Below are 54,852 nucleotides of genomic sequence, written 5' to 3'. Positions count from 1 at the left end.
TACCGGCGTTCATGCTGCTCGGCATGAGCCCGGCCCTCAGCCAGGCGGCGTTCCGCATCGGCGACTCGGCCACCGGCATCATCACGCCGATGAACCCGTACGTCTTCCTGCTCCTCGCGATGCTCCGCCGCTACGAACCCGATGCCCGCCTCGGCACCCTCATCTCCCGGCTGGCGATCTTCACCGTGCCGTTCCTGGTGGTCTGGCTGGCCATCCTGGGCGTCTTCTACGGCTTCGACCTGCCGCTGGGTCCGGGTGCGCACATCGGCCTGAAGTGACCGGGTTACCCGGCCGCCGTCCATTCCAGCACGACCTTCGCGAACTCCCCGGGCAACTGCTCGGGGAGTGGCACGTGCCCGCCGGACAGCACCCGGGTCTCGCAGCCGAGGGCGGCCGCGAACTTCTCCAGGGCGGGCAGGGAGTAGTGGTCGCCGGGCGCGCAGACGGCGAGGACGCGGGCGGTGATGTGCGGCAGCCGGCGGTCCATCTCGTAGGCGCGGACGGCCACATGGCCCTCCTCGACGCGGTCGAGGACGCTCAGCGCGTCCACCATGAACCGGGTGAGCGCGGCCTCCTGGCCCTCCTCGTAGAAGCCGCGCCGCCGGTTCCACAAATCGAGGAGATGTGAGCCGTCGGGCACGGGGTCCACGTGGTCGACGGGCTTGCGTGCGGCGGCCGTCCGGCGCTTCTCGTCGTCGACGAACGGGGTGGCGGACAGCAGGAGGCTGGCCACCCGGTCCTGGAGGCGGGCGGCGAGTTCCACCGCGATCACCCCGCCGGTGTGATGGCCGACCAGGTGGAAGCGGTCCAGGCCGAGCGCGTCCGCCAACTCCTCGGCCGCGTCGGCGAACAGCTCGATGGAGAACGGTCCCTCGGGCCTGGCGGAGGCGCCGAAGCCGAGGGTGTCCATGGCGACGGCCCGCCGCTCGGCGCCGACCAGGGGCAGCACGTCGAGGTACTCGGTCCACGAGCGCGGCGTCTGATGGAGCATCAGGACGGGTTCACCGGCCGCGTCACCGCACTCGACGTAGTGCAACTGGCCGAAACTGCTGGGCACATAGCCTTTTCGCACGGTCTTCTCCCTCAGTTGAGTTGGGGCAGCACGGCGCCGCCCACCGCCTCGATCAGGTCGGCGGGCGGGTCGTAGGAGCCGACGTGCTGGAGGAACACGCCGGTGACGCCGCTCGCGGGCAGGGCGCGGAGCCGGGCGGCGATCTCGTCGGCGGTGCCGAACAGGCAGAACTCCTCGGCGAACCGGAGTGCGTTCTCGTCGCTGATCCAGGCCGAGCAGATGTCGACGGCGGCCTTCCAGTCCTCCGCGTGGACCAGGTCGGGGTAGATGCCCTCGACCTTTTCCGGCACGTGGACGTCGATGCCGGCGAGGGCGAGGAAGGGCGCTCCGCCGTTCTGCGCGATCGAGGCGCAGATCGGCTTGAGCCGGCGCGCCTCGGCCTCGACGTCGTCGGTGACGGCGCAGAACGCGGAGACGGTGAGCGGGAGCCGTCCCTCGCGTCCGGCGGCTCCCTCCCGGACCCGGGCGGTGGCCTGGGCGAGAGTCCGCGGGGAGACCCCGCTGAGCAGGATGACGCCGTCGGCGATCTCCCCGGCCAGACGCAGGTTCCTCGGCCCGCTCGCGGCCAGGTGCAGGGGGATCCCGGGGTCCGGGTCGCGCAGGCGTGAGCGGACCCCGCCCGGGAACTCCCACTCCTCGCCCGCGAGCAGGGCGCGCAGCATGCCGATGCCCTCGCGGATCGCCGCCGAGGTGCTCTGCCGCAGTCCGACCGGGCCGACCGAGCTGTTGCCGACGCCGAGGCCGAGCGTGAAGCGGCCCGGGGCGAGTTCGGCGACGCTGCGGGCGGCGGAGGCCACCACGGCCGGGTGGCGGGTCGCGAGGTTGGTGACCGCGGTGCCCAGGCCGATGCGGTCGGTGCCGAGGGCGGCCGCGGTGAGCGTGGTGAACACGTCCCGCCACAGCAGCTGGGAGTCCGGGAACCAGACGTCGTCGAAGCCGAGCCGCTCCGCCCGCCGTACGGTCTCCAGCACGCGGTCGGCCCGGTCGCAGGGCGGGACGCGGATGCCGACCCTCATCGACGGGCCTCCACCAGCGGGGTGTCGACGCCCACCGGGCCGAGCCCGTTCGCACCGCCCGGCGACCCCAGCGGCGCCGCCCGCCCCGGCAGGGTCTGCTCGAAGAACCGCTTGTTGTCGGCGCGGAACTCGGGGTCGGCGAGCCGGTCCACGGTGATCGCCTGCTCCGGGCAGGCCGTCTCGCAGGCACCGCAGTCGATGCACTCGGCGGGGTTGATGTAGAGCTTTCGTTCGCCCTCGTAGATGCAGTCGACGGGGCACTCCTCCACGCAGGAGCGGTCCATGATGTCGACGCAGGTCGGTCCGATGACGTAGGCCATGTCAGTCCTCCTCAGGTGTCCGTCGAGTGGCCGGGGAACAGCGCGGCCTCGGGGTCGAGGACGGTGGCCGCGTTGTTCACGGCGGTGGCGACCTCGCCGAAGCCCACGGCGATCAGGCGCACCTTGCCGGGGTAGTCGGTGATGTCCCCGGCGGCGAAGACCCGGGGCAGGTTGGTGGCCATGCGCGTGTCCACCGCGATGCGGCGGGCGTTCAGGGCCAGTCCCCAGTGCTGGAGCGGGCCCAGGTCGGCGACGAAGCCGAGGGCCGCGACCACCGTCCGCGCCGGGACCTCCCGGACGGCCTTGGTGGTGCGGTGCCGCAGCTCCACCCGCTCCACGTGCGCGGTGCCGTGCAGGGCGCTCACCTCGGTGTCGGTGATGATCTCGATGCCGAGGTCACGGACCTTCGCCACGCTCGCCTGGTGGGCGCGGAAGCGGGCGGTGCGGTGCACGAGCCGCACGGACCGGGCGACCGGGGCGAGGACCGCGGCCCAGTCGAAGGCGCTGTCACCGCCGCCGACGACCACCACGTCCTGGCCGGTGTGCTCGGCCGGGTCCGGTACGAAGTACACCTGGCCGCGCCCGAGGAAGTCCTCGCCGGCCGGCAGCGCCCGGGGCGTGAAGGTGCCCACCCCGCCCGTGACGACCACCGCCCCGGCCCGGACCACGGCCCCGCGGTCGCTGCGCACGACCGGGTACAGATCGGGCCCGTGGGCCAGCTCCACGGCCCGGTGACCGAGCAGATAGCGCGGACCGTACGGCTCGGCCTGCGCGACCAGGTTGGCCACCAGGTCCCGGCCGCGCACCGCCGGGAACCCCGCGATGTCGTGGATGGGCTTCTCGGGGTACATGGCGCTGATCTGGCCGCCCGGCTGCGGCAGGACGTCCATGACGGCGACGCGCAGTCCGCGGAAGCCAGCGTAGTAGGCGCCGTAGAGGCCGGCCGGCCCGGCGCCGACGATCAGGATGTCCGTCTCGATCGTGCCGGGTTCGTGCGTGCTCGTCGGCACGTCGGTGAGAACGCTCATGGCCCGGGAGCGTAGGAGCGGGGCCGGATACCGTCCTACGGTTCCGTTCCGGTGAGCAGGACGCTCCGCCCGCGCCCCTTCGCCCGCCCCGCTCCGTTCCGGTGAGCAGGACGCTGCGCCCGCGCCCCTTCGCCCGCCCCGCTCCGTTCCGGCCAGCAGGACGCTTCGCTCACGCGTCCCGGCCCGGCACTGGGACCGTCCTCCCACCCATGCAGCACGACGCCGGGAGGGCGACATGCACAAGGACGCGATCGGCAGGAGAGGTGTCGTCGGGGCGGCACTCGCCCTGTTCCTGACCACGGCCTGTACGGCAGGGTCGACGGACTCGACGGGGGTGTCGGCGGCGGGACTGCCGACGGTGCGGGTGGCCCTCGGCATCGACGCCTCGTACGCCCCCTTCTATCTCGCGGAGGAACGCGGGCTGTTCAAGAAGGCGGGCGTCAATGTGGAACTGGTGAAGACGGAGGGCGGACCCGCCGCCTCCCAGGCCGTGACCGCGGGCACCGCGCAGATCGCGGCCAACGCCGACTCGACCGCTCTGCCCCTCATGGTCACCGACCCCGGACTGCGCGCCCTCGGCGTCTTCCAGTCCTCCGACCGCTACCTCAAGGTCGTCCTCCGCGACGGGATCACCTCGCCCAGGAAGATCAGGACCATGGCGTCGATCGGCGGACTCGGCCTGTACGCCACCCACCAGTACCTGCTGCACAACGGCATCGACCCGAAGTCCGTGAAGATCCTGCAGAGTTCGGCCCCGGAGATGCCCGGCATGCTGGAGCGCGGCTCGATCGACGGCTACGTGCTGTACGAGCCCTGGGCGGCCAAGGGCGCCGCGTCCGGCGGCCACATCACCGCCCGCATCGGCGACTTCGGGGTGCGCTACGTGCAGTGGCTGCTGGCCGACCAGTCCTGGCTCAAGGACAACGAGGACACCGCGGGCAAGGTCTTCAAGGCCGTCGCCCAGGCGGACCGGCTGGTCACCTCCGACCCCGAGGCGGCCGCCGAGGCCACCAGCAAGCAGGTGAAACTCCCCGTCGCGGACACGGAGAAGGTGCTCCCGGAAATCACCTTCTCCGCCCGCGGCATCGACAGCGCCGACGTCACCTCGGCACAGAAGATCGTCGGCTTCCTCCTCGATCAGAAGCTGGTCAAGAAGTCCCCCGACCTCGACACCGCCCTGCTCAAGGGCTGGTACGGCCGGCACGCCAGCTGAGTTCCACGAGCCCTGTGACACAGGGGACGCCGTCGCCCTTGACCACGGCGACGTCGAGCGTCACCCGCGTTCCCCCGTCACAGGGCTCGGCCGCACGGACCGTCCCCGTCCAGGTGAGCGGCTCGCCGGCCACGGCGGTGGCCCGGTTGCGCCAGCTCACCGACTCCAGCGCCGCCCCCGGCCCGGCCCAGTCCAGGGCACGGCGGCTCAGGGTCTCGCCGTGCAGGGTGGACTGTACGACGACCCCGGGGAACCCCTCGGAGGCGGCGTACCCGGCGTCGTAGTGGATGCGGTGGGAGTTCCACGACACGGCGCTGAACCGGAACAGCTGTACGGGGCTGTGCGTGTAGGAACGCGACGGGCAGACCTGCCCGGCCGCGGGCGCGCCGCTCACGGACCCTCCAGTACGACGATCGTCTCGTCCATCGCCATCAGTTCGGCGCCGTCCTGCGCGGTGAAGCGAGTCGTGACGCCGAGCAGCACGAAGTCGCCGGTCCGGCCCTGCCGCAGGTCCGCCGAGGTCACCGCCCGGGCGGCGGTCACCCGGGTACCGGCGACCGGGGCCTGCCGCAGCCTGACCGTCTGGCCCCCGTGCACCTGGCGGACCGGCAGTCCCTCGGTGCACGGCGACTCCCGGACGGCCAGCCCGTCCGGGCGCAGCTCGTGCTCGACGGGGCCGTCCTGCCAGCTCATCGTCCCGGCGAGGAACAGCGCGGGGGCCGCGACCTCGTCCCCGGCGGCCTCCTGGGCCCGGGCCCGGCGGAGATAGCCGACGTCGTTCAGGGCCGCCGCGTACCGGCAGAAGTCCTTCACGGCGAGCACCCCGCAGTCCTCGCTCTCCCACTCCCCGACGAGCCCGCGGGCCCGCGCCAGGACCTCGTCCAGTACGGCGCTCACCGCAGCGACCTGGCGATGCCCAGGGCGGCCGTGCGCAGCGCCACGGCGTGGCCGGGGCCGTCCATCCGGTAGGTGGGCGCGGTGATGGACAGCGCCCCCACCAGCGTGGACTGGGGGCTGAAGACGGGCACCGCCATGCTCGCGTAGCCCAGCCGGATCTCCTCCGCCTCGGTCGCCACGCCGTCGGCCCGGATCCGCTCCAGCTGGGCCCGCAGCCGCCCCGGCGAGGTCACCGTGTGCCGCGTCAGCGGCTTCATCCCGCTCCGGACCACCTCCGCGAACAGGGAGGCGGGGGAGAACGCCAGGATCGCCTTGCCGGTGGCGGTGCAGTACAGCGGCAGCCGGCCCGCCACCCGGGACTCCTCGCTCAGACCGCGGTGCGGGAAGATCTTCTCCAGGTACACGACGTCCAGGCTGTCGTGGATGGCGAAGTGGATGGTCTCCTGGGTGGCCAGCAGGAGATCCTCCATGTACGGCTGGGCCACCTCGCGCAGGATCCGCTGCCGGTGCACCCGCTGCCCGATCTCGAAGAGCCTGAGCCCCAGCCGGTAGTCGCAGCCCGAGCGCTCCAGGAGCCCCCAGACGACCAGCTCCTGCGCGAGCCGGTGCACGGTCGCCTTGGCCACCCCGGTCCGGCGCACCAGCTCGGCCAGGGAGAGCGCGTCGTCCTCGGCGGTGAACGCCTCCAGGATCGGCCTGACCTTGCCCAGGACCGAGTTCATGGTGTCCTGGCCGGGAGCCTCGGCCCGTGGGATGACGGAACCGCGCGGGACGGCGAGTGCGGGTTCGGCTGGAGTGGTGTCGGCGCGGCCGACCGTGGTGACGGTCATGGGCGGAACCTCCCGGTCAATCCGTTGCCATGCGGAACTCGGTCTTCTGTCGTGCGGGAAACGGAACCATGTGTCCTGTCATCAGGCCATAGGTCCCGTGTAAATTCGCCGTACCGTCAGTGGGCCTCGCCGAGAAACCCCAGGCTGAGCGGGTTGTACAGCTCCGCCTTCTCGTGCTGCGGCCAGTGCCCGCACTCGGTGAAGACCTCCAGCCGGGCCCCGGGGATCGCGGCGGCGATGGCCTCGCCCTCCGGGACGTCCCCGAACGGGTTCTTGTTGGCCCAGACCACGAGGGTGGGCGCCTTGATCCGGGCCATGCGGTCGGGCCGGAGCAGGTTGCGCTCGCGCCGGTCGACCTCCTGGAGGGCCAGCAGGTTGTGCAGGTTCCGCTGGAACTCGGGCTGGTGGTAGATCTCGTACCGGACCCGGGTCAGCTCCTCGCCGAGGTCCTCGTCCCACTCCGCCCACAGCAGCCGCAGCCGCTCCCGGGTGAGGGAGATGTCGTCCTCCAGGGCCGCCGCCCGCGTCGAGGTCTTCAGCCGCTCCATCACCTGCGGGTTGACCTTCGTGCCGCCCATGCACAGCAGCTGGAGCGAGGCGACCCGGTCCGGGTGCTCGCTCGCCGCCCAGGACGCCACCCAGCCGCCCAGCGACTCACCGACCAGGTGCGCTCGCTCGGCACCGACGGCGTCCATATAAGCGAGCAGGTGATCGACGTAGGCGGGGATCTCGCCGGGCCGGTCGGGCTTGTCCGTGTAGCCGTGCCCGAGCATGTCGACGGCGTGGACGCGGTAGCCGGCCGCGGCGTGCACCGGGATGTTCTTGACGAAGGCCTCCAGGTGGCCGGTGGTGCCGTGCAGGAAGACGACGTGCTCGCCGTCCTCCGGTCCGGCCTGGAGGGCGCGGGTACGGATGCCGCCGGCGTCGACGTACGCGAGACGGTGGTCGGTGCCGGTCAGTTCGGTCCAGATGCTCATGACTGCCCTTCAGGAGACGCGGGGGACGCGCGGTGCGCGGGATCGAGGACGGTGACGGCCATGCCGGTGAGCCACTCGGGCATCTGCTCGTAGGCCAGCCGCTGTCCGGGGACATGGCCGAGGGCTGCCGCCATGAGCAGCCAGGTGCGGATCTCCTGGGCGCCGTTCCCGGCCCGCTTCTCCAGCTCCCCGGCGCTGAGGCCGGTGAGCCGGCGGGTCTCGCCGCGCTCCACGAGGCTGAGGAACTCCTCGTCGAACTCAGGGGTGAGCGCGGCCTCGGCGGCCCGGATGATCTCGCGGCGGCGGACGTCGTAGTCCTGCCAGTTCTCCCGGCCGTTGAGCCAGGCGTCGACCATGAACTCCTCGTCGTCGCCGTGCGGTGCACGCCAGTCCGGCCAGGGCAGCCGGTGCGAGAGCCCGCCGGAGCCGATCACGGCGACCCGCCGGTCCGCCGGGAAGGACAGGACCGTCTCCCTGATGGCACGGCCGAGCCGCTCGCAGCGCTCCAGGGTCGGCAGCGGCGGCGCGAAGACGTTGACGACGAGCGGGACGAGCTCCACGTCGAGTCCGTCGAGGAGGTACTGGATCGCGTGCGACTGGCCGTGGTCGATCTGCAGCCGGGCGGAGAAGGCGATGTCGAAACCGTGGTCCTCGACGAGGGAACCGGCGAGGTGCCGGGCCAGCGGGACGTCGACCCGCTGCGGGCCCTTCGGGGTGCCGGACTCGCCGCTCGCCACGCACTCGCCCACGCCGAGGGTGAAGCTCGGGATGAGGTCCAGCCAGAAGCCGCGGAAGTGGTTGGAGCCGACCAGCACCACCGTGTCCGGGCGGGCGGCGGCCAGCCGGTCACGGGCCTCGGCGAGGGCGTCGCGGAAGCGCTCGGCGCGGTCCTTGTGGAAGGTCTGGTCCCAGTGGGTGTTCATCAGCGTGCTGTGCGACGCGCCGACACCCAGGACGATCTCGGTCATGCCGGGTCTCCGGGGATCTCTGTGCGGGGGCGGGTGACGGTGTCGAGGGCCGTACGGATCAGGTGGCGGGTCAGCTTCTCCATCGCCCGCACGGAGACGGTGTTCATCCCGCGCGCGAAGTCGATCTCGAAGGGCGCCTCGGCCTGCGGGACCTTCGGCATGCCGACGCGCACCGTCGGGATGCCGCGACCGCGCAGGATGTTGGCGTCGGTGGCACCGCTGTTGCCGCGGATCACCTCGTGCTCGCGGCCCTCGAAGGCCTCCCACGCGGCGGTCGCGGACCGGCGGATCCAGCTGTCCGGGTCGGTCCGGGTGCCGGGAACGGCGAGCACCATCTCCGCGGTCACACCCTCGAACTCGCCGAGGGCGGCGAGGAACTCCCGCTTCGCCTGCATCGGTGAGGTCTCCGGGGCGATCCGCAGGTCCACCATGAGGGTGCAGGAGGCCGGGGTGACCGCGGCCATCCGCGGCCAGCCGCCGCGCACGGAGGAGACGATGCCCTGCGGGGCGACCGTGCCGCCGGTGTGCCGCTCGGCGTACTCGGCGAACCACTCCTCCAGGTGCCGGACGACCTCCCCGGCGCGGGCGACGGCGTTGTCGTACGGGAGCCGGTGGCGCGAGCCGACGTAGGTGTGGGTGCCGTGGACGGTGACCTCGAACCAGACCAGGCCGACCTCGTCCCAGGAGACCGTCCAGCCGGGCTTGGCGATGACCGCGTAGTCGGTCCACAGGCCCTGTTCCAGGAGGAACGAACAGCCGACTCCCTGACCGGTGTTGAGCCTGGTGCTGCCGGGCCGGGCGTTGGTGGGCATGCCGCCCGCACCGAACGCCGCGACCAGGTCGCCGGCGAGCGGGATGCCGGCGCCCGCGATCGCCTCGGCGGCCATCATCACGCAGGCCGCGTGCCCCTTGGGGTTGGAGGCGCCGAGACCGACGACCAGGTCGTCGTACACCCTCGCCCGCGGGCGCATGTCCTCGCGCAGCTCCGGACCGATCCAGGGGAGGTCCTCGCGCTCGTCGCCCACGGTGAGGGTGTCGATGGGGGCGTAGAGCATGAGGTCGGGGCCGGTGCCGTCGCCCTTGAGACGGGACCAGGCGTTGGCCTGGCGGTCGTCGAGGGGCTGAACTGCCGTATGGGGCAGGCTCGCTGAGAGTGTGTCCGCGATGTGCCGGGCCAGCGGGCCCTCGTCGCCCGTCGGGCTGGGGATGTCGACCAGGCCGGTGATCAGTTCGCGCAGGCGTGTGCCGGTGACGTGTCGCCAGGCCTCCGTGACCCAGGCGGAGCGCCGCTCGTCGAGGCCGGCCAGGGCGTTCACTGGTTGACCCTGTGTACCTGGGTCATGGTGGTGCGCTCGAAGCGTCGTCTGGCCAGCGGCAGCCCGATCGCGAGGGCGGCTCCGGCCAGCAGGGCGAACAGGATGCGGCGCATGCTCACGCCTCCTTCTCTGCAGATGAGTCGGCCCCGGTCCCGGCCAGCTTCTTGGCGTACTCCTCCTCGCTGAGGTTCCGCCAGGAGGTCAGTGAGACGTCGGGGCGGTAGAGCTTCTCCGGAGGCGCGTCGGTGACGTCGACCATCCAGGCGTCCTGGCCGGAGAACTGGCCGTGGAACAGCCAGCGGATGGCGCCCAGGTACTTGGCGTAGAAGCGCAGGGTCGACCAGCCCTCGGTGAAGTTGACCATCACACCGACGTAGTTGTGGCGGTCGGCGTCCACCGGGACGTAGAACTCGTAGTGGATGAAGTTGGGGTAGACGATCCGCAGCACACCCGGCATGGACAGGGACGCGAAGCCGGGGAAGTCCTGGGCCTCGATCGTCGGGTTGATGCTGTCCGCCTTGCCGGTGTTGCCGATGTTGAAGGTCTCCTTCGGCGGCTGCATCTTCCACCAGCGCTTGTTGGACCAGTGGCCCACGCCGGGGAAGTCGGCCTCCCAGTGGACCTCGTCCTGGACCCGGTAGATCCAGCGGCCGCGGGGCACGATCCTGGTGACGTTCCAGGTCGGCATCGGCTTGAAGAGCCGCCACAGGGCCGTGCGGTGCAGGTACTTGGCGTGGCCCTCGTCGAAGCCGTTCTCGCAGGCGAACCGCCAGTTGCCGCCGCGCGGCTCGATCCGGCCGCCCATCACGAAGGGGTTGGAGACGAGCTCCTCGGGAAGCTGCTCGTCGATGGGGTGGGGTTCCTCGTCGGCCAGCGGGATGTACACCCACACCATGCCGAGGCGCTCCTCGACCGCGTACGTCCGTACGCTCACCTTGCCGGTGAGACGGCAGCCGGGTCCGTCGGTGATGACGGCGCTGAGCCTGCCGGTGGGCAGGTCGAACGTCCAGCCGTGGTAGGGGCAGCTGACCGTGCCGGGGAACTGCTGGTCGCCCTCGGACAGCGGCACCCCGCGGTGCGGGCACCGGTTGTGCAGGGCGTACGCCGTGCCGCCGTCCCGGATGAGGGTGATCTTCTCGCCGCAGATCGTGAACGGCTGCGGCTTGCCGGTCAGGTGGCTGGACCAGGTGACCGGGTACCAGTAGCCGCGGAAGCCCTGGGCGGCGCCGTCGTAGTGCGGCCATGAGGACCAGTCCTGCCGCCCCGGCGCGGACCGGCTCCTGTTCTTCGGGCCTTCACCCGTCGTCATCGTGCGTGACCTCCTGGTGCCGTCGGTGCGTGGTGACGAGCTTCGGGTCACGGCCGGTGGCGGCCTACGAAACCGTTCCGCTGAGCAGACCGCCGACGCGCCGGCGGCCCTTGGCGGCGGGCGTCCCGCTCAGCGGACCACCGGCCATGCGCGCACGTCCCGGCGCGGTCTACGGTGCGCGAGATCCCCGCACCCCCGGTACCGCCCCAGGCCGCGTCCCCGCCAACCCTCCGAGGTGCTCATGGAGCCACAGGCCGGCAGCAGAAGCCTCCTCCCACTCGACACGAAGGGATCATGAGCGATGACGAAGGCCATCCAGACGGGGCCCGCGCCCGCCCGGACCGAGGGCACGGACAACCGGGAGGGCGGGCACGGCGCCGCCGTCCGCGTCGACGGCGTCGGGATCCGGTTCGGCTCCTTCCACGCCGTGGACGGCATCACGCTGGACATCGCCGCCGGTGAGTTCCTGTGTCTGCTCGGGCCGAGCGGCTGCGGCAAGTCCACCCTGCTGTCGGCCCTGGCGGGTTTCGTCCGGCCCTTTGAAGGCGCTCTGACCGTCGACGGGCAGCCGGTCACCGGACCCGACCCGGACCTCGGGATGGTGTTCCAGAGCAGCGAGGCGCTCTTCGACTGGCTGACCGTCCGGCAGAACGTGGCCTTCGGCCCCCGGATGCGCGGCCGCTCCCGCGCCGAGCAGAGCGAACTGGCCGACGAGTACCTGGGGCTGGTCGGACTGCGGCACTGCGCCGACCGGTTCCCCGGGCAGCTCTCGGGCGGGATGCGACAGCGGGTGCAGATCGCGCGGGTGCTGGCCAACCAGCCCCGGGTCGTGCTGATGGACGAGCCGTTCGGCGCGCTCGACGCGCAGACCCGGCAGGTCATGCAGGAGGAGATGGCCCGCATCTGGCAGGCCTCGGGCTGCACGGTCGTCTTCGTCACCCACGACATAGAGGAGGCGATCCTGCTGGCGGACCGGGTCGCCGTCATGACGGCGGGCCCGGCGGCCTCCGTCAAGTCCGTCTACCCCGTCGACCTGCCCCGGCCCCGGGACGAGGACGACCCGGCCGCCCTCGACCTGCGCCGCAGCCTGCGCCAGGACATCGGCGAAGAGGTCCGCAAGGCCCTGCGCGACCAGGGACTCGACGAAGGACCTGATCAGGGACTCGACCAGGGACTCGACCCCGAGGAGACGTCATGACCACCGTGACCGTGGCCGCCCCGCCGAAACCGCGCGCCGAGCGCAGGGCGGTCCGCGGACTGCGGGCCGCCGGCCTGTACACCGTCTCCGTTCTCGTCGGCCTCGGCGTCTGGCAGCTCCTGGCCCTGCACTACGGCCCCTCGCTCGTGGCGTCCCCGCACGAGACCCTCACCGCCGCCGGCGACCTCGCCGCGGACGGCACCCTCACCAACTCGATCATCGCCTCCAGCCGCCGCATCCTGATCGGCTGGGGCCTCGGACTGCTCGTCGGCGTCCCGGCCGGACTGCTCGTCGGCCAGATCAAGGTCGTACGCCAGCTCCTGGAGCCGTACATCGAGTTCTTCCGGTTCATCCCGCCGGTCGCCTTCGTCACGCTGGCCGTGGTCTGGCTGGGCATCGGCGAGTCCTCGAAGGTCGTGCTGATCTTCTACACGTCCGTCTTCATCGTCATCCTCAACACCAGCGCCGGGGTGATGTCGGTCGGCGAGTCCAAGCTGCGCGCCGCCGCCTCCCTGGGCGCGAGCCGGGGGCAGATCCTGCGCGGGATCGTGCTGCCCTCGACCGTGCCCCACATCGTCACCGGTGCCCGGCTGGCCATGGGCAACAGCTTCCTGACCATCGTCTCCGCCGAGATCGTCGCCGCCCAGGTCGGTCTCGGCTCCCTGATCTGGACCTCCCGCAACTACGGTCGCATCGACTGGGTGTTCGTCGGGATCATCACCCTGGGCATCCTCGGGTTCGTCTTCGACCGCGTGCTGCGGATCGCGGCCTCCCGGGTCCTGCGTCGATACGGAGTGAAACTGTGAGCGGCAAGTCGAGTGCCCTGGTCCTCGAACGGTTCGGGGTGCTGCCCCGGCTCCTGGAGCGGCCGGTGCCGGAAGCACAGCCGGGCCAGACCCTCGTGCGGATGCTGGCGGCACAGGTCGGCCATCTCGATCTCAACGTGGTGGACGGGAAGTTCGGCATCCTGCCGGACCTGCCCGCCGTACCCGGCACCAACGGGGCGGGTCTCGTGCTCGCCTCCGACACCCACCCGGTGGGGAGCCTGGTGAGGATCAGCGGCAAGGGGCTCGGCCTGCGCCGGGACGGCTGCTGGCGGAGCCATGCCCTGGTCCCGGACGCCACCGCCGTCCCGGTGCCGGAGGGCACGGATCCCGCGCTCGCCTGCGGGTTCTTCACCCCGGCCGGTACCGCCTGGGCGGCGGTGCACTCGGTGGCGGACGTACGGCCCGGCGAGCGGGTGCTGGTCACCGGTGCCGCGGGCGCGGTCGGATCGCTGACCGTGCAGGTCGCGGCGCGGGCCGGAGCCGAGGTGATCGGCGTGGTCGGGCGGCCCGCCAAGCTGGCCCGGGTCCCGGCCGCCGCGAAGGCGGTCCTGGCGGGGGACCTGACGGCGGAGGCGGTGGGCGGGCCGGTGGACGCGGTCGTCGACACCGTGGGCGGGCCGGTGCTGCGGGCGGCCCTGGGCCTGGTCCGGCCGCGCGGCCGGGTCGCCCTGGTCGGCTACACCGCGGGCCGCGAACTCACCGTCGACCTCGCGGACTTCCTGCTCGCCGATGTCTCGCTGCTCCCGGTGAACCTGATGACCCGGGGCCGGGAGGTCGCCGCCGACGTCGACCGGATGCTGGGCGAACTGGCGGCCGGGGAGCTGGAGTTGCCCGTCGAACGGCATCGGCCCGAGCGGCTGGCCGAGGCGGTGGAACGGCTGCGGACGGGGGAGGCGGTGGGGAAGGTGGTGCTGGACTTCTCCTGACCGGGGTCAGTCCCGGGTGCGGTCCGGTACGACGACGGCGTGGCCCCGGCAGCACACGGCACCGTCCGTGCGGTGCTCGACGAGATCGAGGGTGATCTCACCGCTGACGGGGTCCGTGTCCCGTACCGTGCTCGTCACCGTGAGCCGGTCGCCGGGGTGCGCGGGCGCCCGGTTCTGCCAGGAGACCTCCCGCACCCGCCCCGCCGGCCCGGCGTGGGCCGCGGCCGCCCGGTGCAGCAGACAGCCGTGCAGCTGTGCCATGACGACCGGCCCGGCCAGGCCCTCCGACCGGGCGAAGGCGGTGTCGTAGTGGATGCGGTGCGTGTTGCGGGTGACCGCGCCGAAGCGCAGCAGCATGACCTCGTCGGGCACCAGCTCCGCCGTCGCAGCCTCCGCCGTCACAGCTTTCGCCGTCACAGCCCCTGTCGCCGCCTCTGTCGTCGCCGCCTCTGTCATCGCACGATGAACCTCTCCGTGACCTCGATGAGGGGCCCGCGCTCGGCGGCGTACGTCTTCTCGACGGTGATCAGCAGCAGATCCGGCCGTTTCCGGTCGACGGCCGTGACCGCGCGGCGTACCTCGACGCGATCGCCGACCCGGACCTCCCCGACCCAGCGCACCGCCTGACCGCCCGCCATCAGCCGTACGTCCAGCCCGTCGGTGCCCGGCACCTCGTCGCGGTACATGCCGTCCGGCCGCAACTCGCCCGGTTCCGCGCCCGGTTCGGGCCGCAGCAGGCTGACGAGGTACATCGGGTGCACCACGAAGGCGGGGTCCGCGGGATCCACCAGCGCCGGCGCGCTGTCCCCGGCGGCCCGTGCGAACTCGGCCGCCGCCTCGGCCCGTACGACTCCCAGCGAGCGAGCCTCCCAGCGGCCCATCGCCGCCTGGGCTCTTTCCTCCGCCACATCCAGCATGCGGCGGACCTTAGGAAGGAAGGCACCCCCGTGGCCACAGACCCGGACCGCTCAGCGGACCGCCCCGCTTGGACCCGCCCGTACCGCCCGGCACGATCCGCTCATGGATCTCATGGACATCCAGGCGCCCCCGCAGGGCGCCTACGCGGAGGCGGACGGCGTCAAGTACCACTACATCGAGCTGGGCACGGGCAGTCCCACGATCTTCCTGCACGGCGGCGGCCCCGGCTGCACCGGCTGGTCGGACTTCGGGCAGGTGGCTCCGCTGTTCGCGGCCGGCCGGCGCTGTCTCCTGGTCGACATCCTGCAGTACGGCAAGTCGGCGAAGCCCGTCATCGAGGGCCCCATGTGGGACTACCACGCGGCGAAGACCGTGGCCCTGATGGACGCCCTGGAGATCGACCGGGCCGACTTCGTCTGCAACTCCTGGGGCGGCACCATCGCGCTGAACCTGGCCGCCAAGTACCCCGAACGCGTCAGGTCGTTGGTGGTCACCGGCAGCATGCCCGTCTTCTACGGCCCGCTCGCCCCGCTCCCGGAGGGCGGCCGCCGCGGCCGCAACGCCCGGGACGTCTACTACGGCGGCGACGGCCCGTCCCTCACCAAGATGCGCGAGCTGATGGCCCGCCTGGAGTGGTACGACCCCGACGCGATCCCCGAGGGCACGGTACGGCTGCGCTACGAGCAGAGCCTCGACCCCGAGGAGACCGCACTGGCCGGCGCCTCCGACAACCCGCGCGGCGACTGGCAGGACCTGACCGCCGAACTCGGCACGATCCAGGCCCCCGTGCTGTTCATGTGGGGCATGCAGGACGCCTTCCTCACCCCCGACTACCCGCTGATGCTCGCCCGTATGATCCCCAAGGGGAGCCTGCACGTGATGAACGAAGCCTCCCACCACCTCCAGGAGGAACGGCCGTACGACTTCCACAGAGTGGTCGACGGCTTCCTGAACCAGCGGCACGGCTGACCGAGGGCAGGAGGACAGGTGAGCGCAGCAGCAACCCCGCGGGTCGTCGAACTGACCAGCCCCTTCACCCGCTTCGCCGGCCGGCTGCTGGTCGGTGTCGGCTACGAGGTGGTCCTGGCCGAACCCCCCGAGGGCCACCCCGACCGGCAGGAGGACCCGGTCGGCTTCGCCCACTGGCACGCCGGAAAGCGCTCGGTGACCGTCTCGGGACCACCGGAGCTGCGCCGCCTGCTCGCAGGCGCCGACATCCTCCTCGACGGCACCCCCGACGGCGCCGACACCACCGGCCTCGACCATCTGGTCCACGTCCGCGTGACCCCGTTCGGGCTGGTCGGCCCGCGCAGCCACTGGCAGGGCACCGATCTCGTCGTGGCCGCCCTCGGCGGGATGCTCGCCCAGGTCGGCGACCCCGACGGGCCGCCCCTGCACCTGCCCGAGAACCAGGCGGAACACCTCGCGGGCGTCAACGCGGCGATCGCCGCCCTGCTGGGCCTGCGGGCGTGCCGGCGCGGCCCCGGACAGCTCGCCGACGTCTCCGCGCAGGCCTGTGTCGCCGCCGCCCTGGAGGCCGGCACCCTCGCCTACCTGCACGAGGACCGGGTGCCGCCGCGCCCCGGACACGTACACCCCCTGGTCCCGCACGGGCTGTTCCGGGCCGCCGACGGCCATCTGGGCGGCGGGCTCGGCGGCAGCCCCCGGATGTGGGACGCGCTGCTCGACTGGCTGTGCGAGCAGGGCGCGCAGGCGGACCTCACCGAGCCCCGGTGGCAGGACCCGGTCGAACGCAAGAAGCACCAGGAGTACGTCTTCAAGGTCGTCCAGGACTTCGCGGGCACCTGGCCGAAGGCCGAGTTCGCGGAGCGCGCCCAGGACCGCAAGCTGCCCTGGGCCGCCGTCGACGTACCGGCCGAACTGCCGGACAACCCCCAGCTCGTCGCGCGCGGCTTCTTCACCGAGGTCGACGGCCGCACCGACCTCGGATTCCCGTTCGCGTTCCCCGAGGGCCGCAGGACCACCGCTCTCACCGTGCCGGCGGCGGGCGCCGACCAGAAGCTGCTCGCGGCGCGGCGCCAGGTGTCCGTGGGGGAGGGCGACTCCGCCCGCCCCGCCCTCGACGGCGTCCGCGTCCTCGACCTGACCTGGGTGCTGGCGGGCCCTTACTGCACCAAGGTCCTTGCCGACCACGGCGCCGACGTCATCAAGGTGGAGTCGGCCGGCCGCCCGGACCCCACCCGGTTCGCGCCCTTCATGCACCTCTCCCGCGGCCCCCACACCGACCCGGACACCAACGGCTACTTCAACGAGGTCAACCGCAACAAGCGCAGCATCGCCCTCGACACCCGCACCGACGACGGCGTGGCCGTGCTGCGCGACCTCGTCGCGTCCAGTGACGTCCTCGTCGAGAACTTCAGCGCCACCGTCATGACCAGGCTCGGCCTCGGCTGGGACACCCTCCGCGAGATCAACCCCCGGCTCGTCTACGTCAGCATGTCCGGCATGGGCCACACCGGACCGCGGGCGGGCTGGGTGTCGTACGCCGACACCGTCTCGGCGAGTTCGGGGCTCACCGGCCTCACCGGCTGGGGGCCCGACGACGTGGTCGGGGTCATCTACGGCCACGGCGACATCGTGGCCGGACTGCAGGCGGCGCTCGCCACCGTCGCCGCGCTGGAACACCGGGAACGGACCGGCCGCGGGCAGCACATCGACCTCTCCCAACTGGAGGCGATCGCGGCCCACATGGGCACCAGCCTGGTCACCTCCGCGCGGTCCCCGATCGGCAACACGCATCCGGTGTGGAGTCCGCAGGGCGTGTACCGGTCCCTGGGCGCGGACAACTGGCTTGCCGTCAGCGTCCGTTCGGACGAGGAGTGGGCGGCGCTGTGCCGGGTGATCGGACGCCCCGACCTGGCGGCGACGGCCGACCGCAGGCGGCACAGCGCGCTCGTGGACGAGGCGATCGGCGCATGGACGCGGACCCTCCCCGCCGACCTGGCCGCCGAGTTGCTGCAACAGCAGGGGGTGCCCGCCGGGGCGGTGCAGGACGGCCGCCAACTGGTCGAACACGACCCGCAGTTGAGGGCGCGCGGCTTCTACGTCCGCAGGGCGCACCCGGCCGCCGGCGCCTTCCTCCACGAAGGCCCGCCCATCCGGCTCACCCGCACCCCCGGCTCGGTGCGCACCCCCGCGCCGCTGCTCGGCGCCGACACCGAGGAGGTGCTGCGCGAGGTGGCGGGATACTCCCCGGAGCGGCTCCGGTACCTCTACGACGCGGGAGTACTGCGGTGAACGCCGGCGGCCCGACCGTGCCGGAACTCGTCGAGGCGGCCGCGGAGCGCTACGGCGACCGCCCGTTCCTGCGCGTCGGCCGGACGGCACGCACCTACGCCGAGACCCGCGAGGCGGCGGCCGGGATGGCCGGGGCACTGGCGGCCCAGGGCTGCGGACCGGGCGACCGGGTGGCGGCGCTGCTGGGAAACCGGGTCGAACTCGTGGACCTGTTCCTCGGCTGCGCCTGGCTGGGCGCGGTCGCGGTACCGCTGAACACCGCACTGCGCGGCCGGTCGCTGGAGCACGCCCTGCAGGAGGCACGGCCCCGGTTCCTGTACGCCGAGCCCGAGCCGGCGGGGCGGGCGGCCGAGGCCGGGTACCCCGGCACGGTGTGGGTGGCGGGGGACACGGCGACCCCGCACCCCGGCGAAGCCGCCGGGCCGCCGCCGCGCCCTGGCGAAGCCGCTGGGCCGCCGCCGCGCCCTGGCGAAGCCGCTGGGCCGCCGCCGCGCCCTGGCGAAGCCGCTGGGCCGCCGCCGCGCCCTGGCGGTGCCACGCCGCTGCCGCCGTCCCCCGTCCGGCCGCAGGACACCGCCGCCGTCCTCTTCACCTCCGGCACGACCGGTCCGGCACGCGGAGTCCGCTGCCCCCAGGCCCAGTTCGTGTGGTGGGGTCGTACGGTCTCGGACGCCCTGCGCCTCACCTCCGACGACGTGCTGTTCACCTGCCTCCCGCTCTTCCACACCAACGCCCTGAACACCCTGGCCCAGGCGATGACGGTGGGCGCGTGCGTCGTGGTCGGCGAGCGTTTCTCCGCCTCGCGGTTCTGGCGGCAGGCGGCAGACGCCGGTGCCACCACCGTCCATCTGCTCGGCGCGATGGTCCCCATGCTGCTCGCCGGGCCGCCCGGCCCGGACGACCGGGCGCATCGGGTGTGGCGCGGCCTCTCCCCGGCCACCCCCGGCCCGCTGTGGGAGCCCTTCCGCGAGCGGTTCGGCGTCACGCTCGTCGACGGGTTCGGCTCCACGGAGACCAACCTCGTCATCGGCTCCACCCCCGAGCGCCACCGGCCCGGGTACATGGGCACCGTCCGGCCCGGTTTCGACGCCCGCGTGGTCGACGGGGATCTCGGCCCCGTACCGGACGGCACCCCGGGCGAACTCCTCGTCCGCAGCCACCGCCCCTTCGCCTTCGCCACCGGCTACCTGGGCGAACCCGAACCGGCCCCGGACTCCTGGCGCCGGACCGGCGACCGCGTGGTCCGCGAGCCCGACGGCTGGTTCCGGTTCGTCGACCGCATCAAGGACGTCATCCGGCGCCGCGGCGAGAACATCTCCTCGTACGAGGTGGAGGCGGCCGTCCGCACCCACCCCGCGGTCGTCACGGCCGCCGCCTTCCCGGTCGCCTCCGAACTGGCCGAGGACGAGGTGATGGTCGCCGTGGTCCTGCGGCCCGGCTGCGCGCCGGACCCGGCCGACCTGGCCCGGCACTGCGCCCGCGAACTGCCCGCCTTCGCCGTTCCCCGCTACATCGAGACGGTCGCGGAACTGCCGCTCACCGAGACCGGCAAGGTGCGCAAGGCGGTACTGCGGGAACGGGGGGTCACGCCCGGCACCTGGGACCGTGACCGCGCGTCCGGGGTCAGGGCTGCCGGATCGACTGGCAGGGGGTCGTGGCGGGCAGCCGGCCCCTGAAGTAGGAGCGCGGCGGGACGCCCATCAGGGCACGGAAGTCGGTCGTCATGTGCGACTGGTCGAAGTAGCCGGTCGCGGCCGCCAGTTCGGACCAGCCGGCGCTGCCCGCCCGGGCGGCGACCGTGCGGACCCGGTCGATACGGGCGTAGTGCTTCGGGGAGACCCCGACGCCGTCCGTGAACAGGTTCCGCAACTGGCGTTCGCTGACCGCCAGTTCCCGGGCCACGTCCCGCACCTGTGCGGGTGCCCGGTCCATCCGCACCGACAGCGCGGCCACGCCCGCCCGCAGCAGTGCCGTCCGGGCCGGGTCCGCCTGCTCCGCCAGCAGCCCGGGCAGCACCTCGGCGATGCGGGGCAGCGCCTCCCGCGGATCCAGCCACCGCACCTCACGCGCGAACCGGCGGGCCACCCCGCCCGGCAGGGCGTCCAGCGGCACCACCCGGCCGACCAGCCCGGCGGCCGGCACACCCAGCAGAGCCCGGGCGGTACCCGGCGCGAGGCGCAGCTCCGCACACGCGATGTGGGCCTTCCCCTCGTGGTAGGCCGCCCGCACCCGCGGCCCGACGGCCAGCACGTCACGCCGCCCGTCCCCGGTCACCCGCAGCACCACCTTGGTCCCCGCGTCCGGCAACTGGACGAACGTCCCCTCCGGCGGGTCGGTGAAGGACATGGTCCGCACCTCCGCGACCCACGGGCGCAGCGCCTCGGGCGTGGTCGGAAGCGGCTCGGCGATCGTCATCGGCACCCTTTCACCGTAACGGCCCGGCGTCGCCGCCCGGTCGGACCGGCCGTGCCGGAATTTCCAAGAGCCGGGCGCCCCGGCGGGCCCACCGTGGACCACATGATTCTGGTGACGGGTGCCACGGGCACCATCGGACGTGACGTCGTACGACAACTGGCCGGGCGCGGTGCGAAGGTACGCGCCCTCACCCGCGACCCGGCGAAGGCGCAACTGCCCGCCGGGGTGGAGGTGGTGCGCGGGGACTACGGCGACCCGGCCTCCCTGGACGCCGCGTCGGCCGGGGCGACGGCCGTGTTCCTGCTGCGGCCGCCCGGCCCCGACGAGGGGCAGGACGCGGCCCTGGTCGCCGCGGCGCGGGCCGCCGGCGCCGACCGGCTGGTGAAGCTCTCCGCCATCGCCACCGGTGACCCGGCCTCCGGTCCCTCCGGGTCGTGGCACGTGGCCGGCGAGCGGGCCGTGCGGGACAGCGGGCTCGCCTGGACCGTGCTGCGGCCGTCGTCGTTCGCCTCCAACACGCTGACCTGGCTCCAGGCCCTGCGCGCGGGCGAGCCGGTGCCCAACATGACCGGGGACGGCGCGTCGGGCGTGATCGACCCGCGCGACATCGCCGAGGTGGCGGTGCGGTCCCTGCTGGACGCCGGGCACGCGGGGCGGACGTACACCCTGACCGGTCCCGAGGCGATCACCGTCCCCGGCCAGGCCGCCGTGCTCGCCGAGGTCCTGGGCCGCCCGGTCCCGACCCGGGACCTGTCCCCGGACGAGACCCGCGCATTCCTGCGTACGGCCTGGGGCATGGACGAGACCCGGGCGGAGGGCGCCCTGACCGGCCTGGCGTTCGTCCGCGCCGGTGGCAACGCGGTGCTCACCGAGGACGTGGCCGAGGTACTGGGCCGGCCGGCCCGGACCTTCCGGACCTGGGCCGCGGACAACAAGGGCCTCTTCGAGGTGAGCTGAGGCCCTGTCTCACCGGCTCCGCGGCCGCAGTACCGCCCCCGCCAGCACCAGGGCCGCCACCGCGATCCCGGTCGCCACCCGGAACGCCAGCCGGTAACCCTCCGCCGTGGCCGGGACCAGCTCCGCGCCCCGGTCCAGCAGTCCGCCGGTGCGGCTCGCAGCCAGCGTGCTCAGCACCGCAAGCCCCAGCGAACCACCCACCACCTGCGTGGTGTTGAACAGCCCCGAGGCCAGACCGGCGTCCTCCTCGGCGGCGCCGGACATGGCGAGACCGGTCAGCGGGGGCATGGCGGCCGCGAACCCGGCCGCCATCAGCAGCATGGGCGGCAGCACATCGGCGGCGTACGAGCCGTCGGCGGGGGCCCGGCTCAGCAGCGCCATGCCGCCGCTGATCAGCACCAGCCCGGCGAGCAGCACCCGGTACGCCCCGAAGTGGCCGATCGCCCGCGCGGAGAGGGTCGTCATCAGCACCCCGAGCGCCACCGGCGCCGGGAGGAAGGCCAGGCCGGTGGCCAACTCCCCGAATCCCAGGACCCGTTGGAGGTAGAGCGCGCCGATGAACTGGAAGCCGTACATCGTCGCGATCATCAGGATCTGCACGGCGTTCGCGCCGGTCAGCGACCGGGAGCGGAACAGCCTGGGCCGCAGCAGCGGGCGTCGGGCGCGCGTCTGGCGGACGGCGAACGCCGTGAACAGGACGAGGGTGAGCGCCGTCAGCAGCAGGGTCGTGGCCGTGCCGCGGTCGGCGGAGCCCACGACGACGTACACGGTGAGCATCAGCGCACCGGTGACCAGCGCCGCGCCCGGGTAGTCGGCGCCGTCGCGGAGCCCGGCGCCGCGCTCCGGGGACAGCACCCGGACCGCCGCCACCCAGGCGACGACGCCGATCGGCAGATTGATCAGGAAGATCCAGTGCCAGCTCAGGGCCTGGGTCAGCGCCCCGCCGAGGAACGTGCCCAGCGTGGCGCCCAGCGACCCGACCGCGCTGAACACCGCGATGGCACGGGCCTGTTCACGCGGCTCCGGGAAGAGGGCGACCAGCATGCCGAGCACGACCGCCGAGGCCATCGCCCCGCCGACGCCCTGCACGGCCCGCGCCGCGATCAGCAGCCCCTGGCTCGTGGCCACCCCGCACAGCACGGAGGCCGCGGTGAACACGGCGAGCCCGGCCGTGAACATCCGCTTGCGGCCCAGCAGATCACCCATTCGGCCGACCAGGAGAAGCAGTCCGCCGAACGGGATCAGATACGCGTTCACCACCCAGGCGAGCCCCGCCCCGGAGAAGCCCAGGTCGGTCTGGATCGCGGGCAGCGCGACGGTCACGATGGTGCCGTCCAGAATCGTCATGAGGGCACCCGCGCACAGAATGGCGAGAGATGCCCGGCGAGGGTACGTTCGATGCCGTGTGCGCGTCGGTGACGTGGTGAGAGCCGTCATGGCGCTGTGGCCTCCGTATTCTCCGGCGGAACCGGGTTCCGGTCCCTAGGTGCACGACTTGTAACGGAGGACATCGTGAGTGACCATGGGAGTCGGCGTAAGGAGGCAGTCGGATGTCCCAGAGGAACACCGATGTAACCGCTCAGGTCGTGAACGCGCACGCCTGCCCGGTCCGTGAGGTTCTTGACAGGGTGGCCGGCAAGTGGAGCGTCCAGATCCTGGTCGCGGCCTCGCACGGGCCCATCCGCTTCACCGAGCTGGAGCGCAGCATCGAGGGCATCAGCCGCCGGATGCTGACCCTCACCCTGCGCAACCTGGAGCGCGACGGACTGGTGACCCGCACCGTGTACGCGACCGTGCCGCCACGGGTGGAGTACGGACTCACCCCGGTGGCGCTGGAGTTGCACGAGACGCTGCTGCGGCTGACCGACTGGGCCGAGCGCAACCGCGGGTACATCGCGCAGGCACGGGCGGCCTACGACGCCGAGCACCAGCCCGAACTGCTCGACGCGTAGACGGATCGGAACCGACGGGCCCGCCGGCTCTCAGAGCCCGAACAGCTCCGGGTCCGAGGTGAGTTCCTTGAAGATCTCACGAGGGTCGGCGACCAGCTTCCGGGCCTTCAGGTCCAGCAGCCCGCCTACCGCGTCGACCTCGGCGGCCAGCGTGCCGTCCGCCTTGGTTATCTTCTGCACCACCCGGAACGTCTTGCCGCCGCTCCACTCGAACGCGCAGGTCACATCGACCTCGTCACCGGCGAGCAGCTCCCGTTTGTAACGGATGGTCGTCTCCAGTCCCACCGGGCCCACGCCCCGCCCGATCAGCTCGGCCTGCGTGACCCCGGCCGCCTGGAGCAGCGACCAGCGGGCGTGCTCGGCGTAGTTGATGTACACCGCCTGGTTCACATGGCCCTGCACATCGGTCTCGTAGCCACGGACCGTGACGCGGACGGAATACGGTTCGCTCACGACTTCCCCTTCTCGTGTACGACGTTCGTGCACGATGTCTCGTGTACGACGCACTGATCCCTTGTCGGCATCCTGACACGAGCGTCACGCCCGGCGTGGCGATGCCAGCAGATAGCGCGTTCGGCTCCGGGGTTCCGTGTACTCGCCGGTCTGCCAGCCCGCCCGCTCCAGGGTGGCCGCGCATGCCCGCAGGGGTTCGCCCGCCGGCGCGTACACCGCGACCGCCTCCGGCTGCGGGGTGGCCCGCACCCGGTACCCGGGGGTGTCCGGCCCCTCGGGCGGATGCCCGGCCGCCTCCAGGGCGAGTGCGGCGGCCCGCACCAGATGCGCACGCTCCCAGCCGCACGGCCGGTCCGTGGCGCCGTCGGGGTTGGTCATCCGGCGCAGTTCGAGCAGTCCCTGCCAGGCGCTGTGGACCTCGCGGGCGCGGGCGGGCCCGGTGTCGGCCGTGTCCTCCCCGCCGACCCGCGCGGCGAAGCCCCCCGTCGGCTCGGGTTCCGTCGCGGCCCTGGGTTCCGTCGCGGTCAGGGGCTCCGGAGCCTCCCGTGTCCGATGCCCGGCCGGGGTGAGGAAGTGGTCGTGCGGCGGGCGCGGGTGCCGGAAGGCGAGCCCGCGCTTCACCAGCGCCGCCAGCTGCGCCTCCGTACCCCGCAGCCGTCCGGTGACCGGGTCGGCGGCGTCGATGACCCGTCGCTGCGCGGCGGTGGGCGGTCGGGTCACGGTGCTCCTCCCCGGTGGTCGGCGGTCCGCAACCGCCTGATGGGCGGCCTGTTCGAAGACTACGACCGGGGACTGACAACGCGGTCCCGCTACCCGCTGGGCCGGATGTTCCAGCCCGCGATCACCGGCCGTTCGTGCTCCGTGCCCAGCCGGCACAGTGTCCCGGTCGCCAGCTGGAAGAGGGCCCCGGCGGACGGGGGCAGGCCGAGGCGGCGGGCGGTCAGGACGCGCAGGAAGTGCCCGTGGGCCACCAGCAGCACGACCCCCTCCGTGTTGGCGAGGGCCGCCTCGACCTTGGACAGCATCCGGTCGGCCCGCTCCCCGACCTGCTCCGGGCTCTCCCCGGGATGCTCCGGCGGGCCGGGCGCCACTCCGTCCGTGAACAGGAACCAGCCGGGCCGGGTGCGCTGGATCTCCATGGTGGTCACACCCTCGTAGCCGCCGTAGTCCCACTCCCGCAGGTCGGCGTCGACGCGGGCGTCGGGGACCCCGATCAGCTCGGCGGTCTCGCGGGCCCGCTGGAGCGGGCTGACGAAGGCGGCACCGATGCGGTGCGAGCGGATCAACGGCACCAGCCGCCGCGCCTCGTCCCTGCCGTGCTCGGTGAGCGGCACGTCGGTCCACCCGGTATGCCGTCCGGACCGCGACCACTCGGTCTCACCGTGCCGGACGAGAAAGACATCAGCCATACGTCAGAGGCTATGAGCCCAGCGTTCCAGTTCGGCGAACTCACGCGCCCGCAGGCCGTGCCGCGGATCCACCGGAAGGAGCAGTGCGGGGCCTTCGTGGTGCTCGGCGACATGGCGGATGTCGAGTTCGGTGACCATGTCGTCCACCCACACGAACGGCCGCCCGGCCGCCCACGCCACGACGGTCCGCGTCTTCCAGTACAGGCCGTCCGGATCCTTCGCGAACAGCTCCGGCCACTCGATGACGGGCAGCTCGGGCAGCCCGATGACCGGTCCGATCATCTCGTTGGCCTGGTGCATCCAGGTGGTGGCCCAGGCCAGTTCGTACGGCAGTGCGAGCAGCCGGGCCCCGTGCCCCGGATGCAGCCGCACCCGCAGCCCCCGGCGCAGCCTGCGGGAGCCGGGCCGCTGGCGGTCCGCCCAGTTGGCGGGGTGCAGCCTGCGGGTCACGTACCCGCGGTGCCGCAGGAACCGGGCCCGGAAGGGATTCAGGGGGCCGTCGACGTCGAGGAGGAGCAGTGGCCGCTGGGTCATGGGGACGACATACCCGGACAGCCCCGCGGTCCATTACTGCCGATAGCCGCTCAGGAACCGCCCGATCCGGCCGATCGCCGTCTCCAGGGTCTCCGCATGGGGGAGGGTGAGGATGCGGAAGTGGTCGGGGGCGGGCCAGTTGAAGCCGGTGCCCTGGACGACCTGGATCTTCTCCTGGAGCAGCAGGTCCAGGACGAACCTCTCGTCGTCGTGGATCGGGTGGACCTTGGGGTCGATGCGCGCGAAGGCGTAGAGGGCGCCCTTCGGCTTGACGCACGAGACGCCGGGGATCTCGTTGAGCTTCTCCCAGGCCACGTTGCGCTGCTCGTACAGCCTGCCGCCGGGGGTGACGAGTTCGCGGATGGACTGGCGGCCGCCGAGCGCGGCCTGGATGGCGTACTGGGCGGGGGCGTTGGCGCACAGCCGCATGGAGGCCAGCATGGTGAGGCCCTCCAGGTAGTCCTTGGCGTGCTGCTTCGGGCCGGTGACGACCAGCCAGCCCGAGCGGAAGCCGGCCACCCGGTACGTCTTGGACAGGCCGCAGAAGGTGAGGACGACCAGGTCGGGGGCGAGGGCCGCGGTGGAGTGGTGGACGGCGTCGTCGTACAGGATCTGGTCGTAGATCTCGTCCGCGAAGACCATCAGGCCGTGCCGGCGGGCCAGGTCGAGGATGCCCTCCAGGATCTCCTTGGGGTACACCGCGCCGGTCGGGTTGTTCGGGTTGATGATGACGACGGCCTTGGTGCGGTCCGTGATCTTCGACTCCATGTCGGCCAGATCCGGGTACCAGTCGGCCTGTTCGTCGCAGAGGTAGTGCACCGCCTTGCCGCCGGCGAGGGTGGTCACCGCCGTCCACAGCGGGAAGTCCGGGGCGGGGATCAGGATCTCGTCGCCGTCCTCGACCAGCGCCTGTACGGCCATGGAGACCAGCTCCGAGACGCCGTTGCCGAGGAAGACGTCGTCGACGCCGACCTCCAGGCCCAGGCTCTGGTAGCGCTGGGCGACGGCCCGGCGGGCGGAGAGGATGCCGCGCGAGTCGGTGTAGCCGTGTGCCTGCGGGAGCATCCGGATCATGTCCTGGAGGATCTCCTCCGGCGCCTCGAAGCCGAACACCGCGGGGTTGCCGGTGTTCAGGCGCAGCACGCTGTGGCCCGCCTCCTCCAGCGCGTTGGCGTGCTCGATCACCGGTCCGCGGATCTCGTAACAGACCTCGCTGAGCTTGTTGGACTGCCGGAACTCCATTGCGCCCCTCCGGAAACTCGTGTTGCTTGGTTTTACCAAGTAGGAGCTTGGAAAGTCCAACATCTTGTCTAGACTGCGTCGCATGTCACCTCGCCGAAGCTACGACCAGTACTGTTCCGCAGCCCGCGCCCTCGACGTCGTCGGCGACCGCTGGACCCTGCTGATCGTCCGGGAGCTGCTCGCCGGTCCCCGCCGCTACACCGACCTGCACGCGGATCTGCCCGGGGTCAGCACGGACGTCCTCGCGTCCCGGCTGAAGGACATGGAGCGGGACGGGCTCACCACCAGGCGGCGGCTGCCCCCGCCGGGCGCGGCGTACGTCTACGAACTCACCGGGCGCGGGCGGGAGTTGCTGCCGGTGCTGCAGGCGCTGGGCAAGTGGGGAGAGCCCGACCTGGGCGAGCGCCGGCCCACCGACGCGGTACGCGCCCACTGGTTCGCGCTGCCGCTGCTGCGGGCCCTGCAGGGCGAGGGGCTCGTCGAAGTCCGGCTGGGGGAGGGGGACTTCCACCTCCACGTCGGCGCTGAGGACGGCCCGGTCTACGGCGACGGCCCCGCCCCGGCCGAACCCGACGCTCGGCTCGTACTCGACACCGGCACGGGCACGGCCCTGGCCCGGGGGGAGTTGAAGCTGCCGGAGGCGGTACGGGCCGGACGGGTGACGGTGACGGGCGACAGCGCCCTGGCCAAGGAGCTGCGGGAAGCCTGACAACGGGGAGTCCCCGGACTCCGACTCCCTCACCAACCGAGCCGACCGAGCCGACCGAGCGGGCCGCGCCGACCGAGCGGGCCGCGCCGACCGAGCCGACCGAGCGGGCCGAGCGGGCCGAGCCGACCGAGCGGGCCGCGCCGACCGAGCCAACCGAGCGGGCCGAGCCAACCGAGCGGGCCGAGCCGACCGAGCGGGCCGCGCCGACCGAGCCGACCGAGCCGACCGAGCGGGCCGAGCGGGCCGCGCCAACCGTGCGGGCCGCGCCGACCGAGCCAACCGAGCGGGTCGAGCCGACCGCGCCAACCGAGCGACCGAGTCGGCCGAGTCGGCCGGGCCCGGGGTGTGGCAGCGAGCCGGCACCCCGGACCTGGACTTCTCAAGTGACCGAGTCGGGTGGGCGGGTGGGCAAGAACCGCGGTCAAACCCCCCGCGGCCGCCCCGACCCCCGCGTCAGCGCATACCCGCCGATGCCCGCCAGCGCGGCCAGCACGCCGCCGATCCCGGTCCACACCCAGCGGTCGGTCCACCAGCCGGAGGACCAGCCGTCGTCGGGCTCGATGGAGGACAGCACCGCCGACTTCGTCGACGAGGAACTGACCCCGTCCGACTCGGACTTGACCGCGATCCCCGGCACCAGCGGCTTGGCCAGCGAACCGTCCACCGCAGCCGAGCCGCCGATGTCCTTGGAGTCGACCTTCACCTCGGCGCTCACCGGCTGGCCGAGGTCCGCCGAGGTCAGGTTCACCACCGTCAGCCGGATGTAGTACGTGCCGGGCAGCGGGTCGTCGGCCCACGGCTCCGACCAGGCCCGCACCGTCCGCATCACGCACGCCAGCTCCACCGAGGCGGCGCCCTGCGCGGCCGTGCGGGTCTGCGCGCCGTACTGGCAGGCCTGCCGGCGCCGCAGTCCGTCGTACACGTCGAGCTGCCAGGTCTGCCCCGCGTGCGAGTCGGGCAGCTTCACCGTCGCCTTGACGTCCGGACGCTGCCCGGCGTCGGCCGGGAACGACCAGTACAGGTAGTCGCCGGTGGACCCGCTGGCCGTCGCCTGCTGCCCCTGGTCGATCTCCGTCGCCGTACGGAAGGACGTGCCCGCCTGGGTGGGCGCCGCGCTGTCGTCCGAGGCGCTCGGCGAGGGCGAGGCGTCGTCGGCGGCCGCCGGACCCGCCGCCAGGCCCACCGCCAGCAGGGCGGCGCTCAACACACGTGTGATCGACATCAGTTGGTCCTCCAGACCGCGACCCGCCAGCGCGACACCCAGCCCCACACCAGACCCGCGAGGAAGCCGGTCAGCACCAGGGCGCCGAGCAGCCACCAGCCGCGGCCGAGACCGAAGGAGGCGACGTCGCTCGCCTTCGACGGCCCGTCCACCACGTCGACCGTCAGCTCGACCGGGAGACCGGGGCTGGTCTTCACCCCGGACGCGGCCGAGAAGGAGTTGGTCACCTGGAGGCAGACGGTCTCCGGGGTGGTGTCATCGTCGTCGCTCTCGGCCTTCGGGTACCGCAGCCCGGTCGAGATGACGTCCGTACGGCCCAGGCCCGACGCCTCGCCGCGCACGATCTCCCGCCCGTGCACGGTCACCGCGCGCAGCAGCACCCCGTAGTCGGCGTTGACGGCCCGGTCGGCCGCGACGCTCACCGAAGCGCGCAGCTCCTGGCCGGGGTTGACGTCGACCTTGTACCAGCGCTGCTGCCCGAACTCCTCACGGTCGGTGTACAGCCCCGACTTCAGCGCGGGCGCGGACGAGCACTGGTCCGTCCCCTCGGTCGCCACCGGCGTGACCACGGGGTCCGCCGCGCGGTCCACCAACTGGCCTACCCGGTCGGTCAGTTCCTCCTTGTGCTGGACGGAGGTGTACGTGCCGCCGGTCGCGTCCGCGATGCAGCTGAGCTGGTCGCGGGTCTTCGCGTCCGGCACCAGGCCGAGCGTGTCGATGGTCAGCCCGACGCCCTTGGCGGCGATCTCGCGGGCCACCTCGCACGGGTCCAGCGGCTGGCAGGTGTCCTCGCCGTCGCTGATCAGGACGATACGGCGGGTCCCGTCACCGCCCTGGAGATCGTCGGCCGCCTTGAGCAGCGCGGGGCCGATCGGGGTCCAGCCGGTCGGCGAGAGCGTGGCGACGGCGGTCTTCGCCTCGGTGCGGTCCAGCGTGCCGACCGGGTACAGCTGCGCGGTGTCCTTGCAGCCCTCCTTGCGGTCGTTGCCGCGGTAGTCGGCGCCCAGCGTGCGGATGCCGAGCTGGACCCCCTCGGGAGTCGCGTCCAGCACCTCGTTGAACGCCTGCTTGGCCGCGGCCATCCGCGTCCCGCCGTCGATGTCCGCCGTCCGCATGGAGCCGCTGACGTCCAGCACGAGTTCCACCTTGGGGGCGGCCTCTGTGGTCTCGTCGGCGACCGCTTGGCCGGGGAACGCGATCCCGGCCGCCAGGGCGGCGAGCAGAGCGCAGACTCCTGCCGCCGGCCGATGTGTTCTGATCATCGGCGGATCCTATTGATCAAAGGCACCGGGCTCCAAAACGGGGTCCGGAGCCCGAAACCGGAGTGACCGGCAGGCCAACGGAGGGCGGCGGGCGGCCGGTGCGACCACCGGGCGGGTACCGGTGAGCGGACCGCGGAGTTCACCGGGTGTCGGCGAGCGGGTTCGGCAGGGCCGCCCACTGGTCCCCGGGGACCTCCGGCGACAGCCGCATCAGGGTCAACGCCTTGGCCGGCAGCGGGCCTTCGAGAAGGGCCGCCAGGTCGGGGGTGACGGGCAGGTGCCGTACGGCCGCCTCCAGGGCCGTCGCCAGGGCCGGTCCGGAACCCGCCGTGCCCGCCAGCGCGCCCCCGACCAGAGAGCCGAACAGCTTGCGGCGCAGAGTCGTTTCGTCGTCCGTGACCAGGCGTCCCGTCAGGTCGGGCGGGGTGATGCCGTGCCGGCTGAGGCGGGCGGGGCTGAGGCGGATGTCGGCCAGGTCGCGGTAGACCAGCCGGAGGGGTGCCCCGGTCCCGGAGAGGACGACGAGGAGGTTCTGGCCGTGCGCCTCCAGGGCCACGCCCAGGTCCAGCAGCCGCAGCCCCACCGTCAGGGCGAGCCGGGTGAACTCGGCCAGCCAGGAAGGCGATTCGGGGAGGGCGGTGGTGGTCAGCGCGGCCACCGGGAGGACTCGCTCGCCGGGCGCCGCGTACACCTGCGGCGACTCGCGCAGCAGCGCCGCCAGATCGGGGGAGCCCGCGGTCATCGCGCCCAGGGTGCGGGTGACGTGCAGGAGGCCGTCCGTGCGGGAGGCCAGGTCCGTCGCGAACGACGACAACGTCGCCGCCGCACCGACCGAGTACGCCGAGATGTCCCGCACGGACGAGGTCAGCCGGGCACTGAGCGCGGTCTTCACATGGGATCCGCCGGGGAGCGCGAGCGTGCGCAGGGACATCAGGGGATGCGCGTCCCGCCAGTGCCCGGCGGAGCCGCCCTTCAGGACATGGGCGCTCTGCCACGGGTGCACGGGGACCAACAGCCGCTCGCCGTCCCGGAGTTCGTCCGGCCAGTCGCCGGTCAGCAGGCAGTCGCCGGCCGCGACCGGGACCGTCTCCAGGCCTACGACCGGCCGGTGCTCCGGCCCGTACGCGAGCTGCTCCGCCGCCGAGAAACCTGGCCGGGAACGGCAGTTGGGATGGAAGGGGTGCCCGTCGACGACCCGCTGCTCCCACTCCCAGTCCTGGCCCGGCCACTCCTTCGGGGGAAGCTCCCGGTCGGCCCGCGAGAGCGCCAACGACGCGGCACTGTGTCCGAGTTCGACCGCGAACCCGTCGGAGTGCGGCCACCCCAGATCCGTCATCAGCCGCGCCGGATCGTCGTACGCCACGCCGTCCAGACGTACGGCGGTCACATACGCGTCGGTGGCGTACGGATCCGCCCGCGGGCCGTGCAGCGCCCGTCCGTCGGCCAGCCACAGGGCCAGGCTGTGCGCCCCGCGCACCCGGCGCGCCACCCACGGCAGCGGCTCGTGGGCCAGCGCCCGCCACAGCCGGGTCAGCACCGCCGCCCGCGCACCGGGCAGCTCGGCCGCGTACCGGTCGACGAGGTCCGGCCGCGCCTCGGCCAGCTCCGCGGCGAGCCGGGTCTCGATGGGGGAGGGACGGTGCACGGGAGGGCTCCTCGGGGACGGGTACGACAGTCATGATGACCGGAGACGACCGACATACTGATCACGATCGGACTCTGTGGACGCAGAGAACGAGACGCAGAGAACGAGACGCACAGAACGAAACGAATGGAACGCGTGGACCTCATGCCCCCCAGCGACGCCGTCGGCGAACGCGCCGACGCGTACGCTGCCGCGCCCCTGCTCAACTGCCTGCTGCGGGAGGTGGCCCAGCCGCTCCCGGACGCCGGGGAAGGGCGGCCGCGGGTCTACCGGCTGCCCGGCGGCGGCCGGCTGCTGCGGGTGCGCGGCGAACGCCGGCCGGCCGCGCCCGAGGTGTACGCGGACGGCAGCTGGCACCGCATCGGCCACGCCGAGCTGGTGAAACTCGTCGCCGAGGAGCTGCGCGGGCACACCGGGCTGTCCAACGGCGACCTGCCGACCGAGATGATCGACAGCCGGGACGCGGTCGCCGCGCTGCTCACGGCACGCGCCCGGGCGACGGCGCCCGACGACCCGTATCTGCGTTCGGAGCAGTCCCTCATCACCGGCCATCCCTACCACCCCGCCCCCAAGGCGCGCGGCGGCGGCCCGGTCGCCGCCTGGTTGCCGTACGCCCCCGAGGCGTACGCCCGGTTCCCGCTGGTGCTGCTCGCGGTCCGCGAGGACCAGGTGGTGGAGGAGGGCGACACGGCCGCGCTGGACGCACTGGACGCCTCGGCCGCCGTACCGCGGGGCTACCGGCTGCTGCCCGCCCACCCCTGGCAGCTGGACCTGGTCGCCCGCGACCTCGCCCCGGCCTTCGCGGACGGGCGGCTGCTGCGCCTCGGCGAGACCGGCTTCACCGCCTGGCCGACGGCCGCGATCCGCACGGTGTACGAGCCGGAGCGGGATCTCTTCCTGAAGTTCAGCCTGGACGTCCGGATCACCAACGACATCCGCCGCCTCTGGGCGCACGACCTGCGCAGACTGCGCCGTACGAACGAGGCCGCGACCGCCGCGTTCACGGCGATGGACGGGCCCGCCGGCTGGCTCGGCGACCGCGGCTACCGCACGGCCCGCTTCGCCTTCGAGGAGCTCGCCGTGCTGGTCAGGGACGGGCTGCGCGGGGCGCTGCTGCCGGGGGCCACCCCGCTGCTCGCCGCCGGCCTGGTGGAGGGCTTCGACGGCGACCCGCTGGCCGCCGCGACGGACCCCGGTACCTGGTGGGAGGCGTATCTGCGGGCGGTCGTACCCCCGGCTCTCACCGCCTTCGCCGAGCACGGCGTCGTCCTCGAAGCGCATCTGCAGAACACCCTGGTCGCCGTCGACGCCGACGGTACGCCGGTGCAGGCGCTGTACCGGGACGCCGAAGGGGTCAAGCTGCTGGCCGACGTGGAGCGGGCCGCCGGGTGGGAGCGGCTGGTGTACTGCCTGGTCGTCAACCACCTGACCGAGGTGGCCGCCGCGCTCGCCGAGCGCCACCCCGGGTTCGATCCGTGGCCCGCGGCACGGCGGGAGCTGGCCCGCCATCCACTCCCGGAGGTGACCGACCTGCTGGCCTCCCCGACCCTGCCGGGCAAGACGAACCTGCTGCTGCGCTGGACCGGGGCGGACGGCGCCGACGCGCGCTATCTGCCGTTGCCGAATCCCCTGGCCTGAAACCGTACCCGTACCGCGTGCCGGGTCCGTCCAGGAGCATGACGCCACTATTTTGTGGCTTCTGATGCCATACGTCATATTTCATATGTCGTTGAATGGGACGGAGTTGGTGCCGTGGCGTTCGCGGAGCCGGCCGGCGGTGGTGGGCCGGTGTCCTCTCCCGAGTCGGCTCCGGAGTCCGGGCGACGGTCCTGGGCGCCGCTGCTGGCGGTGTGCGCCGGGTATTTCATGGTGATCCTGGACGTGACGGCCATCAACGTCGCCGTGCCGGTGATCGGCCGGGAGCTGTCGGCCTCGCTCACCGGCATCCAGTGGATCACCGACGGGTACACCCTGGTCTTCGCCGGGTTCCTGCTGACCGGTGGCGCGCTGGGGGACCGGGTGGGCAACCGCCGGGTCTTCTGCGCGGGCGTGGCGGTGTTCACGCTGTCCTCGGCCGCGTGCGCGCTCGCGGTGAGCGCCCCGTTCCTGGTTGCGGCCCGGCTGGCGGAGGGGCTCGGTGCGGCTCTGATCGTGCCCGGTTCCCTGGCCCTGCTCCAGCAGGCCTACCCGGCGCCGGCCGCACGCTCGCGGGCCTTCGGACTGTGGGGTTCGATGGCGGGCATCGCGGCCGCCGCCGGTCCGCTGCTGGGCGGGCTGCTCGTCACCACGCTGGGCTGGCGCTGGGTGTTCCTCGTCAACCTGCCCGTCGGGGTGGCCTGCCTGGTGCTGACGCTGCGGCATGTGGCGCGCTCGCCCCGGCGCACCGACCGGGCACTGGACTGGCCGGCGCAGTGCGCGGTGGTGGCGGCCGCGACGCTGCTGACCGCGGCGCTCAACGAGGCCGGACGCCGGGGCTGGTCCGATCCGGCTGTTCTCGCCGGGGTGGGCCTGGCCGTGCTGGCCGCCGCGGCGTTCGCGGTGCGCGAGCGGCTGGCCCGCTCTCCCGTCCTTCCGCCGAGCCTGCTGCGGTCCCGTGCTATGAGCGGTGGAGCCGTCGTCGGCCTGCTGTTCAACTTCGGCTTCTACGGCATGGTGTTCACCGCCAGCCTGGAATTCCAGCACCAGCGCGGCTTCAGTGCCCTCGGCACCGGGCTGGCGCTGTTCCCGGCGGTGGCGATGACCATGTTCGCCTCGGTCCTGTCCGGGCGGCTGGCCCGCCGCACCGGCGATCGTCCGCTGGTGGTCTCCGGCATGCTCCTTGCCGCCCTGGGGCTGGCCGGGTGGGCCGCGGCGGGAGCCGCCGCCTATCCGGTACTGGTGGCCCCGATGATGGCCGCGGGGTTCGGTACCTCCTTCGCCCTCACCGGTTCGACCGCCACCGTGATGGGTGCCGCGCCTGTGGCGTACTCGGGTGCCGCCTCCGCCCTGTTCAACACCACCCGCCAGATCGGCAGCGCCACCGGCGTCGCGCTCGGCGGCAGCCTGCTCGCCACCGCCACCGACTACACCACCGGGCTGCGCACCAGCATGGCCGTCGGCGCGCTCGCCTACCTGGCCGCCGCGGGCCTCGCCTGGCTGTGCGTGCCGGCAGCACCGAAAAAGACCTAGGTGTCCTCACGGCCGTCGGGCAGGCCGGAGGAGCATCACCCCTATCCCGGACTCGACGCCCACTCCGACACCCAGCCGTACGGTGTGTGTCCCCACTTCTGATCCGCCGTAGCCGCAGGGGCGCCGATGCCGCCGCGGTCGCCGGTCGCGCCTGGTCACTATGCTCTCTTCATGCCGGAGGCTCGAAGCAGGAGCCGCACGGTCGTGGAAAGTAAGGCAAAACACCGCTGGAGCCCTGGAAGATGATGAGAGAGGTCGCTGCAACCCGCTACATCGAACCCCTGAGGGCCGGTGGTTCCGTGCCCGCAGTCGTCGAGGCCGACGACCTCGGCACGTACGTCGTGAAGTCGTCCACCAAGCGCTCCTGACCTGCGGAAACTTGGTCCATTGTGTCTCTGGCCTGCGTAGATGGATCTTTCAGCGTCCATCAGGTCCGTGCCGCGTTATGTAGCCGATCCTCCCCACACGCCCCCCGGTAGCGGTGGTACTCCCCAGATTCTCCCCAAGGAGTAGTCCCGCTATGGGCCGCGGAGACACGAAAGGTATCTCTGCCCATGGCGCGCTGAGTGACTGTCGCGGATGGGGCGTTCTGAAACAGGTAGCTCTGCCATGGTCAGTTGTCGCGGAAGAGACCAGCGAACGCGGTGACCTGCCACGATGAGCGGCTGATGGTCGCTGACCTGCGCGAACGACCTGTCAGCTGTTTCATGTTCGTGCCGGTTGATGGGGCCGGAAGTCCCAGAAAAGTCCCAGAGGGCTCCCAGGGCTGACGGATGCTCTTTCGGCTCTATACGCCAATGGAGGTTCGTCGATCGCCTCCGTCGGCGACGAGGGTGCTGGAACCTTGGTGTCGGGCGGCCGGCGCTCGGTGGATGCCTGGCGGGATCGTAGGTTCCTGATGATCGACGATGAATGACTCTGCGGTCGCCGGTGGCGGTGAGCCGGCGGTGCCTGCCAAGCCGCGGGCGCCTTACAGAGCGGCCCGTCGCGCGGGCCCGGCGGGCGAAGGCGCAGGAGCTGATCCGCCTCCGTCGCGGTCCGGAGCACCGCCGCGTCGCGAGCACCACCGGATCGGCTTCGCTCCCGGGCAGGGAGTCGGCGGGCCCCCGCGTCGGCGGGGACCACGGCCACCCGGGAACTTAGAACTCCTAACGAAATGATCTTCGAGGTGGTTGGATCACTCCAGAGCCGACGATCCGGGGGTGCGAGGTGGCGCGGCCGAAGCCATGGGAAGTCGGCGACGAGTTGTGGGCAGTGATCGAGCCGCTGCTGCCCAAGGTTGAGCGTCGGACCCAGCAGCCCGGGCGCAAGCGGCACCCGGACCGGTTGGTGTTTCAGGGCATTCTGTTCGTCCTGCACACCGGGATCGCCTGGGAACACCTGCCGCAGGAACTCGGCTTCGGCTCGGGCATGACCTGCTGGCGCCGCCTGGCCGAGTGGACCGAGGTCGGAGTGTGGCCCCGACTGCACGAGGTCCTCCTCGCCAAGCTCCGCAGCGCGAACGCCCTGGACTTCTCCCGGGCGGCCGTCGACGGCTCCCATGTCCGCGCGTTAAAGGGGGCTCCAGGACCGGACGAAGCCCCGTTGACCGGGGCAGGACGGGCAGCAAGCACCACCTGATCACCGACGCCACCGGCATCCCGCTCGCCGTCACCCTGACCGGCGGCAATCGCAACGACGTCACGCAGCTCATTCCGCTGCTGGAAGCCGTTCCACCGGTGCGGGGGAAGCGCGGCCGACCCCGGCGCCGCCCGGACATCGTGCTCGGTGACCGTGGTTACGACCACGACAAGTACCGCCGCCTCGTCTGGGCCCTCGGCGTGAAACCGGTGATCGCCCGACGCGGCACCGAGCACGGCTCAGGACTGGGTACCCAACGTTGGGTCGTGGAGCGTGCATTCGCCCACCTGCACTGGTTTCGCCGCCTGCGGATTCGCTGGGAGATCCGCGACGACATCCACGAAGCCTTCCTGACCCTCGGATGCGCCCTCATCTGCTGGCGGCGACTTGTCTCCCTACCCTGACAGCATCGGAACCCAGTGATCCATCACCTGGCGCAGACGCTGGCGATGATCAGCAATCCAGTCGTCCGGAGGGACGAGCGGGACCCGCACGGTCACCATGGACCCGGACTCGTCCTCCACGACCACCTCAGGGCAGTCACGCTCACCCGTGAGCTGGATGAAGATGGAGGGCCCACTGCTCATCTCCATCCAGGCCACGTCTTCGCCGGCGTCAAGGTGGTCCAGTGCGTCGGCCCAGCTCTCCAACCTCGCGACGTACAGCGCCAGATCGACACGGCCGGACACGAAGGGCGTCTTGACGACGATCTCCGCGTCGAGCCCGGCGGTCCATCCGGGGCTACGTCCCAGAACGTTGACCGAGACGCTGTTGCCCTCGTCATCAGCGAGCGAGATGAGCTTTCTCGGGGGACTGTCTCCCATAGCTGCCCTTTCGTCGGCGAGTACCGAGCGATCCTCGCCCGACCTGAGGCCAGCCTTCATCTCATTTTGTTAGGAGTTCTTAGCCTCGCACTTTCATGAGGCGAGCTGTCCGGCTGGTGATCAAGAAAGCAGAAAGTGCCTCTGGCCAGCGAGAATGAGGATTGCTGAGGTCCTTGTTCCCGCCACCGGCGGAGGCACTTTCCAGGTGGAAAAGCGTATCGGGTCCTATCCGCGTGTCCGCGTCCAGGGCGGGAGCGGTGGGGCCGCCTCGCAGGCCGGTGCGATGCTGCTGGTCGAGACGGTCCGCAAGTCCGGTCTGGATGCGGCGATATCAGCGGCGCTCGTGCCGTGGCGCAAGCCGCGGACGGTGCACGATCCGGGCTAAAACGGCGCCGATCGACCTGCTTACTGAGCGTTTTCAGCGTTGCTTCTCCAGGGTGAGGACGGCTTTGGCGATGACGGTCATACGATTGGGGCTGACGCGCGATCTACGGAAGATCTGCCATGACTTCAGCCGTGCCATGCCGCGCTCGACTGGGGCCCTGGCCTGGGCGAGGGCACGGTTGACGGTGCGATGGGTGGGGGTGAGTTCTCTGCCGGGTGGTCGTTTGATGCCGGTGGTGACGTGCGTGCCGGCGCCGGTGTAGGCGCGGTCGGCGAGGACGGGGACGCCCTGGCGTTCGCAGATCCGGATGATCTTGTGGGTGCGGGCGGCGGTCAGGTCGTGCGTGCGGCCAGGTAGCGTGGGCGAGATCCACAGCACTGCACCGTCGGGATCGGTGACGACCTGGACGTTTACGCCGTGCCGGCGGTGCTTGGCGGAGTAGTCGGCGCGGCTGTCGCCGACGCGGTCGCACTCGGCGAGCGTTCCGTCGAGGAGAACGAAGTCGGGGTCGTACTCGCGCAGGGTCTTCAGCAGGCCCGGGGCCCGCTCGGCAAGCAGGTCGGTGACGGTGGTGACGTAGGCGTGGGCGGTACCGACGGATATGCCGAAGGCCGCGGCAATCCTGGCGAGGGTGTCGTGGCGGCGTAGGTACACGAGTGCGACGAGTGCGCGTCGGTGCGGCGGAAGCTTGCACCGCCGGTCACACTCACGGGTGACCAGGAGCATCGTGACCCACTCGACCAGGGCGTGAGGGAGGTCGAGTGCGGCAGGATATGGAACCAACAGGGCTCCCGTGCTGCTGAGTTGAGACGTCGAACACCTCCCTCAACGGCACGGGAGCCCTACTCGTTGCGGCACCCCCCACCTGGCCGTTGTCATCCGACCCGTAGCCACACTGAGAACGCTCACCTATGGGTGCCGACGGTACGATCCACGGCGGCGCGACTGGCCGCCGCGGCCGCCGGAAAGGAATGAGGCCGTGAAGAAGTACATACTCTTCGATCATGATGGCGTCCTGGTCGACACAGAGTTCTGGTATTTCAAATCCGCGGAACGCGCCCTGGCGGAGGCCGGTTTCACGCTGGACAAGGATCAGTACCTCCGCGACATGACCCGGGGATCGGGCTCTTGGGCCCAAGCCAAAGCAGCTGGCATCAACGACCGGACCCTCAGCCGGGTTCGCGCGGCCCGCAACGGCTACTACCAGGAGTACCTGCGGACCGAGGCCATCGAGATCGACGGCGTCGTCGACGTCCTCACCGAGCTGTCGGCGTACGTCCGCATGGCCATCGTGACGACCGCGAAACGGGCCGACTTCGACATCATCCATGAAAAGCGCCAGATCAGGCAGTTCATGGAGTTCGTCATTGTTCGCGAGGACTACGAACTCGCCAAGCCGCACCCAGGACCGTACCTGGCCGGACTGAAACGCTTCGGCGCCACCAGGGAAGAGGCCCTGGTCGTGGAGGATTCAGCCAGAGGACTGACCTCGGCTGTGGCGGCCGGTGTCGACTGCGTCGTTGTCCATAACGAGTTCACGAGGGCGAACGACCTTTCCCGGGCAAGCTACCGGATCGACAGCCTGAGCGAATTGAAGGACCTTCTCCTCAAAGCAGGCTGACGCACCTTGGTGCGGAGCCCGCACCCGGTGCCCCGGGTGCGGGCTCCGCACCCACGATCTGACCGCCGCCCAGAACCACAAGATCATCCGAGTCTGCGAACGCCAGGGCGTCTCCGTCCTCACCCTGGAGAGGCAACGCTGAAAACGCTCACTGAGTGAGCAGCCAGTTGACTGCCGCTCGAGCAGCACCGGTGCAGATACCGCTGACGATGGCGCAAGCCAGACTCAGCCGCTTGTACCGCTTGTCGGTGGCCAGCCGGATTTCCCCGCATTCGGCCACCTGTTGAGGGGGCGTCTGGCCGTGAGAACCCTCACCGTCAGTGGCGAAGATCAGCAGCTGGCCGCCGGCGGGGGCCGCCAGCGGGGAGTGGCTGGCCGTACATGCGGAAACGATCTCGGCCGCTGTCAACTGCTTGTGGGACATGGGCCCTCCAGGTATCGAAGGTGGTCGCAGAGCCGAGTCGATTCGGCCCTGTGACCATCTTGGGGACGCCGTGGAAGTCCCCGACGAGTCCCGACGAGTCCCGACCCCAGACGGCAGCCCCCGGGATATGCGCACATTCGGCAGCTACCGCCCGGCAGAGCTGCAATCATGCTGGGATGAGTAGTGATGAGGGGGCTGGCGGCGCCAGTCGGCCACGACCGCTGCAACGTGCAAACGTGGCACCGGGGCCGCTGAAGGATCTGAAGGATTTCCTCTTCGATCTTTACGAGCGCTCTGGAGGAAAGAATGAAAAATTCCCGACTCTGGATAAAATTGCCGAAGAGGCTAAGGCTGCCGCAGACGCGGACGAGAAACTAGAGTTCCCTGGAGCACCTGCGCGTGACGTTATCAGAGAGATCTTGACGCAAGACGCCATTCCGAAGCAATTGGGCAACGTGAAGGCTATTGCGATCGTGCTGGCCCGAAGGGCGCACGAAAACGCAGATGCAGTGGAAGGCCAGGTCGACGATCTCTGGGAGAAGTTAGGGCCGTACAAGAAAGAGGTGGAGCGCTACCATAAGGCGAGCGCATCCAAGACGGCACTGGTCGAGACGGTGGTGGACGCCCATCGCATGGGCCACAGTTGCCCTATCTCTCGTGCCGTACTGGAGATGGCGGCGCCAAGTTATCTCCCTGCCCGCGAACTCAGTGAGCTCTCGGAGCGCTGGGTGGAGCAGGACCTGGACCTCCATTTCACTGACGGCTTCCTCAGGCGTAGCCCACATCTTGATCATTCTCGCTACAACGAGCCTCATTACAGCGTCGCCAAGTACGTTGACCAGCACGTTCGCTGGCAACGCCGCAATAAAAATCCCCCTACGGAACTATGGACCGCTCTCATCGAGCATGGCAATCGCGCTTACCTCTTCACACCAGGCTATTCTGCCTGGCAGAGGGGTTACCTACGTGTAGCAATTCACCTCTATAGACTTGCCGCTGAATCCGGTGATGGGCTCGCCATCCGGTATGGAGCGTACGCGCTCAGCGGTGCAGGACGCCTTCCAGAGGCCATCGCGTGGCTGGACGTAGGAGCTAAGGCGGGAGATCACCACGCGGCTCGTGAAGCGGCCAAATTGCTGCAGACGGCCAAAAGTACAGATGGGGTGCCAGAGGAAGAGGACTGCAGCACGGAAAGCGGCCGGCTTCGGCGGTATGGTCGGGAGCCAGACGGCACAATCGCGGAGCCGTGGAAGTGCACCCCCCCCAAGTCGTAGCTAACATCGCGCTTTCATGAGGCCAGCTGTCCGGCTGGTGATCAAGAAAGCAGAAAGTGCCTCTGGCCAGCGAGAATGAGGATTGCTGAGGTCCTTGTTCCCGCCACCGGCGGAGGCACTTTCCAGGTGGAAAAGCGTATCGGGTCCTATCCGCGTGTCCGCGTCCAGGGCGGGAGCGGTGGGGCCGCCTCGCAGGCCGGTGCGATGCTGCTGGTCGAGACGGTCCGCAAGTCCGGTCTGGATGCGGCGATATCAGCGGCGCTCGTGCCGTGGCGCAAACCGCGGACGGTGCACGATCCGGGCAAGATCCTGCTGGATGTCGCGCTCGCGGTGGCACTGGGCGGGGACTGCCTGGCCGATGTGGGCATGTTGAGGGCCGAGCCGGCCGTGTTCGGGCCGGTGGCCTCCGATCCCACGGTCTCCCGGCTGATCAGCAAGCTGGCGTGGGGCGGACAGCAGGTCCTGGCTGTGCTGCGCACCGCCCGTGCTGAAGTACGCGAACACGTATGGCGGTTGGCCGGTGACACGGCGCCGGACGCGGGCGGGCAGGTGATCGTGGACATCGACGGCGTCCTCGTCCTGGCGCACTCCGAGAAGCAGGACGCCACTGCGACCTGGAAGAAGACGTTCGGGCACCACCCGCTGATGGGGTTCGTCGACCACGGCCGCGGCGGGTCCGGCGAGCCGGTCGTGGGCCTGCTGCGGCCCGGCAACGCGGGCTCCAACACCGCCGCCGACCACATCGAGGCCACCAGGCTGGCCCTGGCCCAGCTGCCGAAACGGTTGCGGCGCGGCCGTCAGACGCTGATCCGCACCGACTCCGGCGGCGGCACCTACGAGTTCATCGCCTGGCTCGCCCAGCGCGGCAGGTGGCTGTCGTACTCGGTCGGCATGACCATCACCGACGCCATCCACCAGGCCGTCCTGAAGGTCCCGGCCTCGGCCTGGACACCGGCCGTCGAACCCGACGGCGACATCCGCGACGGCGCCTGGGTCGCCGAACTCGCCGGCAACTGCCTGACCGGCTGGCCCAAGGGACTGCGGCTGATCGTCCGCAAGGAACGCCCGCACCCCGGCGCCCAGTTGCGCTTCACCGACGCCGACGGCATGCGGTTGACCTGCTTCGCCACCAACACAGCGGACGAGGCGATCGCCACCCTCGAACTACGCCACCGGCAGCGAGCCCGTGCCGAGGACCGCATCCGCGCCGCCCGCGCCACCGGCCTGCGCAACCTCCCCCTCCACGACGCCGCGCAGAACCAGATCTGGCTGGAGATCGTCCAGATCGCCCTCGACCTGCTGGCCTGGATGCCGCTGCTCGCCCTGACCGGCCCCGCCCGCCTGTGGGAGCCCCGCCGCCTGCGGCTTCGGCTGTTCTCCACCGCCGCCCAGCTCGTCACCACCGGCCGGCGCTGCTACCTCCGCCTCGCCGGGCACTGGCCTTGGACCGGCGTGATCACCGAAGCCCTGGACCGGCTCCACGCCCTCCCGAACCCCGGCTGACCAGCACGTTCCCGTCCTTGCGAGCAGCACCACCCCGACCGGAGCCGTGGAACCCGGCGCAGACCCGACGCGACGACCGGGCCATCAGCCTGCCCAGACTCCGAAAATCCCCACTAACACTCACCACAAAGGGCCCGTCAGCAAGCTGACGGGCCTCATGAAAGGTCGAGGTTAGGCTCTGGGACTACTTAACCCTCAGGATTTCTGGCGCATCACACTACTGATCTTTTCGTAAGTTCGGTGGGGGTGGTGGGTGGATGGTCAGGCCGGTATGGGCGAGGAATGACCATGGCAGTCGGGGGTTGGCATTGATGCGGTGGATGCCTTGCTCGGTGGCGTCGGCGACATCGGCGAGGTGGTCGCCGGCGAGGTTGGCAAGTTCGCGTTTCTTGAGTGAGGACCACAGCAGTTCCACCGGGTTCAGCTCGGGAGCGTAGGCGGGTAATCGCTCCAGGGTGACCCAGTCCTGTTCGGTGGCCCAGGCCCGCATTGCTCGGCTCCAGTGGGCGGACAGGCCGTCCCAGACCAGGACCACCCGCTCGCCGCGGTAGGACACCTTCATCTGCTCCAGGACCTCGATGAGTCCGGCGGTGACGTAGCTGCCGGGCTTGAGGTGGAAGCACAGGCGGGCCCCGCGATCGCGGTCGGTGGAGTGGTAGCCCAAGGCTCCGGCCATCGACGCGCGCTTCCAGTTCAGGCGGTGCCGCAGGAGCGGAGTCCGCCCTCGGGGCGAGTAGGTGCGGCGGATCTGAGGAAGCAGGGAGACGCCTGATTCGTCGAGGAAGACGATCCAGGCACATGTGTTCACGGCCCCTTTTTGATGCGCGGCCACTCGTGCGCGATCCAGCGGGCGATCTCCGACTCGTCCCGCTCGACCGCCCGCCGCTCAGGCCGTTGCAGGCTCCATCCGAGCCGGCCCGTCAGCAGCCGCCACACCGACGCCCTCGACAACACCACCCCCGTTGCCCGGGTGACGACCACGCCGACGCGTTCCAGGGTCCACAGGTCGGCCTCGAAACCATGAACCTGGGCACCCTTCTCCAACGCGGCCCGGACCATCTCGACCTGGCTGTCGTCCAGCTTCGGCGGGCGTCCGGTGGCTGCCCGCCTCCGCAGGCCCGAAGCACCGTCTTGCTCCCACACCCGCCGCCACCGCCGCACACTCTCGGCACACACCCCCACCGCCCTCGCGATCTCCGCATTCGAGACGCCGCCCTCGAACAACTCGACTGCCCGAACACGACGCGCCTCCGCCAACTGAGGCCGCGACAAGGGAGGAAGGGAGGAGCCGGCAACCGAAGGGGAAGGTTGATATGCCACCCCGACAGCCTCTCACCCACACCGCCACCACCCCCACTGAACTTACGAAAAGATCAGTAGAGGTCAGGCATAGATGTCCGCTGCTTCGGCCGGCGCCCTTGACCCCCAGCGTGGTCCCAAAGCAGTCCCGTACGGAATCCGCTGGTCACGGGCTGACCAAATCCGCAGCTTCGGTGACGGTCCCCGTCCGGATTGGAAGGGGCTACCTGACGTCGAACCAGCCCGTGACGATCGGGTGCGTGACGGGAGTTGCTGCATTATGGCTTTTCACGAAGACGGGCACGCGTACGTCAGTTTTGGCGTAGTTCTTTCCAATGACCGTAGGCTGCAAATCAAAGGCACTTACCCCCTTGACGATCAACGGCTGCAGGTTCCCACGGAGGATTTGGAAGTCCGCGCTCTGGACGTCCGAGGAAAGGTTGATTTGCACGGACAGGGTCTCTCCCCGGCCGACATCGATCGCCGTGCACGAGTCCCATGCTGCGCCCCCTGCCGTCGTGGCGGGACATCTAAATTCTTGCGAATTGGCGGGGGCAATGTTGACTTTGCTTCCCACAGTCCGCAGAGCCTGGGTATGGTGAACGAGCGCAGGCGCATGTGCAGGTCCAGCCACGGGGAAGGCGAGCACCGCAGCTGGCACGGCAAGCGCGAATGTCATTCTTCTATTCATGACACACCTCCAATGGAGGACAGAAATCGCCAACAACGACCGCGCATGGCCGCTGGTTGTGGCTTATGCCCGATGTGGCTGCGGCTGGAGGCTCGGGGCGACTGCCGTGCCGAGTGCCTCGCTTGATACTTGGGGGTCGTATCTAGCCCGTCATGGCCATCGTGCACGGGGGGTTGAGCCACTCCCAGTGGCTCTCCTCGCACTTGGTCCCGCTCTTTCGGGTTGCTCACATACGGTCCGCTTCCATGCTGACTCACGTCGAATGTCGGATCAAGTGGAGCAATCTTGTTGAATTGTCTATAAGGGTAAATGTCAGGCAAGGCGCGCCGTTTGGTCAGGTGTAATGAAGTTCCCGCTACTCCAAGAGACTTGACAATTACTCTGGGTGTCTGCCGCGGGCTCCGGTAGGAACCGCAGCGGTTGCCGCTGCCATCCCTCCTGTCGTCGTCCCACACGCTGGCGCCGTCACTTCAACTTGATGGGTGGGGAGCCCATCAGTGAGCCGGCACTCAGACCCCCTAGCTGCGCCGCATGCCGCCTGAACAGGCATTACTACTCGTTCTGGCCCGCGTGTCCCGCTACAAACGACCCCTTGCCGCACCGGGTCTCAATCAGCCCCCGTTCCCGCGGGATGCGGACCGCTCGGCGAGCAGTCTCCCGTGCCACGCCATGCCGTTCGCACAACTCTGCCTCGGACGAGATCGGTTCACCCGGCGCCTTCCCTTTGACCTTTTCCGTGAGGTCACGTGGCCTCGGGAAGAATTCCAGATTCTATGCGCAGTGCACTGTGAAGTCGTTTCATCGCTTGCTCTGCAGGACTCGAACCGCGGGTCCGCGGTCTGCCTGCCGCAGGTCGTGTCCCTTGTCGTGGTGTTGGGGATCAACTGGAGGGCGTGTTCGGGGTGTTGGGTAGCGCGGGGGTGCTGTCGGGGAGTTCGCGGTAGATCTCGCCCATGCTGCCTTCGGGGAGGTGGCGGCGGGGGAAGGTGATCCATTCGTCGTGCATCTCGAAGAGCACGGCGGTGACCAGCCGGATGAGCGCGTCGTCGTTGGGGGAAGACCTGGACGACGTCGATCCTGCGCTTGATCTCCCGGTTCACTCGCTCCAGCGGGTTCGTGGACTGGATCTTCTTCCAGTGCCTGGGCGGGAAGTCCGCGAACGCGGTCAGATCCTCCTTCGCCTCCAACAGCATCGCTTTGAACTTGGGGAACTGGGTGCCGAGCATGTCGGCGACGGTGTCCAGCTGAGTGCGCACGAGGCCGGCGGTGGGCTGGGTGAAGATCGTGCGGATCGTCGCGGCGACCATTTCACCGGAATCCCGGTCGATCACGCTGAAGATGTTCCGCAGGAAATGAACCCTGCACCGCTGCCAGGCGGCGCCGAGCATCACCTTGCGGACCGCGGCAACCAGCCCGGCGTGCTGGTCGGTGACGACCAGGCGGACCCCGGACAGGCCGCGCTCTCGCAGCGAGCGCAGGAACTCCTTCCAGAACAACTCGCTCTCGCTGTCTCCGACCATCAGGCCCAGGACATCGCGGCCTCCGCCCTCGGTGATGCCGGTGGCGACTACGACGGCCCGCGAGACGATCTGGTGGTTCACGCGCGCCTTGCAGTAGGTCGCGTCCAGGTAGACGTAGGGGAAGCGGACGTGATCCAGCGGTCGGGTGCGGAACGCGGTCAGCGGCTCGTCCAGCGCCTGGCAGATCCGCGAGACCTCCGACTTCGAGATGCCGCTGTCCCCGCCGAGGGCTTTGACCAGGTCATCGACACTGCGGGTGGAGACCCCGTGCACGTATGCCTCCATGATGACGGCGTAGAGGGCCTGGTCGATGCGGCGCCGTCGCTCCAGCAGGCTGGGGAAGAAGCTGCCGGTGCGGACCTTGGGGATCTCCAGGTCCAGGTCGCCGGCCAGCGTGGTCAGCACCTTCTCTCGGTGCCCGTTGCGGATGTTGGTCCGCGTCGGCGTGTGCTCGTTCCACTCCGCGCCGATGTGGGCGCTCGCCTCGGCCTCGATCAGCTTCTGCACCATTCGCTCGGCGATGTCGCGGAAGAGACCAGCGAACGCGGTGACCTGCCACGATGAGCGGCTGATGGTCGCTGACCTGCGCGAACGACCTTTCAGCTGTTTCATGTTCGTGCCGGTTGATGGGGCCGGAAGTCCCAGAAAAGTCCCAGAGGGCTCCCAGGGCTGACGGATGCTCTTTCGGCTCTATACGCCAATGGAGGTTCGTCGATCGCCTCCGTCGGCGACGAGGGTGCTGGAACCTTGGTGTCGGGCGGCCGGCGCTCGGTGGATGCCTGGCGGGATCGTAGGTTCCTGATGATCGACGATGAATGACTCTGCGGTCGCCGGTGGCGGTGAGCCGGCGGTGCCTGCCAAGCCGCGGGCGCCTTACAGAGCGGCCCGTCGCGCGGGCCCGGCGGGCGAAGGCGCAGGAGCTGATCCGCCTCCGTCGCGGTCCGGAGCACCGCCGCGTCGCGAGCACCACCAGGCTCGGGTCGGCTGGCAGCCGGTACGGGACTGATAGAGCAGGGCGTTGACGATCTCCCGCATCTCGTAGGCGCCCTGGTGGCCGCTGACGGAGGGATGCTGAGCCTTCCAGGAGGCGATGACGGGCTCGATCAGGGCCCACCGCTCGTCGGATAAGTCGCTCTTGTAGGGCTGGCGGTCGCTCACGAGGAATACTCCAGCACGACAGGACTCCCCGATCAGCCTCGATACGCCTGTGCCACACATTCCAGCGATAACAAACGTGACATCACGTCACATACCTCCTCTGAGAGGGGGTGTTGGCGGGTTGTCCGACGTCGCGGGGGCGGAGTTCTCCTCGGGTACCGGAAGCGGCTGCCGCCAAGGCGTGGACGTGTCGATCTTCGGTGCGGTTCGGCCGAGCCATTGAGCTGTGGTCCTCGCGTCCGCACGGGTTGGAAGGGACACGGCAAGGAGGTGGAAAGGAGCGGAGGGCCGGAGCTCGACGCACACGACGGGTCTGCCGGACTGGATGGCCACGAAGTCCAGCCCGGCGTGGTGGCTGCGCGTGCCGATGCACCGGACCCCTGGAATCCAGACGCTGCGCTGCGGGACTCCGCGCAGGGCGCGCCACCAGTCGGGTTCGACCGTCACCCGGCACACCGCCGTCAGCGGCACGCGCACGTCGCCGCGGCGCGCGGCTGCCTTTTCCCGCCATGTCAGGTGCACGACCAAGTGGTCACCGTGTGCGAGCATCTGTGCCATTGCTCCGCTCCTCCTTTCCATCTTCGTTCGGGAGGCTGCTGTATGGCGCGCGGGCGTTGTCTTTCTTGGCCCCCGCGGGGTTGAGGGCCGGACGCGGCCGGGTCGGATCACCCGACGAGCAGTCTCCTGGGCACACTGAAGCTGTGCGCCGAACGCGCTGGTCAAGCGGCTCTCTGCAACGTTGCAGAGACAGCTGACGGTCCTCGGTCCAACGACGTGACCAGAATGCATGTCCACGCCCGCTGTTCACGCTTCCTCGTCGCCACCCACGTAGCGAGCGGCGATGATGGTGAGCAGGTAATTGCCCCGTTGCTCACACTTCTCTCGCCGCGTCACGGCCGTGGGTGGACCATGGGGTTAGCGAGCGAAGGAGGAGGCCCATCATGCAATCCGGAGCCTCGGACTACGAGCGCTGGCTGTACGCGCGTACCCCGTCGCAGGCCGAGGGGAGCGCGACGAGCCGGGCGAGCGCAGCGCCATGGAGCAGCACCCGGACGTGCCCAGGACCGAACCGTCTCAAGCGGAGGGCGAGCGGGCGGACGACGTCCCGACGAGACAGTGAACTCCGTGCCGGGGAGCCGGAGTCGGCCCGGATGCTGTGCTCGGGAGGAGCCCATAGCCCGGTGTTGTGTGTGCGCTCGACGTGCCACTGCCGACTGGCCAGGATCGGTGTGCCTTCTCGCCCTGGTGGGTGATACGACCGTGCAGGTGGCGGGTGGTGAGCTCGGTGCGGGTCGGATGACGGTCATACCCGCTGGACGAACTCGGCGAGCTGGTCATCGGTGACGTTACGGGCCATGTCCGCTTCGCTGGTCATGCCGATCACGACCTTGTACCCCGTCACTGGGAGGCCCTTGATCCGGTGGCTCCGCCTTGTCAGTACTGCCGACGCGAGGTCACGGTGAACTGGGCGCCGTCGGGGTCGCGCAGTGTGGCCTCCCGCCGGCCCTCCGCCAAGACACTGCCGCCGCATTTCCCAGCGGCATGGACGCACGGTCCCACGTCGGCAACGGTGAAGTGGACCTGCCAGTGCGGCCGGACCGACGGGTCGGGTGGCGTCTCCACCGAGCCTGACTCGATGCGGGCCACGACGGCGCCCCGGCTGCGCAGCAGTACTTCGCCTCCCGCGTACTCGACCTCGCAGCAGCCGGGCAGGTCCGAGGCCCAGTCGAGGGCCTCGCCGTAGAAGATGGCCGTGTCGAAGGCGTCACGGGTGTGCAGGGTGATGAACGTCGACGCTGCCTGCCGCCACGCCTCCCACTCGGTGACGAGTTTCCCCTGCCACACCCCGAAGCGGGCCCCGTCGCGGTCCGCGAGCAGCGCCGCCCTTCCGGGAGGGAAGGAGATCGGCCCCACTGCCACGGTCCCGCCGCGCTCCCGGAAGCGGGCGACCGCCTCGTCCGCGTTCGCCACGGCGAAGTACGGCGTCCAGGCCACGGCCATCTGCCACGTGGTGGCCATCTCCGCGACCCCCGCGACGGGTACCCCGTCCGCCAGTGCGGTCCGGAAACGGTCGCCGAGTCTGGCGGTGCGCCACCGCCAGCCCAGTACGGCCCCGTAGAAGTCCTGCGTGGCGTCGAGGTCGCGGCTGCTCAGACTCACCCAGCACGGCGCGCCGAACACGGAGCGTGTGGAGACGGCATCCGTCGCACCGGAGGAGTGTGTGGTGCCGTGGTCCATAGCCATCGCGCCCTGGGTTCGTACGCCGTCAGCCACTGCTTTGCCCCCAGTGTCCGACCAGAGTTGTGGTCCTGCATGTCTGTTGCAGCGCGTGCGCGGCTCTACCCGTCCGGCGCACTTCGCTCCCCAGGCGCAATTCGTTGGTTCTGCCGTGGCAGCACAGCGATATGGCACGGGTGTGCAGTACACGGAGTTGCGGGTGCAGCTCCAGCGTGTCCTGGCGCGCAGCGAGCCCGCGTTCATGGGGCGCCTGGGCGTTGCCGGTGATGAGGACGGTGTGAACGGGGTCGAGTCGCCCGGTTCTGCGGAGACGCGCAGCGCACCGTGGAGGGCGACCCGTATGGCCCACTCTCCGGAGGTGAACCGTGATGACGTCGCCCGTACGGCACCGGCCCAGCAGCCTGCTGGACAGGTCCTTCGCCGGCTTCGGCCGGGGTGAGACCGATCGCCGCCGAGTTCGAGGAGCTGGTCGAGCGCATGAACCGGCTGCTGCAGGGCGCCGCCGCCGTACCTGCCGCCGCACTGGCCTGGTCTCCTGCGGCGGACATGCCAGAGACCGACGACGCGTATGTGCTCGAGGCGGAATTGCCCGGGATCAGGCGGGACGACATCGAGATGAGCGAGCGGGAGCTGCGCATCAGCGGGGAGTACAAGGAGCGGGAGCGTGAAGGTGTTCTGCGTCGAACCACCCGCCGCGCCGACCGTTTCGAGTATCAGACCCTGCTGCCCATCGTGCCGAGGCGGAGGAGGTCAGTGCGACCCTGCACGAGGTGCGACCGCATGCTGTTGCCCCGCGTCAGGACCGCTGCCGCTGCGCTTCGCGCGTAACGGTCTGCTGCGGGATCCGCTGAGCTCGCTCAGCTACCGCTGGCTCGACGACGTCGCCTACACACTCTGCGTCCTCATAGGACTACGCAATGCCGCAGACGCCGTGGCACAGGCGGAGAGCCTTCTCGTCCGGGCCTCGACCGAGCACGGCAGGCGCCGGGGCGGGCACGCGCGCACCGGCATCCGCTGACGCCGCACCGGGGCCGACCGCTCGTTCCGTCGGCACCCAGGTCGTACCAGCGGGCGCCGCCTTGCGCGGCAAGCAGTGGATTTATGGTGGTCGTGAGGGATTTTATTCGGTCATCGAGTTTTATTCGGTCATCGAGCCGAGCGGTGTACGCCGCTTGACCTGGTGTCCTGCTTGCCCGTCTGTGGGGGCGTCATGCGAGTCGAACTGGTCCAAGCCGCCGCCAGCGTGCTCTTCGACGTGCCGGACGAGATGCACGCGGAGATCATGGCGCTCATCGACGCGGTCACCGAGGACGCGAAGATGCAGGCCCCGGACCTGGCGGCAGCGTTCGGTGAGTGGTGCTGGCTCGTCTACACGGTCCACGGAGAGGTGATCGAAGTACTGGACGTCGGCTGCGCGCAGTGAGCCTCTGCTCGGTCGCCTGACTGTCACCGCGTATCGGGCCGGGACTCGTAGCGCAGGCTGTGGAAACGACCGTCCTTCTCGCGCCCCGCGGGGTCGCCTCCCAGCGCCCGTACCGCCTCGATCGCATACCGCTGTTCTCGCTCGTCGGTGAAGAGACGCTGCGGATAGGTGTGGCAGACATCGACGGCGGTGCTCAGACCGTGCACGGCCAGTACCCGGACGATCGGGTGGTACGGCACGGTCCGCAGAACGAACGCGCTGACCCACACCGGCCTCCTGACACTGTCCAGCAGTGCCGTGAATGTCCGGGCGGTGATATAGCTGCCGCCGCCTGTCAGCGTGATGAGGCCGACCTCGGCGAGCGCGCGTCTCAGACCAGGGCTGGGTGGACTCTGTTCCAGGTCATCAGTGAAGGCGGCGTCCAGCAGTCCCACCTCGAGTGCGTACTGCACGGCGGGTGCCGCCACGTCCAGGCCGAAGACAGGTACTGCGTCCGGTCGGCGTCGCTCGGCATAGAACTCCTTGTCCCATGCGGCGAGTTCTGACCTCGACATCGTCTGGCAAGCAGGGGAGGTGTACCGCTTGTACATCTCTGCCAGCGTGACGTCGTGGTTGAGCAGCGCGGCATTGATCCCGTACGAGCAGCACACGTCCAGCATCGCCAGCCTGCCGGGGTGGCCGTCGTCGAGGGCGGCCCGGTCGGTTGCCACCTGCCGGAAGGCCGGCTGGGCATGATGCGGGATCTCGTACTCAAGCGGGGCCAGCCGCTGGAAGTACGCGCGGGGGTCCGGACGGTCGTAGATGTCATCGAACCGCGATTTGCCGCCCGCCACACCGCCGGTACCGCCAGGGCCGGATTCGACCATTTTGCACTCCTCCTCACGGAATACTAATTTACGTCCATCATGTCCCGCCTTCCGTGCCGGGGGACGTCTGCCGCGCACGGAGCAGCACAGGGCACACCGGGTCGCGATTCAGCTCCTGCCGACACCACAGGGGGATTCTCCGTATCACCGCGATCGCCGCTCAGGCGCAATCGGTGCTGCGGACCTACGGTGGTCGCATGGGCGCCGACAAGCCGGGCCGACGTAGCGGAGGAGGATGGGATGGATGAACACTTCGTCTGGGTGTCGACGCGCCGCATTCGGCCGGGCACCCTCGATGACTTCGAGAAGGCGTGGCGGCCGGCCACCCGTCCGCAGGGTATGCGCCGTGCCTTCGCGTACTGGTCCGAGGACGGACAGGAGATCACCGGGGTGTCCTTCTGGGACTCCAACGAGGCGTGCGACTCCTGGCGGGCCTCCGAGTCGGAGACGCGGCGGCGGGCCGCCATGGCCCCGTACGTCGTGGAGGAGCGGGAAGGCTTTTACCGTGGCCGTGAACTCGCCATCCCCAGCGGTCGCCCCGGGTGAGGGGCCCTGCATGAGTGGCTCAGCAACGGGGGACCCGGTGGGTATGGAGGGCGCGCCTGTGACTGTCGAGCCGCAGGGCCCCGACGGTGGTGGACGGGGGTCAATCGGGCCGCAGCCATTCGTTGAACTCCGCCTTGATCTGCCGCTCAAGCCATTCCGTACCCGAGGAGACGCCCTCGGAACGCTGCTTGAACTTCGCCTGGACGACCCCGTAACCGTGCCATTGCTCCCCCTCGTACGAGTAGGGCACGGTTCCCTCGAACGTTGCTTCGCGGCCCCCGCGTCCTTGCCGTCACCGAAGACCGATGTCCTGTGACAGGAAAGCTGAACCGATTGCCACCGAAGTTGGACCAACCGTCGCTTGTGACAGTGAAGATGGATAGCCGCAGGTCAAGAGGACCAGCCCTCTGCGTGGCCCGGATCAGGAAGGGCGTCCGCCTCGGGGGCGCTTACCTACCACCTCGCGCCGAAGCCGCTCATCACCAGGTTGACCTGCACGGTCAACCTTCGGTGAAGTGACAACCTGCTTCCGAACCCTGAGGCGGCTCATTGGCACCGGATCCGGCCGGACCGCCAGAGGGGACCGGCCCGTGGCCGCCCGACGCGGTCACCCCCCGAGCGACGGCAACCGGACACGCTCCGACCAGCGCCGTTTCATCATTACGGGGCCATACGGCCCGGGCAGCCCGTTCAGCCGCCCGGTGATCAGTAGCCTGCAGCACGTCAGCTACAGACTGCATGTCCGCGTCGCTTCGCGCGGGCTGCCCTGCGATGTGGAGGCGTTCTGATGGTGCCCCTCGACGGTCTGCTCCCCCCGATCGGCCTGGAGATTCCCTGCTCCAGCTATGCGGTCGACGTGCCGATGAAGTTCGATGCGCTCGGCCTGGTCAGCCTGGACTTCAGGGGCGGCATCAGGGTCCGGGCCGAGGCCAACATCGCCGGCGGCCTCGGCGGCGTGAAGTTGAAGATCATCGGCGAGGAGTACAGCGCCGACCACCCGACCCTCGGGCGCGTGACCCTCTCGCAGGCCGACATCGACACCACCCCGCTCAGCCTGCTCGAAGTCCTCGGCAACATGCCCCCGAAGTTCAAGAACACCCTGTTCCACGACTTCACCCTCACCATCGAGAAGCCCCCGGGCGGCGGCAGTGGCCCGCTGGTCCTGTCCAACACCAAGACCATGACCACCCTGAACGACAACCTCACCGTCTTCCCCCCGCAGGGCGACGTCTACCAGCTCCAGCAGCCCGTGGAGTTCGCCCCGGTCGGAGAGCCGAGCAAGGCCGTCGCCCAGCTCCTGCAGCTCCCGATGACCCGCTCGCACAACCCCTGACCCCTCTTCGCAGCCCGGCACCACGACGCCGGCGCCCGGCCGCGAAGGCCGGTCCAGCAGCGATCTTGTAGTCATGGCCAGTAAAGGCCCGTCGGGAAAACGTCGGTAACTCGCGGAAGCAGAGGAACGGCGCCGGACTCCCGGGTGTGGGCGGACGGGTTGCCCAGGGCGAGCTCGTGCGCCCAGTAGGGCTGTTCGGGTAGCTGGACGCTGTGGAATGGTGTGGGCCGCCAGTGCTGCCGGTTCTGTTACGCCAGCCCGGCGTTGACCGGTGCAGCGCCGACCTGGTCGAGGTGATGCTGGCTGGCCCTCTCGACCTGCGGCGATCCATCTTCACTGTCACAAAAGGCCACTGGTCCAACTTCGGTGGCAATCGGTCCAACTCCGCTGTCACAGGACAACCGAAACCCCTGGTCCTAGAACACACTTGACCAGCGTCTGGGACAGATGCTCGAACTCCCGGGACCCCAGGCGGGTCAAGTCGTAGTTCACCAGGTCATGGTGGCACGTGGGCAGTCCGCGCTGGGAAACAATCAGGGATCGCCGCCGGCTGAATGGTCCCGGTGTCACGGTAGAACCAGCAAGGGGAAACTGCGAGCTGTCTGGTCGCTGGCCCGCCTTCTGGTGTAGTCGTCACGGACGAGCAGTCAGATCCAGATTCAGATATCGCCTCACCATCCTCACCGGTCGACGCCGGCCGCTTCACCAGGAAGCAAGAGTCGGCCGAGGCCCCGCGACCAGCAGCTCTGCCCAAACCTCACTGAACCGCTCCGGGATCGGTGGAGGCTCTATGCGTTGACTCCAGCCGCCGGTTGGGGCTGGTGTTGAGCGTAGTGGTTGGTCTCGTACTCGTGGGGCGGGATGTCGCCGGTCGCGCTGTGGAGCCGTTGGTTGTTGAACCAGTCGACCCATTCGGCGGTGGCGAGTTCGACGTCGGCGAGGCCGTGCCAGGGCTTGCGGGGCTTGATCAGCTCCGTTTTGTAGAGGCCGATCTGGGATTCCATGAGCGCGTTGTCCAGGGCGTCGCCGACGGTGCCGATCGAGGCGTCGATGCCGGCCTCGATCAGGTGCGCGGTGAACGCGAAA

The 54,852-nt window shown here is 70.5% G+C and carries 56 protein-coding genes and 4 pseudogenes (1 of these 60 only partly in view); 24 read left to right on the top strand and 36 right to left on the bottom strand.

What is annotated here, in order from left to right; all coding sequences use genetic code 11:
• On the top strand, window positions 1-278 hold the 3' portion of the coding sequence (locus SSP29_RS46960) for an AbgT family transporter (RefSeq protein WP_089107138.1). It extends 1,294 nt beyond the left edge of the window; 278 of the gene's 1,572 nt are visible here — the last part of the coding sequence; its start codon lies beyond the left edge, outside the window; it ends in the stop codon at window positions 276-278.
• A gap of 5 nt (window positions 279-283) precedes the next feature.
• On the opposite strand, the gene SSP29_RS46955 is transcribed toward SSP29_RS46960, so the two are convergent.
• From SSP29_RS46955 to SSP29_RS46940, 4 genes are read right to left on the bottom strand one after another with little or no spacing between them, the layout of a single operon-like run.
• Window positions 284-1,072: an alpha/beta fold hydrolase gene (locus SSP29_RS46955; protein ID WP_150136293.1), complete on the bottom strand. Its 789-nt coding sequence runs from the start codon at window positions 1,070-1,072 to the stop codon at window positions 284-286.
• An 11-nt stretch (window positions 1,073-1,083) separates the two neighbouring features.
• Window positions 1,084-2,088 carry an LLM class flavin-dependent oxidoreductase gene (locus SSP29_RS46950; RefSeq protein ID WP_089107137.1) on the bottom strand — a complete coding sequence of 335 codons (1,005 nt, stop codon included), beginning with the start codon at window positions 2,086-2,088 and terminating at the stop codon, window positions 1,084-1,086.
• Window positions 2,085-2,408, bottom strand: a complete 324-nt coding sequence (fdxA, locus tag SSP29_RS46945; protein ID WP_089107136.1) for a ferredoxin — start codon at window positions 2,406-2,408, stop codon at window positions 2,085-2,087. The genes SSP29_RS46950 and fdxA overlap by 4 nt, the downstream gene beginning before the upstream one ends.
• An 11-nt stretch (window positions 2,409-2,419) precedes the next feature.
• Entirely contained in the window at window positions 2,420-3,436 is a 1,017-nt protein-coding gene (locus SSP29_RS46940; protein WP_089107135.1) for an NAD(P)/FAD-dependent oxidoreductase, read from the bottom strand.
• A 235-nt stretch (window positions 3,437-3,671) separates the two neighbouring features.
• On the opposite strand from SSP29_RS46940, the gene SSP29_RS46935 reads away from it, so the two are divergent.
• Window positions 3,672-4,649 (top strand): ABC transporter substrate-binding protein, encoded by a 978-nt coding sequence (locus tag SSP29_RS46935; protein WP_089107134.1) that lies wholly within the window; start codon window positions 3,672-3,674, stop codon window positions 4,647-4,649.
• Here SSP29_RS46935 and SSP29_RS46930 read toward each other — a convergent pair.
• The 7 genes from SSP29_RS46930 to SSP29_RS46900 form a co-directional block, all read right to left on the bottom strand.
• The gene (locus tag SSP29_RS46930) at window positions 4,618-5,043 is read right to left on the bottom strand and encodes a hotdog family protein (RefSeq protein ID WP_089107133.1); all 426 of its coding nucleotides are present in this window, start codon (window positions 5,041-5,043) and stop codon (window positions 4,618-4,620) included. The two genes, SSP29_RS46935 and SSP29_RS46930, sit on opposite strands and share 32 nt — an antisense overlap.
• Complete coding sequence (locus tag SSP29_RS46925) at window positions 5,040-5,546, bottom strand: FAS1-like dehydratase domain-containing protein (protein ID WP_089107132.1); 507 nt, start codon at window positions 5,544-5,546, stop codon at window positions 5,040-5,042. The genes SSP29_RS46930 and SSP29_RS46925 overlap by 4 nt, the downstream gene beginning before the upstream one ends.
• Window positions 5,543-6,376 carry an IclR family transcriptional regulator gene (locus SSP29_RS46920; protein ID WP_089107131.1) on the bottom strand — a complete coding sequence of 278 codons (834 nt, stop codon included), beginning with the start codon at window positions 6,374-6,376 and terminating at the stop codon, window positions 5,543-5,545. Before SSP29_RS46920 ends, SSP29_RS46925 begins: the two co-directional genes overlap by 4 nt.
• 116 nt (window positions 6,377-6,492) lie before the next feature.
• A complete protein-coding gene (locus SSP29_RS46915) occupies window positions 6,493-7,353 on the bottom strand; it encodes an alpha/beta fold hydrolase (protein ID WP_089107130.1) in 861 nt (286 codons plus the stop codon).
• Window positions 7,350-8,321, bottom strand: coding sequence for a DODA-type extradiol aromatic ring-opening family dioxygenase (locus SSP29_RS46910; RefSeq protein ID WP_089107129.1), 972 nt, complete (start codon window positions 8,319-8,321; stop codon window positions 7,350-7,352). The genes SSP29_RS46915 and SSP29_RS46910 overlap by 4 nt, the downstream gene beginning before the upstream one ends.
• Window positions 8,318-9,628, bottom strand: coding sequence for a M20 family metallopeptidase (locus tag SSP29_RS46905; protein WP_174856067.1), 1,311 nt, complete (start codon window positions 9,626-9,628; stop codon window positions 8,318-8,320). The genes SSP29_RS46910 and SSP29_RS46905 overlap by 4 nt, the downstream gene beginning before the upstream one ends.
• Before the next feature lie 124 nt (window positions 9,629-9,752).
• Complete coding sequence (locus tag SSP29_RS46900; protein ID WP_089107127.1) at window positions 9,753-10,946, bottom strand: aromatic ring-hydroxylating oxygenase subunit alpha; 1,194 nt, start codon at window positions 10,944-10,946, stop codon at window positions 9,753-9,755.
• Window positions 10,947-11,247: 301 nt separating this feature from the next.
• Between SSP29_RS46900 and SSP29_RS46895 the strand changes: the two genes are divergently transcribed.
• Genes SSP29_RS46895 through SSP29_RS46885 form a run of 3 tightly spaced genes read left to right on the top strand, consistent with a single transcriptional unit; the run spans window position 11,248 to window position 13,897 of the window.
• Window positions 11,248-12,144, top strand: coding sequence for an ABC transporter ATP-binding protein (locus tag SSP29_RS46895; RefSeq protein WP_089107126.1), 897 nt, complete (start codon window positions 11,248-11,250; stop codon window positions 12,142-12,144).
• Window positions 12,141-12,950: an ABC transporter permease gene (locus SSP29_RS46890; RefSeq protein ID WP_089107125.1), complete on the top strand. Its 810-nt coding sequence runs from the start codon at window positions 12,141-12,143 to the stop codon at window positions 12,948-12,950. Before SSP29_RS46895 ends, SSP29_RS46890 begins: the two co-directional genes overlap by 4 nt.
• The gene (locus tag SSP29_RS46885; RefSeq protein WP_089107124.1) at window positions 12,947-13,897 is read left to right on the top strand and encodes a quinone oxidoreductase family protein; all 951 of its coding nucleotides are present in this window, start codon (window positions 12,947-12,949) and stop codon (window positions 13,895-13,897) included. The genes SSP29_RS46890 and SSP29_RS46885 overlap by 4 nt, the downstream gene beginning before the upstream one ends.
• 6 nt (window positions 13,898-13,903) lie before the next feature.
• Here the strand turns inward: SSP29_RS46885 and SSP29_RS46880 are convergent, their stop codons facing one another.
• Window positions 13,904-14,353 (bottom strand): MaoC family dehydratase, encoded by a 450-nt coding sequence (locus tag SSP29_RS46880; RefSeq protein ID WP_107436446.1) that lies wholly within the window; start codon window positions 14,351-14,353, stop codon window positions 13,904-13,906.
• Window positions 14,350-14,814 carry an FAS1-like dehydratase domain-containing protein gene (locus SSP29_RS46875; protein WP_089107122.1) on the bottom strand — a complete coding sequence of 155 codons (465 nt, stop codon included), beginning with the start codon at window positions 14,812-14,814 and terminating at the stop codon, window positions 14,350-14,352. Before SSP29_RS46875 ends, SSP29_RS46880 begins: the two co-directional genes overlap by 4 nt.
• A 103-nt stretch (window positions 14,815-14,917) precedes the next feature.
• Between SSP29_RS46875 and SSP29_RS46870 the strand changes: the two genes are divergently transcribed.
• Genes SSP29_RS46870 through SSP29_RS46860 form a run of 3 tightly spaced genes read left to right on the top strand, consistent with a single transcriptional unit; the run spans window position 14,918 to window position 19,749 of the window.
• Complete coding sequence (locus SSP29_RS46870) at window positions 14,918-15,784, top strand: alpha/beta fold hydrolase (RefSeq protein WP_089107121.1); 867 nt, start codon at window positions 14,918-14,920, stop codon at window positions 15,782-15,784.
• Between the two features lie 18 nt (window positions 15,785-15,802).
• Window positions 15,803-18,073, top strand: coding sequence for a CaiB/BaiF CoA-transferase family protein (locus SSP29_RS46865; protein WP_089107120.1), 2,271 nt, complete (start codon window positions 15,803-15,805; stop codon window positions 18,071-18,073).
• The gene (locus SSP29_RS46860; protein ID WP_089107119.1) at window positions 18,070-19,749 is read left to right on the top strand and encodes an AMP-binding protein; all 1,680 of its coding nucleotides are present in this window, start codon (window positions 18,070-18,072) and stop codon (window positions 19,747-19,749) included. The genes SSP29_RS46865 and SSP29_RS46860 overlap by 4 nt, the downstream gene beginning before the upstream one ends.
• Here SSP29_RS46860 and SSP29_RS46855 read toward each other — a convergent pair.
• Window positions 19,697-20,488 carry a helix-turn-helix domain-containing protein gene (locus SSP29_RS46855; RefSeq protein ID WP_089107118.1) on the bottom strand — a complete coding sequence of 264 codons (792 nt, stop codon included), beginning with the start codon at window positions 20,486-20,488 and terminating at the stop codon, window positions 19,697-19,699. The two genes, SSP29_RS46860 and SSP29_RS46855, sit on opposite strands and share 53 nt — an antisense overlap.
• Window positions 20,489-20,581: 93 nt before the next feature.
• Between SSP29_RS46855 and SSP29_RS46850 the strand changes: the two genes are divergently transcribed.
• A complete protein-coding gene (locus tag SSP29_RS46850) occupies window positions 20,582-21,445 on the top strand; it encodes an NAD(P)H-binding protein (protein ID WP_089107117.1) in 864 nt (287 codons plus the stop codon).
• A gap of 9 nt (window positions 21,446-21,454) precedes the next feature.
• Here the strand turns inward: SSP29_RS46850 and SSP29_RS46845 are convergent, their stop codons facing one another.
• On the bottom strand, window positions 21,455-22,882 hold the full coding sequence (locus SSP29_RS46845) for an MFS transporter (RefSeq protein ID WP_089107116.1): 1,428 nt from the start codon (window positions 22,880-22,882) through the stop codon (window positions 21,455-21,457).
• A 113-nt stretch (window positions 22,883-22,995) separates the two neighbouring features.
• On the opposite strand from SSP29_RS46845, the gene SSP29_RS46840 reads away from it, so the two are divergent.
• On the top strand, window positions 22,996-23,397 hold the full coding sequence (locus SSP29_RS46840; protein ID WP_150136286.1) for a winged helix-turn-helix transcriptional regulator: 402 nt from the start codon (window positions 22,996-22,998) through the stop codon (window positions 23,395-23,397).
• Between the two features lie 30 nt (window positions 23,398-23,427).
• Here SSP29_RS46840 and SSP29_RS46835 read toward each other — a convergent pair whose 3' ends face one another.
• The 5 genes from SSP29_RS46835 to SSP29_RS46815 all read right to left on the bottom strand — a co-directional run bounded on the left by SSP29_RS46835 (window position 23,428) and on the right by SSP29_RS46815 (window position 27,035).
• Window positions 23,428-23,850 (bottom strand): acyl-CoA thioesterase, encoded by a 423-nt coding sequence (locus tag SSP29_RS46835; RefSeq protein ID WP_089107115.1) that lies wholly within the window; start codon window positions 23,848-23,850, stop codon window positions 23,428-23,430.
• A gap of 84 nt (window positions 23,851-23,934) precedes the next feature.
• On the bottom strand, window positions 23,935-24,570 hold the full coding sequence (locus tag SSP29_RS46830) for a hypothetical protein (RefSeq protein ID WP_089107114.1): 636 nt from the start codon (window positions 24,568-24,570) through the stop codon (window positions 23,935-23,937).
• 89 nt (window positions 24,571-24,659) lie between these two features.
• Window positions 24,660-25,259 (bottom strand): histidine phosphatase family protein, encoded by a 600-nt coding sequence (locus SSP29_RS46825; RefSeq protein ID WP_089107113.1) that lies wholly within the window; start codon window positions 25,257-25,259, stop codon window positions 24,660-24,662.
• 3 nt (window positions 25,260-25,262) lie between these two features.
• Window positions 25,263-25,793, bottom strand: a complete 531-nt coding sequence (locus SSP29_RS46820; protein ID WP_089107112.1) for a hypothetical protein — start codon at window positions 25,791-25,793, stop codon at window positions 25,263-25,265.
• 33 nt (window positions 25,794-25,826) lie between these two features.
• Window positions 25,827-27,035, bottom strand: a complete 1,209-nt coding sequence (locus SSP29_RS46815) for a pyridoxal phosphate-dependent aminotransferase (protein ID WP_089107111.1) — start codon at window positions 27,033-27,035, stop codon at window positions 25,827-25,829.
• Window positions 27,036-27,117: 82 nt separating this feature from the next.
• Between SSP29_RS46815 and SSP29_RS46810 the strand changes: the two genes are divergently transcribed.
• The gene (locus SSP29_RS46810; RefSeq protein ID WP_089107110.1) at window positions 27,118-27,744 is read left to right on the top strand and encodes a winged helix-turn-helix transcriptional regulator; all 627 of its coding nucleotides are present in this window, start codon (window positions 27,118-27,120) and stop codon (window positions 27,742-27,744) included.
• A gap of 421 nt (window positions 27,745-28,165) precedes the next feature.
• On the opposite strand, the gene SSP29_RS46805 is transcribed toward SSP29_RS46810, so the two are convergent.
• The 3 genes from SSP29_RS46805 to SSP29_RS46795 all read right to left on the bottom strand — a co-directional run bounded on the left by SSP29_RS46805 (window position 28,166) and on the right by SSP29_RS46795 (window position 31,873).
• Window positions 28,166-28,966, bottom strand: coding sequence for a hypothetical protein (locus tag SSP29_RS46805; protein WP_089107109.1), 801 nt, complete (start codon window positions 28,964-28,966; stop codon window positions 28,166-28,168).
• Window positions 28,966-30,228: a VWA domain-containing protein gene (locus tag SSP29_RS46800; protein ID WP_089107108.1), complete on the bottom strand. Its 1,263-nt coding sequence runs from the start codon at window positions 30,226-30,228 to the stop codon at window positions 28,966-28,968. The genes SSP29_RS46805 and SSP29_RS46800 overlap by 1 nt, the downstream gene beginning before the upstream one ends.
• Before the next feature lie 139 nt (window positions 30,229-30,367).
• Window positions 30,368-31,873 (bottom strand): IucA/IucC family protein, encoded by a 1,506-nt coding sequence (locus SSP29_RS46795; RefSeq protein WP_089107107.1) that lies wholly within the window; start codon window positions 31,871-31,873, stop codon window positions 30,368-30,370.
• Between the two features lie 126 nt (window positions 31,874-31,999).
• On the opposite strand from SSP29_RS46795, the gene SSP29_RS46790 reads away from it, so the two are divergent.
• The 4 genes and pseudogenes from SSP29_RS46790 to SSP29_RS46780 all read left to right on the top strand — a co-directional run bounded on the left by SSP29_RS46790 (window position 32,000) and on the right by SSP29_RS46780 (window position 37,065).
• The gene (locus tag SSP29_RS46790; RefSeq protein WP_089107106.1) at window positions 32,000-33,511 is read left to right on the top strand and encodes an IucA/IucC family protein; all 1,512 of its coding nucleotides are present in this window, start codon (window positions 32,000-32,002) and stop codon (window positions 33,509-33,511) included.
• A gap of 114 nt (window positions 33,512-33,625) precedes the next feature.
• A complete protein-coding gene (locus SSP29_RS46785) occupies window positions 33,626-35,041 on the top strand; it encodes an MFS transporter (protein ID WP_089107105.1) in 1,416 nt (471 codons plus the stop codon).
• A gap of 242 nt (window positions 35,042-35,283) precedes the next feature.
• A pseudogene (locus SSP29_RS61055) lies at window positions 35,284-35,388 on the top strand (HipA family kinase); the annotation flags it as partial.
• Window positions 35,389-36,250: 862 nt separating this feature from the next.
• Window positions 36,251-37,065, top strand: a protein-coding gene (locus SSP29_RS46780; RefSeq protein ID WP_089107104.1) for an IS5 family transposase whose coding sequence is annotated in 2 segments (ribosomal slippage) — window positions 36,251-36,596 and window positions 36,596-37,065 — 816 coding nt in all. Because the reading frame shifts where the segments join, the coding sequence is not laid out codon by codon here.
• Here SSP29_RS46780 and SSP29_RS46775 read toward each other — a convergent pair.
• The gene (locus SSP29_RS46775) at window positions 37,057-37,545 is read right to left on the bottom strand and encodes a DUF5959 family protein (RefSeq protein ID WP_089107103.1); all 489 of its coding nucleotides are present in this window, start codon (window positions 37,543-37,545) and stop codon (window positions 37,057-37,059) included. The genes SSP29_RS46780 and SSP29_RS46775 overlap by 9 nt on opposite strands.
• Window positions 37,546-37,690: 145 nt before the next feature.
• On the opposite strand from SSP29_RS46775, the pseudogene SSP29_RS46770 reads away from it, so the two are divergent.
• Window positions 37,691-37,867, top strand: a pseudogene (locus SSP29_RS46770) (IS1380 family transposase); the annotation flags it as partial.
• A gap of 36 nt (window positions 37,868-37,903) precedes the next feature.
• Here the strand turns inward: SSP29_RS46770 and SSP29_RS46765 are convergent.
• Window positions 37,904-38,653 carry a transposase family protein gene (locus tag SSP29_RS46765; RefSeq protein ID WP_089107101.1) on the bottom strand — a complete coding sequence of 250 codons (750 nt, stop codon included), beginning with the start codon at window positions 38,651-38,653 and terminating at the stop codon, window positions 37,904-37,906.
• A 196-nt stretch (window positions 38,654-38,849) separates the two neighbouring features.
• On the opposite strand from SSP29_RS46765, the gene SSP29_RS46760 reads away from it, so the two are divergent.
• Window positions 38,850-39,491 (top strand): HAD family hydrolase, encoded by a 642-nt coding sequence (locus SSP29_RS46760; RefSeq protein WP_089107100.1) that lies wholly within the window; start codon window positions 38,850-38,852, stop codon window positions 39,489-39,491.
• Window positions 39,492-39,639: 148 nt separating this feature from the next.
• Here SSP29_RS46760 and SSP29_RS46755 read toward each other — a convergent pair whose 3' ends face one another.
• Window positions 39,640-39,915 carry a hypothetical protein gene (locus SSP29_RS46755; protein WP_089107099.1) on the bottom strand — a complete coding sequence of 92 codons (276 nt, stop codon included), beginning with the start codon at window positions 39,913-39,915 and terminating at the stop codon, window positions 39,640-39,642.
• A 176-nt stretch (window positions 39,916-40,091) separates the two neighbouring features.
• Here SSP29_RS46755 and SSP29_RS52755 point away from each other — a divergent pair, with 176 nt between their 5' ends.
• On the top strand, window positions 40,092-41,189 hold the full coding sequence (locus SSP29_RS52755) for an SEL1-like repeat protein (protein ID WP_145969059.1): 1,098 nt from the start codon (window positions 40,092-40,094) through the stop codon (window positions 41,187-41,189).
• A 126-nt stretch (window positions 41,190-41,315) separates the two neighbouring features.
• A complete protein-coding gene (locus tag SSP29_RS46745) occupies window positions 41,316-42,692 on the top strand; it encodes an IS1380 family transposase (RefSeq protein ID WP_089107097.1) in 1,377 nt (458 codons plus the stop codon).
• Between the two features lie 217 nt (window positions 42,693-42,909).
• On the opposite strand, the gene SSP29_RS46740 is transcribed toward SSP29_RS46745, so the two are convergent.
• From SSP29_RS46740 to SSP29_RS46715, 7 genes and pseudogenes are all read right to left on the bottom strand, one after another.
• Window positions 42,910-43,500: a transposase gene (locus SSP29_RS46740; protein WP_089107096.1), complete on the bottom strand. Its 591-nt coding sequence runs from the start codon at window positions 43,498-43,500 to the stop codon at window positions 42,910-42,912.
• Complete coding sequence (locus tag SSP29_RS46735) at window positions 43,497-44,012, bottom strand: winged helix-turn-helix domain-containing protein (RefSeq protein ID WP_089104154.1); 516 nt, start codon at window positions 44,010-44,012, stop codon at window positions 43,497-43,499. Before SSP29_RS46735 ends, SSP29_RS46740 begins: the two co-directional genes overlap by 4 nt.
• Before the next feature lie 202 nt (window positions 44,013-44,214).
• A complete protein-coding gene (locus SSP29_RS52750; protein WP_145969058.1) occupies window positions 44,215-44,670 on the bottom strand; it encodes a hypothetical protein in 456 nt (151 codons plus the stop codon).
• Window positions 44,671-45,234: 564 nt separating this feature from the next.
• Window positions 45,235-45,348, bottom strand: coding sequence for a hypothetical protein (locus tag SSP29_RS61465; RefSeq protein ID WP_368669294.1), 114 nt, complete (start codon window positions 45,346-45,348; stop codon window positions 45,235-45,237).
• Between the two features lie 214 nt (window positions 45,349-45,562).
• Window positions 45,563-46,775 (bottom strand): annotated as a pseudogene (locus SSP29_RS46725) (IS256 family transposase).
• 411 nt (window positions 46,776-47,186) lie between these two features.
• Window positions 47,187-47,360, bottom strand: a pseudogene (locus SSP29_RS61460) (transposase); the annotation flags it as partial.
• A gap of 1,434 nt (window positions 47,361-48,794) precedes the next feature.
• Window positions 48,795-49,598 carry a VOC family protein gene (locus tag SSP29_RS46715; RefSeq protein WP_089107094.1) on the bottom strand — a complete coding sequence of 268 codons (804 nt, stop codon included), beginning with the start codon at window positions 49,596-49,598 and terminating at the stop codon, window positions 48,795-48,797.
• Between the two features lie 435 nt (window positions 49,599-50,033).
• Here SSP29_RS46715 and SSP29_RS57850 point away from each other — a divergent pair, with 435 nt between their 5' ends.
• The 3 genes from SSP29_RS57850 (at window position 50,034) to SSP29_RS46700 (ending at window position 51,021) form a co-directional block, all read left to right on the top strand.
• Entirely contained in the window at window positions 50,034-50,426 is a 393-nt protein-coding gene (locus SSP29_RS57850; RefSeq protein ID WP_245883560.1) for an Hsp20/alpha crystallin family protein, read from the top strand.
• Entirely contained in the window at window positions 50,311-50,616 is a 306-nt protein-coding gene (locus tag SSP29_RS61455) for a DUF5133 domain-containing protein (RefSeq protein ID WP_368669296.1), read from the top strand. Before SSP29_RS57850 ends, SSP29_RS61455 begins: the two co-directional genes overlap by 116 nt.
• A gap of 192 nt (window positions 50,617-50,808) precedes the next feature.
• The gene (locus SSP29_RS46700) at window positions 50,809-51,021 is read left to right on the top strand and encodes a hypothetical protein (protein WP_089107092.1); all 213 of its coding nucleotides are present in this window, start codon (window positions 50,809-50,811) and stop codon (window positions 51,019-51,021) included.
• 23 nt (window positions 51,022-51,044) lie between these two features.
• Here the strand turns inward: SSP29_RS46700 and SSP29_RS46695 are convergent, their stop codons facing one another.
• Window positions 51,045-51,887, bottom strand: coding sequence for a hypothetical protein (locus SSP29_RS46695; protein WP_089107091.1), 843 nt, complete (start codon window positions 51,885-51,887; stop codon window positions 51,045-51,047).
• A gap of 240 nt (window positions 51,888-52,127) precedes the next feature.
• On the opposite strand from SSP29_RS46695, the gene SSP29_RS46690 reads away from it, so the two are divergent.
• Window positions 52,128-52,433: an NIPSNAP family protein gene (locus SSP29_RS46690; RefSeq protein ID WP_089107090.1), complete on the top strand. Its 306-nt coding sequence runs from the start codon at window positions 52,128-52,130 to the stop codon at window positions 52,431-52,433.
• A 100-nt stretch (window positions 52,434-52,533) separates the two neighbouring features.
• Here the strand turns inward: SSP29_RS46690 and SSP29_RS58985 are convergent, their stop codons facing one another.
• Window positions 52,534-52,683, bottom strand: a complete 150-nt coding sequence (locus SSP29_RS58985) for a hypothetical protein (protein ID WP_167450186.1) — start codon at window positions 52,681-52,683, stop codon at window positions 52,534-52,536.
• Window positions 52,684-53,220: 537 nt separating this feature from the next.
• Between SSP29_RS58985 and SSP29_RS46685 the strand changes: the two genes are divergently transcribed.
• Window positions 53,221-53,766: a hypothetical protein gene (locus SSP29_RS46685; RefSeq protein WP_089107089.1), complete on the top strand. Its 546-nt coding sequence runs from the start codon at window positions 53,221-53,223 to the stop codon at window positions 53,764-53,766.
• Window positions 53,767-54,554: 788 nt separating this feature from the next.
• On the opposite strand, the gene SSP29_RS46680 is transcribed toward SSP29_RS46685, so the two are convergent.
• Window positions 54,555-54,852, bottom strand: a 298-nt coding sequence (locus tag SSP29_RS46680; protein WP_145969056.1) for an integrase core domain-containing protein, incomplete at its 5' end; no start/stop codon positions are given.

It is taken from the genome of Streptomyces hyaluromycini (assembly GCF_002217755.1).
GTDB lineage: Bacteria > Actinomycetota > Actinomycetes > Streptomycetales > Streptomycetaceae > Streptomyces > Streptomyces hyaluromycini.
Note: the sequence above shows the minus strand (reverse complement) of the source record. Positions and strands in the feature narration are given on the sequence as shown.

What these genes read in the sequence shown, in the direction of transcription:
- SSP29_RS46950 (WP_089107137.1), bottom strand. Translation starts at nt 2,088, where the DNA reads ATGAGGGTCGGCATCCGCGTCCCGCCCTGCGACCGGGCCGACCGCGTG.
- SSP29_RS46825 (WP_089107113.1), bottom strand. Translation starts at nt 25,259, where the DNA reads ATGGCTGATGTCTTTCTCGTCCGGCACGGTGAGACCGAGTGGTCGCGG.
- SSP29_RS46855 (WP_089107118.1), bottom strand. Translation starts at nt 20,488, where the DNA reads ATGACGATCGCCGAGCCGCTTCCGACCACGCCCGAGGCGCTGCGCCCG.
- SSP29_RS46810 (WP_089107110.1), top strand. Translation starts at nt 27,118, where the DNA reads ATGTCACCTCGCCGAAGCTACGACCAGTACTGTTCCGCAGCCCGCGCC.
- SSP29_RS46695 (WP_089107091.1), bottom strand. Translation starts at nt 51,887, where the DNA reads ATGGTCGAATCCGGCCCTGGCGGTACCGGCGGTGTGGCGGGCGGCAAA.
- SSP29_RS46690 (WP_089107090.1), top strand. Translation starts at nt 52,128, where the DNA reads ATGGATGAACACTTCGTCTGGGTGTCGACGCGCCGCATTCGGCCGGGC.
- SSP29_RS46870 (WP_089107121.1), top strand. Translation starts at nt 14,918, where the DNA reads ATGGATCTCATGGACATCCAGGCGCCCCCGCAGGGCGCCTACGCGGAG.
- SSP29_RS46775 (WP_089107103.1), bottom strand. Translation starts at nt 37,545, where the DNA reads ATGAAGGCTGGCCTCAGGTCGGGCGAGGATCGCTCGGTACTCGCCGAC.
- SSP29_RS46800 (WP_089107108.1), bottom strand. Translation starts at nt 30,228, where the DNA reads ATGATCAGAACACATCGGCCGGCGGCAGGAGTCTGCGCTCTGCTCGCC.
- SSP29_RS46685 (WP_089107089.1), top strand. Translation starts at nt 53,221, where the DNA reads ATGGTGCCCCTCGACGGTCTGCTCCCCCCGATCGGCCTGGAGATTCCC.
- SSP29_RS46805 (WP_089107109.1), bottom strand. Translation starts at nt 28,966, where the DNA reads ATGTCGATCACACGTGTGTTGAGCGCCGCCCTGCTGGCGGTGGGCCTG.
- SSP29_RS52750 (WP_145969058.1), bottom strand. Translation starts at nt 44,670, where the DNA reads ATGACATTCGCGCTTGCCGTGCCAGCTGCGGTGCTCGCCTTCCCCGTG.
- SSP29_RS46875 (WP_089107122.1), bottom strand. Translation starts at nt 14,814, where the DNA reads ATGCTGGATGTGGCGGAGGAAAGAGCCCAGGCGGCGATGGGCCGCTGG.
- SSP29_RS46845 (WP_089107116.1), bottom strand. Translation starts at nt 22,882, where the DNA reads ATGACGGCTCTCACCACGTCACCGACGCGCACACGGCATCGAACGTAC.
- SSP29_RS46840 (WP_150136286.1), top strand. Translation starts at nt 22,996, where the DNA reads ATGTCCCAGAGGAACACCGATGTAACCGCTCAGGTCGTGAACGCGCAC.
- SSP29_RS46920 (WP_089107131.1), bottom strand. Translation starts at nt 6,376, where the DNA reads ATGACCGTCACCACGGTCGGCCGCGCCGACACCACTCCAGCCGAACCC.
- fdxA (WP_089107136.1), bottom strand. Translation starts at nt 2,408, where the DNA reads ATGGCCTACGTCATCGGACCGACCTGCGTCGACATCATGGACCGCTCC.
- SSP29_RS46790 (WP_089107106.1), top strand. Translation starts at nt 32,000, where the DNA reads ATGGAACGCGTGGACCTCATGCCCCCCAGCGACGCCGTCGGCGAACGC.
- SSP29_RS46815 (WP_089107111.1), bottom strand. Translation starts at nt 27,035, where the DNA reads ATGGAGTTCCGGCAGTCCAACAAGCTCAGCGAGGTCTGTTACGAGATC.
- SSP29_RS46820 (WP_089107112.1), bottom strand. Translation starts at nt 25,793, where the DNA reads ATGACCCAGCGGCCACTGCTCCTCCTCGACGTCGACGGCCCCCTGAAT.
- SSP29_RS46880 (WP_107436446.1), bottom strand. Translation starts at nt 14,353, where the DNA reads ATGACAGAGGCGGCGACGACAGAGGCGGCGACAGGGGCTGTGACGGCG.
- SSP29_RS46935 (WP_089107134.1), top strand. Translation starts at nt 3,672, where the DNA reads ATGCACAAGGACGCGATCGGCAGGAGAGGTGTCGTCGGGGCGGCACTC.
- SSP29_RS46915 (WP_089107130.1), bottom strand. Translation starts at nt 7,353, where the DNA reads ATGAGCATCTGGACCGAACTGACCGGCACCGACCACCGTCTCGCGTAC.
- SSP29_RS46940 (WP_089107135.1), bottom strand. Translation starts at nt 3,436, where the DNA reads ATGAGCGTTCTCACCGACGTGCCGACGAGCACGCACGAACCCGGCACG.
- SSP29_RS46755 (WP_089107099.1), bottom strand. Translation starts at nt 39,915, where the DNA reads ATGTCCCACAAGCAGTTGACAGCGGCCGAGATCGTTTCCGCATGTACG.
- SSP29_RS46910 (WP_089107129.1), bottom strand. Translation starts at nt 8,321, where the DNA reads ATGACCGAGATCGTCCTGGGTGTCGGCGCGTCGCACAGCACGCTGATG.
- SSP29_RS46715 (WP_089107094.1), bottom strand. Translation starts at nt 49,598, where the DNA reads ATGGACCACGGCACCACACACTCCTCCGGTGCGACGGATGCCGTCTCC.
- SSP29_RS46900 (WP_089107127.1), bottom strand. Translation starts at nt 10,946, where the DNA reads ATGACGACGGGTGAAGGCCCGAAGAACAGGAGCCGGTCCGCGCCGGGG.
- SSP29_RS46895 (WP_089107126.1), top strand. Translation starts at nt 11,248, where the DNA reads ATGACGAAGGCCATCCAGACGGGGCCCGCGCCCGCCCGGACCGAGGGC.
- SSP29_RS46890 (WP_089107125.1), top strand. Translation starts at nt 12,141, where the DNA reads ATGACCACCGTGACCGTGGCCGCCCCGCCGAAACCGCGCGCCGAGCGC.
- SSP29_RS52755 (WP_145969059.1), top strand. Translation starts at nt 40,092, where the DNA reads ATGAGTAGTGATGAGGGGGCTGGCGGCGCCAGTCGGCCACGACCGCTG.
- SSP29_RS46700 (WP_089107092.1), top strand. Translation starts at nt 50,809, where the DNA reads ATGCGAGTCGAACTGGTCCAAGCCGCCGCCAGCGTGCTCTTCGACGTG.